Origin of the sequence: Chryseobacterium urinae, assembly GCF_030518295.1 — a bacterium.
GTDB classification, from domain to species: Bacteria; Bacteroidota; Bacteroidia; order Flavobacteriales; family Weeksellaceae; genus Chryseobacterium; species Chryseobacterium mucoviscidosis.
In genome coordinates, this window is record NZ_JAULSJ010000009.1 from 1 (window position 1) to 57671 (window position 57671).

General features: G+C 35.4%; 53 protein-coding genes (1 of these 53 running past the window's edge). 24 read left to right on the top strand and 29 right to left on the bottom strand.

The genetic code is table 11. From position 1 onward, the window contains the following. Positions 1-143: 143 nt before the first annotated feature. Together QWT87_RS07135 and QWT87_RS07140 are read right to left on the bottom strand one after the other, a co-directional pair. Positions 144-1238, bottom strand: coding sequence for a glycosyltransferase (locus QWT87_RS07135; protein WP_302715201.1), 1095 nt, complete (start codon positions 1236-1238; stop codon positions 144-146). Beyond that, on the bottom strand, positions 1238-1462 hold the full coding sequence (locus QWT87_RS07140; RefSeq protein WP_108409427.1) for a uroporphyrinogen decarboxylase: 225 nt from the start codon (positions 1460-1462) through the stop codon (positions 1238-1240). The genes QWT87_RS07135 and QWT87_RS07140 overlap by 1 nt, the downstream gene beginning before the upstream one ends. 152 nt (positions 1463-1614) lie before the next feature. Between QWT87_RS07140 and QWT87_RS07145 the strand changes: the two genes are divergently transcribed. Next, complete coding sequence (locus tag QWT87_RS07145) at positions 1615-4146, top strand: ATP-dependent Clp protease ATP-binding subunit (RefSeq protein ID WP_076391020.1); 2532 nt, start codon at positions 1615-1617, stop codon at positions 4144-4146. A 136-nt stretch (positions 4147-4282) separates the two neighbouring features. After that, positions 4283-5233, top strand: coding sequence for a Gfo/Idh/MocA family protein (locus QWT87_RS07150; RefSeq protein ID WP_302715205.1), 951 nt, complete (start codon positions 4283-4285; stop codon positions 5231-5233). Here QWT87_RS07150 and QWT87_RS07155 read toward each other — a convergent pair. Further along, positions 5230-5757 (bottom strand): hypothetical protein, encoded by a 528-nt coding sequence (locus QWT87_RS07155; protein WP_268052257.1) that lies wholly within the window; start codon positions 5755-5757, stop codon positions 5230-5232. The two genes, QWT87_RS07150 and QWT87_RS07155, sit on opposite strands and share 4 nt — an antisense overlap. Before the next feature lie 117 nt (positions 5758-5874). Between QWT87_RS07155 and mnmA the strand changes: the two genes are divergently transcribed. Further along, positions 5875-7062, top strand: a complete 1188-nt coding sequence (mnmA, locus tag QWT87_RS07160; protein WP_302715208.1) for a tRNA 2-thiouridine(34) synthase MnmA — start codon at positions 5875-5877, stop codon at positions 7060-7062. A gap of 72 nt (positions 7063-7134) precedes the next feature. On the opposite strand, the gene QWT87_RS07165 is transcribed toward mnmA, so the two are convergent. Continuing rightward, on the bottom strand, positions 7135-7599 hold the full coding sequence (locus QWT87_RS07165; RefSeq protein WP_302715459.1) for a hypothetical protein: 465 nt from the start codon (positions 7597-7599) through the stop codon (positions 7135-7137). Beyond that, positions 7502-8263 carry a glycine-rich domain-containing protein gene (locus tag QWT87_RS07170; protein ID WP_302715210.1) on the bottom strand — a complete coding sequence of 254 codons (762 nt, stop codon included), beginning with the start codon at positions 8261-8263 and terminating at the stop codon, positions 7502-7504. Before QWT87_RS07170 ends, QWT87_RS07165 begins: the two co-directional genes overlap by 98 nt. Positions 8264-8375: 112 nt before the next feature. Between QWT87_RS07170 and QWT87_RS07175 the strand changes: the two genes are divergently transcribed. Then, positions 8376-9272, top strand: a complete 897-nt coding sequence (locus QWT87_RS07175) for a hypothetical protein (RefSeq protein ID WP_302715212.1) — start codon at positions 8376-8378, stop codon at positions 9270-9272. Between the two features lie 47 nt (positions 9273-9319). Here QWT87_RS07175 and QWT87_RS07180 read toward each other — a convergent pair whose 3' ends face one another. The 9 genes from QWT87_RS07180 to QWT87_RS07220 form a co-directional block, all read right to left on the bottom strand. Then, on the bottom strand, positions 9320-10063 hold the full coding sequence (locus QWT87_RS07180; protein ID WP_108410102.1) for a LytR/AlgR family response regulator transcription factor: 744 nt from the start codon (positions 10061-10063) through the stop codon (positions 9320-9322). A 59-nt stretch (positions 10064-10122) separates the two neighbouring features. Then, a complete protein-coding gene (locus tag QWT87_RS07185) occupies positions 10123-10398 on the bottom strand; it encodes a 2TM domain-containing protein (protein WP_087706730.1) in 276 nt (91 codons plus the stop codon). A 35-nt stretch (positions 10399-10433) separates the two neighbouring features. Continuing rightward, entirely contained in the window at positions 10434-10727 is a 294-nt protein-coding gene (locus QWT87_RS07190; RefSeq protein ID WP_302715216.1) for a 2TM domain-containing protein, read from the bottom strand. A 381-nt stretch (positions 10728-11108) separates the two neighbouring features. Then, on the bottom strand, positions 11109-11675 hold the full coding sequence (locus QWT87_RS07195) for a methyltransferase family protein (protein ID WP_302715218.1): 567 nt from the start codon (positions 11673-11675) through the stop codon (positions 11109-11111). 30 nt (positions 11676-11705) lie between these two features. Continuing rightward, positions 11706-12014: a 2TM domain-containing protein gene (locus QWT87_RS07200; protein ID WP_302715220.1), complete on the bottom strand. Its 309-nt coding sequence runs from the start codon at positions 12012-12014 to the stop codon at positions 11706-11708. Between the two features lie 5 nt (positions 12015-12019). After that, positions 12020-13342 carry a 2TM domain-containing protein gene (locus QWT87_RS07205; RefSeq protein WP_302715222.1) on the bottom strand — a complete coding sequence of 441 codons (1323 nt, stop codon included), beginning with the start codon at positions 13340-13342 and terminating at the stop codon, positions 12020-12022. Between the two features lie 308 nt (positions 13343-13650). Continuing rightward, positions 13651-14301: a hypothetical protein gene (locus tag QWT87_RS07210; protein ID WP_302715224.1), complete on the bottom strand. Its 651-nt coding sequence runs from the start codon at positions 14299-14301 to the stop codon at positions 13651-13653. A gap of 69 nt (positions 14302-14370) precedes the next feature. Further along, entirely contained in the window at positions 14371-16611 is a 2241-nt protein-coding gene (locus tag QWT87_RS07215; protein WP_302715226.1) for a TonB-dependent receptor, read from the bottom strand. A 225-nt stretch (positions 16612-16836) separates the two neighbouring features. Beyond that, a complete protein-coding gene (locus QWT87_RS07220) occupies positions 16837-17739 on the bottom strand; it encodes an AraC family transcriptional regulator (protein WP_302715229.1) in 903 nt (300 codons plus the stop codon). A 145-nt stretch (positions 17740-17884) separates the two neighbouring features. Between QWT87_RS07220 and QWT87_RS07225 the strand changes: the two genes are divergently transcribed. After that, positions 17885-18388 (top strand): superoxide dismutase family protein, encoded by a 504-nt coding sequence (locus tag QWT87_RS07225; RefSeq protein WP_076391033.1) that lies wholly within the window; start codon positions 17885-17887, stop codon positions 18386-18388. A 212-nt stretch (positions 18389-18600) separates the two neighbouring features. Here the strand turns inward: QWT87_RS07225 and rhuM are convergent, their stop codons facing one another. Together rhuM and QWT87_RS07235 are read right to left on the bottom strand one after the other, a co-directional pair. Next, complete coding sequence (gene rhuM / locus QWT87_RS07230) at positions 18601-19677, bottom strand: virulence RhuM family protein (protein WP_302715232.1); 1077 nt, start codon at positions 19675-19677, stop codon at positions 18601-18603. A 251-nt stretch (positions 19678-19928) separates the two neighbouring features. Further along, on the bottom strand, positions 19929-22058 hold the full coding sequence (locus QWT87_RS07235) for a carboxy terminal-processing peptidase (RefSeq protein ID WP_087706714.1): 2130 nt from the start codon (positions 22056-22058) through the stop codon (positions 19929-19931). 313 nt (positions 22059-22371) lie between these two features. Between QWT87_RS07235 and surE the strand changes: the two genes are divergently transcribed. Further along, positions 22372-23142 carry a 5'/3'-nucleotidase SurE gene (gene surE, locus QWT87_RS07240; RefSeq protein ID WP_302715235.1) on the top strand — a complete coding sequence of 257 codons (771 nt, stop codon included), beginning with the start codon at positions 22372-22374 and terminating at the stop codon, positions 23140-23142. A gap of 312 nt (positions 23143-23454) precedes the next feature. On the opposite strand, the gene QWT87_RS07245 is transcribed toward surE, so the two are convergent. Genes QWT87_RS07245 through QWT87_RS07260 form a run of 4 tightly spaced genes read right to left on the bottom strand, consistent with a single transcriptional unit; the run spans position 23455 to position 26080 of the window. Next, entirely contained in the window at positions 23455-24858 is a 1404-nt protein-coding gene (locus tag QWT87_RS07245; protein ID WP_302715237.1) for a radical SAM protein, read from the bottom strand. A gap of 13 nt (positions 24859-24871) precedes the next feature. After that, positions 24872-25078, bottom strand: a complete 207-nt coding sequence (locus QWT87_RS07250) for a hypothetical protein (RefSeq protein ID WP_087706706.1) — start codon at positions 25076-25078, stop codon at positions 24872-24874. An 11-nt stretch (positions 25079-25089) separates the two neighbouring features. After that, on the bottom strand, positions 25090-25323 hold the full coding sequence (locus QWT87_RS07255; protein WP_185207650.1) for a hypothetical protein: 234 nt from the start codon (positions 25321-25323) through the stop codon (positions 25090-25092). A 10-nt stretch (positions 25324-25333) separates the two neighbouring features. Then, complete coding sequence (locus QWT87_RS07260) at positions 25334-26080, bottom strand: prolipoprotein diacylglyceryl transferase (protein WP_273076358.1); 747 nt, start codon at positions 26078-26080, stop codon at positions 25334-25336. 618 nt (positions 26081-26698) lie between these two features. Here QWT87_RS07260 and QWT87_RS07265 point away from each other — a divergent pair. Continuing rightward, positions 26699-27739 carry a GMP reductase gene (locus QWT87_RS07265; protein ID WP_302715242.1) on the top strand — a complete coding sequence of 347 codons (1041 nt, stop codon included), beginning with the start codon at positions 26699-26701 and terminating at the stop codon, positions 27737-27739. A gap of 3 nt (positions 27740-27742) precedes the next feature. Then, positions 27743-28477 (top strand): DUF1835 domain-containing protein, encoded by a 735-nt coding sequence (locus QWT87_RS07270; protein ID WP_302715244.1) that lies wholly within the window; start codon positions 27743-27745, stop codon positions 28475-28477. Between the two features lie 3 nt (positions 28478-28480). On the opposite strand, the gene QWT87_RS07275 is transcribed toward QWT87_RS07270, so the two are convergent. From QWT87_RS07275 to QWT87_RS07295, 5 genes are all read right to left on the bottom strand, one after another. Next, the gene (locus QWT87_RS07275; RefSeq protein ID WP_302715246.1) at positions 28481-29800 is read right to left on the bottom strand and encodes a DUF6056 family protein; all 1320 of its coding nucleotides are present in this window, start codon (positions 29798-29800) and stop codon (positions 28481-28483) included. Between the two features lie 3 nt (positions 29801-29803). Beyond that, positions 29804-30547 (bottom strand): 3-oxoacyl-[acyl-carrier-protein] reductase, encoded by a 744-nt coding sequence (fabG, locus tag QWT87_RS07280; protein WP_302715248.1) that lies wholly within the window; start codon positions 30545-30547, stop codon positions 29804-29806. A 183-nt stretch (positions 30548-30730) separates the two neighbouring features. Continuing rightward, positions 30731-32206, bottom strand: coding sequence for a WG repeat-containing protein (locus tag QWT87_RS07285; RefSeq protein WP_302715250.1), 1476 nt, complete (start codon positions 32204-32206; stop codon positions 30731-30733). After that, positions 32207-32881, bottom strand: a complete 675-nt coding sequence (gene rsmI / locus QWT87_RS07290) for a 16S rRNA (cytidine(1402)-2'-O)-methyltransferase (protein ID WP_076391044.1) — start codon at positions 32879-32881, stop codon at positions 32207-32209. It lies immediately after the preceding gene. Positions 32882-32889: 8 nt separating this feature from the next. Further along, positions 32890-34383: a V-type ATP synthase subunit I domain-containing protein gene (locus QWT87_RS07295; protein ID WP_302715254.1), complete on the bottom strand. Its 1494-nt coding sequence runs from the start codon at positions 34381-34383 to the stop codon at positions 32890-32892. 60 nt (positions 34384-34443) lie between these two features. Between QWT87_RS07295 and QWT87_RS07300 the strand changes: the two genes are divergently transcribed. From QWT87_RS07300 to QWT87_RS07335, 8 genes are all read left to right on the top strand, one after another. After that, positions 34444-35034 (top strand): thymidine kinase, encoded by a 591-nt coding sequence (locus QWT87_RS07300; RefSeq protein ID WP_076391046.1) that lies wholly within the window; start codon positions 34444-34446, stop codon positions 35032-35034. A 54-nt stretch (positions 35035-35088) separates the two neighbouring features. Continuing rightward, complete coding sequence (locus QWT87_RS07305; RefSeq protein WP_302715257.1) at positions 35089-35427, top strand: hypothetical protein; 339 nt, start codon at positions 35089-35091, stop codon at positions 35425-35427. Further along, positions 35405-35707 carry a type II toxin-antitoxin system RelE/ParE family toxin gene (locus tag QWT87_RS07310; protein WP_108408670.1) on the top strand — a complete coding sequence of 101 codons (303 nt, stop codon included), beginning with the start codon at positions 35405-35407 and terminating at the stop codon, positions 35705-35707. The genes QWT87_RS07305 and QWT87_RS07310 overlap by 23 nt, the downstream gene beginning before the upstream one ends. Positions 35708-35710: 3 nt before the next feature. After that, positions 35711-38158 (top strand): bifunctional UDP-N-acetylmuramoyl-tripeptide:D-alanyl-D-alanine ligase/alanine racemase, encoded by a 2448-nt coding sequence (locus QWT87_RS07315; protein ID WP_302715260.1) that lies wholly within the window; start codon positions 35711-35713, stop codon positions 38156-38158. Between the two features lie 3 nt (positions 38159-38161). Beyond that, entirely contained in the window at positions 38162-40321 is a 2160-nt protein-coding gene (locus QWT87_RS07320; protein WP_302715262.1) for a patatin-like phospholipase family protein, read from the top strand. A gap of 7 nt (positions 40322-40328) precedes the next feature. Further along, positions 40329-40736 (top strand): rRNA maturation RNase YbeY, encoded by a 408-nt coding sequence (ybeY, locus tag QWT87_RS07325; protein WP_076391051.1) that lies wholly within the window; start codon positions 40329-40331, stop codon positions 40734-40736. A gap of 195 nt (positions 40737-40931) precedes the next feature. Further along, on the top strand, positions 40932-42794 hold the full coding sequence (mnmG, locus tag QWT87_RS07330) for a tRNA uridine-5-carboxymethylaminomethyl(34) synthesis enzyme MnmG (RefSeq protein ID WP_302715265.1): 1863 nt from the start codon (positions 40932-40934) through the stop codon (positions 42792-42794). 112 nt (positions 42795-42906) lie between these two features. Next, entirely contained in the window at positions 42907-43728 is an 822-nt protein-coding gene (locus tag QWT87_RS07335; protein ID WP_302715267.1) for a class I SAM-dependent methyltransferase, read from the top strand. An 860-nt stretch (positions 43729-44588) separates the two neighbouring features. On the opposite strand, the gene QWT87_RS07340 is transcribed toward QWT87_RS07335, so the two are convergent. Then, on the bottom strand, positions 44589-45779 hold the full coding sequence (locus QWT87_RS07340; protein ID WP_302715269.1) for a phosphoglycerate kinase: 1191 nt from the start codon (positions 45777-45779) through the stop codon (positions 44589-44591). Between the two features lie 637 nt (positions 45780-46416). On the opposite strand from QWT87_RS07340, the gene rpiB reads away from it, so the two are divergent. The 8 genes from rpiB (at position 46417) to tsaB (ending at position 54093) form a co-directional block, all read left to right on the top strand. Further along, on the top strand, positions 46417-46851 hold the full coding sequence (rpiB, locus tag QWT87_RS07345) for a ribose 5-phosphate isomerase B (protein WP_108409318.1): 435 nt from the start codon (positions 46417-46419) through the stop codon (positions 46849-46851). 333 nt (positions 46852-47184) lie between these two features. Continuing rightward, on the top strand, positions 47185-49338 hold the full coding sequence (gene rnr, locus QWT87_RS07350; RefSeq protein ID WP_302715271.1) for a ribonuclease R: 2154 nt from the start codon (positions 47185-47187) through the stop codon (positions 49336-49338). Between the two features lie 374 nt (positions 49339-49712). After that, positions 49713-50402, top strand: coding sequence for a LysE family translocator (locus QWT87_RS07355; RefSeq protein ID WP_076391058.1), 690 nt, complete (start codon positions 49713-49715; stop codon positions 50400-50402). Beyond that, the gene (locus QWT87_RS07360) at positions 50395-51324 is read left to right on the top strand and encodes a S66 peptidase family protein (RefSeq protein ID WP_302715274.1); all 930 of its coding nucleotides are present in this window, start codon (positions 50395-50397) and stop codon (positions 51322-51324) included. The genes QWT87_RS07355 and QWT87_RS07360 overlap by 8 nt, the downstream gene beginning before the upstream one ends. A gap of 207 nt (positions 51325-51531) precedes the next feature. Beyond that, positions 51532-51903, top strand: coding sequence for a YraN family protein (locus tag QWT87_RS07365; RefSeq protein ID WP_302715276.1), 372 nt, complete (start codon positions 51532-51534; stop codon positions 51901-51903). A 254-nt stretch (positions 51904-52157) separates the two neighbouring features. Continuing rightward, positions 52158-52910: an SDR family NAD(P)-dependent oxidoreductase gene (locus QWT87_RS07370; protein ID WP_302715278.1), complete on the top strand. Its 753-nt coding sequence runs from the start codon at positions 52158-52160 to the stop codon at positions 52908-52910. Between the two features lie 14 nt (positions 52911-52924). Then, a complete protein-coding gene (locus QWT87_RS07375; RefSeq protein ID WP_302715280.1) occupies positions 52925-53356 on the top strand; it encodes a nuclear transport factor 2 family protein in 432 nt (143 codons plus the stop codon). Between the two features lie 53 nt (positions 53357-53409). Further along, positions 53410-54093 (top strand): tRNA (adenosine(37)-N6)-threonylcarbamoyltransferase complex dimerization subunit type 1 TsaB, encoded by a 684-nt coding sequence (gene tsaB / locus QWT87_RS07380; protein ID WP_302715282.1) that lies wholly within the window; start codon positions 53410-53412, stop codon positions 54091-54093. Positions 54094-54109: 16 nt separating this feature from the next. On the opposite strand, the gene porW is transcribed toward tsaB, so the two are convergent. From porW to QWT87_RS07395, 3 genes are all read right to left on the bottom strand, one after another. Beyond that, positions 54110-56719 carry a type IX secretion system periplasmic lipoprotein PorW/SprE gene (gene porW / locus QWT87_RS07385; protein WP_302715284.1) on the bottom strand — a complete coding sequence of 870 codons (2610 nt, stop codon included), beginning with the start codon at positions 56717-56719 and terminating at the stop codon, positions 54110-54112. A gap of 86 nt (positions 56720-56805) precedes the next feature. After that, complete coding sequence (locus QWT87_RS07390; protein ID WP_302715286.1) at positions 56806-57360, bottom strand: Maf family protein; 555 nt, start codon at positions 57358-57360, stop codon at positions 56806-56808. Positions 57361-57370: 10 nt separating this feature from the next. Then, on the bottom strand, positions 57371-57671 hold the 3' portion of the coding sequence (locus tag QWT87_RS07395) for a KdsC family phosphatase (protein WP_076391067.1). Its footprint extends 221 nt past the window's final position; the window shows 301 of its 522 coding nt (coding positions 222-522); its start codon lies beyond the right edge, outside the window; it ends in the stop codon at positions 57371-57373.

The following is a 57671-nucleotide window of genomic DNA, read 5'->3' on the forward strand; positions in this document are numbered from 1 at the left end:
TGGGGCTAAAATTGCAGTCATCCATATCAGATATTTGACATAAATAAATTTGTCTTTCTGAAAAAACATAAAATAATATGAATAAACCATCTCAAAAGAATCAAGCTTAGATCCTTGTAGGATGACAAACTTAATAGAATTATCTAAAGAGAAGCTTTTTCAAAAAGCTGTAAGATTTTGGTTTCTTCGTTTTCCCAACAAAATACTTTTGCCGCTTTTTCAAGCTCAGTTTTATAGTTTAGGCGTCCCCTTTCAAGAACTTTATTCAAAGCCGCAGCTATTTTCTCTGGATCGTGATCTGTAACAACTTCACCTATATCAAACTGCTTTTTTATACGAAGCATTTCAGGGAAATTGATCATCACCAAGGGAACTCTGGATTGGATATAATCACAGACTTTATTGGGAAGAGAATAATAATAACTCACCCCATTATTTTCTTCAAGACTGAATCCTGTATCTGCTGTTTTTGTTACTTCTCTGAGATTTTCGGGCTTCAGTTTACCAAGAAAAAAAACTTTATGCTGAAGTTTTTCCTTCGCGACAAGATCTTCATACTCCTTCTTTTTAGGGCCGTCACCGGCAATTTTAAGAACAGCATTCTCAATTGAGTGCATGGCAACAATAACCTTATCAATTCCGCGGGATTGATTAACAGCTCCCTGATAAAGAATTATTTTAGGATTATTTTCCGGAATTTCGAGAGTAGAAATAATTTCTCTTGGAATATTTCTTACAACAACAGGATCTACTTTATATTTTTCCTTAAACCATTCGGCATAGCTTTCACTCTCTGTCATCATGAATTTAATTTTGGGTACAATTCTTTTTTCCAATACCCTCCAAACCTTTTGCGAAAGTTTATTCTGTATTGCGGGCATCTCTGTAAAAATTTCATGACTGTCAAAAACCAAAGGAATATTTAATTTTTTTGAAATAAGATAATTTGGCAGAAGCGCATCTATATCATTGGCATGAAGAATTGTATTTTTGTCAGCTTTTTTCTTTAATTCCTTATATAACTTCCAATTGAACTCAAAATACGCCGTTTTTAAAGTCTTAGATTTTATTTTTATCCTCTCAAAAGGATACGGACGCTCCATCTTTTCGTTTCCTCCCCAGTCATTGCCAATTAGTTCTATATTATATCCGCTGTCAAAAAGAGTTTTACATACTTTCTCTATTCTCTGATCAGTATAAAGATTGCTGAATGCTGAAGTTATTATTTTCTTCTTCATTAATTTTTCTTATCAAATATTAGATAATACATTTGAATAAAACAGATGAGTCCATTTGGAATAATAACCGGCCAAAGCATGCCGCTGAAAATTCCGTAAATGACAAAACAGATACAACCGATCATATTCACGATCCTTATTTTTCTAACATCTTTCAAGATGAAACTCAATACAATAAAAACAGATGCAGAATATCCTATATAACTTGCAAAATCAGAATTCATGAATAAAAATTTCGGGGAGACAAACTTAATCATTTTCAATAAGATAATAAAATTTTTTCTGCCATAAAGTCATTTATTGCTTTTTGGTAAAATATTTGTAATTTAGATAATGAATAAATGGCAATGTTGCTTTTATTCTAATGAGATATATTATGGATTATAAGTTTTCACAAGGTTTGAGCCAGGTGTTCAAACAAAGCAAGAGCGAAGCGAAAAGGCTCAAAAGTGAATTTCTTAATACAGAACATCTACTTTTAGGTATTATAAAAACAGAAAACTCTGCAAAAGAAATCCTTCAAAACCTTAATGCGGATCTAACACAAATCAGAAGAAAAATTGAAACTTTAAATACAGCAAGTCTAAATCCTATTTCTGAGGAGGTTACCAATATTTCTTTCACGAAAATGGCAGATCATGCCATCAAACGTGCTGAACTTGAATGCAGACAATACAAAAGCAATGAGATTAATACCGTTCATCTGCTTTTAGGCATTCTTTACAAATATGAGGACCCTACTTCAAACATATTAGGAGCTTACGACATCGACTATGAAGGAGTTTCAAAAGAGTATCAGACTATGTTGAAAAATTCCGGACAGGCTCCACAGATGAGTGCTTACGACGACGATGACGAAAGAGAAGATTTTGAGCAAATGAGAAAGCCTACAGGAAATTTAGGCTCTGCTAAAAGTAAAACACCAACACTTGATAACTTCGGTAGAGACTTAACTTCTCTAGCAAGAGACGGGAAATTAGATCCTGTTATCGGTCGTGAAAAAGAAATTGAGAGAGTTTCTCAGATCCTTTCAAGAAGAAAGAAAAACAATCCTTTGCTAATCGGGGAACCGGGAGTTGGTAAATCTGCCATCGCGGAAGGTCTGGCTTTAAGAATTCAGCAGAAAAAAGTTTCCAGAGTCCTTTATGGAAAACGAGTGATCACTCTGGATCTTGCAAGTTTGGTTGCCGGAACAAAATACCGCGGTCAGTTTGAGGAAAGAATGAAAGCGATCATGACGGAGCTGGAGAAAAACAGAGACGTGATCTTATTCATTGATGAGCTTCACACCATTGTTGGTGCGGGTAGTTCAACAGGAAGCTTAGATGCTTCCAATATGTTCAAACCGGCTTTGGCAAGAGGTGAAATTCAGTGCATTGGAGCTACTACTCTGGATGAATACCGTCAGTACATTGAAAAGGACGGCGCATTAGAAAGAAGATTCCAGAAAGTAATGGTGGAACCTACTTCTATTGACGAAACCGTTCAGATTTTAAATCAGATCAAAGATAAATACGAAGAGCACCACAATGTAATTTATACACCTGAAGCAATTGCAGCGTGTGTGAATTTAACTTCAAGATATATTACAGACCGTTTCCTACCGGACAAAGCAATTGATGCAATGGACGAAGCAGGATCGCGAGTGTATATTAAAAACATGAAAGTTCCTACCGAAATCATCGATTTTGAAAAGAAAATCGAAGAAATCAAGGAATTGAAACAAAAAGCTGTAAAAGCGCAGGATTATCTTGAAGCAAGAAAACTGAAAGATGAAGAAGAAAGGCTTCAGATGGAACTGAATTCTGCTCAGGATAAATGGGACAAAGATGTAAAAGAGAAAAAAGAAACCGTAACAGAAGAAAATGTAGCGGAAGTAGTTTCTATGATGAGCGGTGTTCCTGTTACCAAAGTTGGTAAAAACGAGCTTGATAAACTTGCCGGAATGGATGGAAACCTGAACGGAAAAGTAATCGGTCAGGAAGATGCGGTGAAAAAAGTTGTGAAAGCAATTCAAAGAAACAGAGCCGGTCTTAAAGATCCGAACCGTCCAATCGGTACATTCATTTTCTTAGGAACAACAGGGGTTGGTAAAACCGAGCTGGCTAAAGTAATGGCAAGAGAACTTTTCGAATCTGATGAATCTTTGATCAGAATTGATATGAGTGAGTATATGGAGAAATTTGCCGTTTCAAGATTGGTAGGTGCGCCTCCGGGATACGTTGGATATGAGGAAGGCGGACAATTAACAGAAGCGGTAAGAAGAAAACCTTATGCTGTGGTTCTTTTGGATGAGATTGAAAAAGCGCATCCTGATGTATTCAATATCCTGTTGCAAATCTTAGATGAAGGTCACGTTACAGACAGTTTAGGAAGAAAAATCGATTTCAGAAATACGATTATCATTCTTACTTCAAACATCGGTACAAGAGATCTTAAAGATTTTGGTGATGGTGTCGGATTCGGAACTTCTGCGAAAAAATCAACAACAGATTCCAGAGCAAGAAGTACGATTGAAAATGCGCTTAAAAAAGCATTCTCACCAGAATTCCTGAACAGAATTGATGATATAGTTATCTTTAATTCTCTTGAAAAAGAAGACATCAAGAAAATCATTGATCTTGAACTAAACAAATTGTATTCAAGACTTGAAAAATTAGGATATAAAGTGGAACTGACAGAAGAGGCAAAAGACTTTATTTCTGAAAAAGGATGGGATAAAGATTTCGGAGCAAGACCATTAAAAAGAGCGATCCAGAAATACATTGAAGATTTATTGGCAGAAATGCTCGTAAACAAACAATTAACAGAAGGAGAAACCGTAGTTCTTGATCTGAATGAAGCGAAAGACGGTTTGGCAGGGAAAACTTCGAAGCCGAAGAAATCTGCCGCTGAAAAGTCCTCTTAATCGTAAGTAAATAATTTAATATAACAGAAAAGCATCGGGAAAATTTCCGATGCTTTTTTATTGATTTTTTAAAACAATATTCTTAATTATCGGCAAATCTTAACTTTTTAGTATTTTTACGGCTCAATTAAAAAATATGAATATTTCTATATTAGGAACCGGTTTTATGGGCAAAAAACATAAAGCTATTTTAGAGCAGATTTCTAACGTTCGTATTAATGCGGAAATAGACTCACATTCAGAACCTAATTCTGATATTCATTTTCAGTCTCTGGAGCATTTTCTGGAAGAAAAATTAGAGACAGATCTGGTTGTGGTTGCCACACCGAATTATCTTCATTTCCAGCACACTAAAATCCTTTTGGAAAATGGATACAATGTACTCATTGAAAAGCCCTTTGTATTTAATCTTGAACAAGCCTATGTTCTTCGAGAAACTGCGCTTCAAAATGACTGCCGTGTTTTTCTGGTTATGCAGAACAGGTTTTCGTCTGTAACTTTATTTCTAAGCGAACTTGTAGAATCTAAAAAACTAGGGAAGATCTATAATATTCAGCTCAATGCATTTTGGAACAGAGGTGAACAATATTACATTAAAGACTCCTGGAAGGGAAAAAAGAATATGGACGGAGGCATTTTATATACCCAGTTTTCGCATCTTTTGGATCTTTTATGCTGTGTTTTCAAAGACGATTTTGCTGTTCTTTTCAGAGATTTAACCTCTTTTAGAAACTTTAATATCTCAGAAATTGAAGATACTGCCCTACTCGTTCTTCAGGGTAAAACAGGAACAAAAGTCTCCGTTAATTTCACCACTTCTGTTTTTGAAAAAAATCAGGAGACTTCACTTAATATTATTGCAGAGAAAGGCACTCTTAAAATATCAGGACAGTATTTCAATGAAATTACGTTCCAGCATATCGCTGACTGTCCCGAGAAATTTGAGATTCCATCTACTTCCAATGAAGAAAACCTTAAAGAAATGTATCTAGAGATCTTCAAATCTTTGCGAGGGAAAAAAAACAATGCTATTTTACTGAAAGACGGTCTAGGTCTGGTTGATCTTCTGGAAAAAATTTATTCCTAAAGCCCCACCACAAATCCGATATTCGGAACTAAACCACTTGAGAAAATACTCGAATTTTCTTTCCATAAAACATTATACATCAAGCCTAACTGTAAATAAGAATTATTCCCGATTCTCTGCATATACCCGCCGCCAAGATAAAGAGCGTCTTCATCTGCATTGGTTTTAAAATCATAAAACTTGTCTTTATAATTGATGAAGTAATGCTGATAATTGGCACTTACGAAAAACGTTCTTGCAATATAATAATTCAGAAAAGGACCAACTCCGAACATCGTAGAACTGTAAGCATTTGATTTCTGCCAGGAAACACTTCCCAAAACTCCACCTTCAAGATCGTCCGTAAGCCGGTAACCCACTCTTGGAGCCGCTGAAAGATTAAAGTAATTGTTACTTCCGAAACCAAATCCGATTCCGCCGCCGAAAGTCCAGCGATTGTTATTTTCAGGAGAAGCATTTACAGCAACCTGAGAAAAAAATAGTCCTGAACATGAAACACATAAAGAAATAATCAGTTTTTTCATATTTAAATTGTTTTTATCGATGTTTAAAATTATCACTTTTTTGCGAATCTTTTTAATTGTATTTTTGCAGCGTCAAACTAAGAACTCCCGTTAAGAGTTTCGTAAAATTGAAATAACATGAAAGTAGTAGTAGGATTATCCGGAGGAGTGGATTCCAGTGTTACAGCGTATCTGCTGCAACAGCAAGGTCATGAAGTGGTGGCTTTGTTTATGAGAAACTGGAACGATGCTTCGGTAACGCTGGAAGATGAATGTCCGTGGATCGAGGACAGCAATGATGCCTTAATGGTGGCTCAAAAACTTGGAATTCCGTTTCAGGTGATTGATATGAGCGATCTTTACAAGGAAAGAATCGTAGATTATATGTTCGACGAATATCAGAAAGGAAGAACTCCGAATCCTGATGTTCTCTGCAACAGAGAAGTAAAATTTGATGTTTTTATGAAGACGGCAATGTCTCTTGGCGCAGATAAAGTCGCCACCGGACATTATGCAAGAGTAGATTCAACGATCGATGAAAACGGAAAGGAAATTTTCCATCTTCTTGCCGGAAAAGACAACAATAAAGACCAGTCCTACTTCTTATGTCAGCTAAGTCAGGATCAGCTTTCTAAAGCATTATTTCCGATTGGAGAGCTTACAAAACCTCAGGTTAGAGAAATTGCTAAAGAAATCGGCTTGGTAACGGCAGATAAAAAAGATTCTCAGGGATTGTGTTTTATCGGAAAAGTAAGTTTACCGCAATTCTTACAGCAGCAATTGGTTCCAAAAGAAGGCGAAATCGTAGAAATTTTCAAAGATTCTCCCCTTTTTGCTGAAGAAATGCCTGAATTTTCGTTAAAACAGGAAGAATTGGAATACCTCAGCCGAAAAATCAATTACAAAAAGACAGACGGTAAAGTTATCGGAAAACATCAGGGAGCTCAGTTTTTCACGATCGGACAAAGCAAAGGACTTGGAATCGGCGGACATAAAGAAAGCTGTTTTATCATCTCCAGAGACATGGAAAATAATATTCTTTTCGTGGGAGAAGGACATCAGTTTCCGGGACTGCTTAAAAGAGCCTTAAAAATTGATAATTCTGAACTGCACTGGGTTCGTGAAGATCTGAGACTGAAAAACGGAGAATCGATGGAAGTAATGGCAAGATTCAGATACAGACAGCCATTGCAGAAAGCAACTTTATATCAGTTTGAAGAAGGATTCTATGTGGAATTTGAAGAACCGCAGTCTGCCATTGCAGAAGGACAGTTTGCCTCGTGGTACATCGGCGAAGAGCTGATCGGAAGCGGAGTTATTTCCTAAAATAAATCTTATCTAAATAATAATCCCGAAGCGTTATGTTTCGGGTTTTTTGTTTAGAAAAAATGTAAATTCCTATTTCATTTTATGGTTTACATAGAATAAATTAAGAAACACAGATACAATAATTTCCAATATTAAAATCATCATTAAATAACCAACCGGTTTTCCTAAAAAGATTCCTTTGGCTAATTTTATAACTCCTAATAGAAATATAGAAATCAGGAAGTAAAAAGTTGTTCTCGAAATGGTTTCTCCAAAAAATTTCAGCGCAAAAACAGAGGCATAAAATCCAAGGACGAGAATGAAATAGAATTTAAGAAAATAGTGTCCTTTCAAAGAAATCGGATCTAAAGTATGGTTGATTGCAATAATCCAGATCAGACTTATGAGCACCGGAATTGTGTGGATAAGGATTTTTTTCATGTGTATTGTATTTCGGTTAATCTCCTCCACCTCCGCAACCACCGCATCCGCTTCCACAACTGCTTCCGCAGGAACTGCCGCAACCGGAACCTCCGTCGCTGTGTGAACTGTCACTTCCGCAGGTGTAGAAAAAGCCGCCGTCACTTCCGTTATCTCTATTGTCTTTATTGGAAACGTTATTTGTACTGAATGCTTTTATAATCATTACGATCAGCACGAAGACGAAAATAAGAGTCAGGAATATTCCCCAACCTCCGTTATTGTTTTCCGTACAGGAATAGATCACCAAAGAACAGCTTAAAAGAATAAAAATTTTAACAAAAGGAGATATTTTTCTCTTTTTTGAAGGAATTTGAGTCGGTTTCCAGATATCTTTCGGCGGTTCCTGCTCAAATATTTTCTCATAATTTTCTAAAGTTTCCGCAAACCAGCTTTTATGTTTTTCATTTTCGCTTTCTCCGCCTTGTGATGGTTGATGATGCAGTTTCTGCTGCAAAACTTCGGGACAGAATTCTTCCCAGTAGTTTTGTGTGTAAATGAGATGCATATGCCATACTTTGTCTATAATTTCGCTTGGCGAAGCACCATTTGGAAGTTTACAGCAGAGATAAGCGAATTTTTTGTATTCATCAATTGCTTTTCGGGTAAATGTTTCTGTCCAGTTTTCTTCTTTTGCCAGTTTCTTTGAGAAAGGAAAATCGGCAGAAGATTCATCCAATGAGAATTCCTGAAGCCTGTTCCAGAGAGGATCATTTTGTAATACCATTTTTGTTTCCATTGTTTTAACTTTTAATTTCTACTCAAATATCGTTGGATGTTGAGATATAAAAGTCTTGTAACAGTCTCATTTGGTTTTAAAATTATCTTATATTAGTCTTATAAATTGAAAGATGAAAAAAGAAGATATACTACACATAGAAAAACTGATGAATTTTCTGGCGTTGCATTTCCTTAAGAAACATCACTGGGAAGATGTATCCAAAACCGAATGGTCTTATATTGTTTCAGAACTTAATGATCTGATTATTCAGGAAAATTCAGAGAAAAACAGTAAAAAAAGCCCGGATCTTTTAGGTTCAAATTACCTTTATGAACATTTGATTATCAATAAATTAAAAAAATATTACCAGAATGAAAATGCAGTATTGAGCAAGCCTAATCTTGCCAAACTCAGCATGATTGTTAAAGTTTTGGGATATTCGAGTTATATCGATTTTATCAATTCCAATACAGAATCATTCAATTTTAATGATCTGAGGATTGATATGAATAATGTAAAGCCAAACACCGCTTTGCTGGACCGTCTTGTCGGCTGTTGGTATTCCTACAACAGAAATCTTCCGGAAAATCCTTTACAGGCAAAAGAAGACCGGATCTGGCGTTCTGCAACGGAAATCTACAAATCTGAAACTTCCGGAGAATATTTCGTTGAAAGAAGCGGCGGCGACCGTCATAAATATTTTGGAAAAATAACAGCCTATTCCGATTATGTCTTTATCATCATGAACAGCAATACGTTCATCCGGCAGCGTCATTTTATCTCAAGAATAAAAGATATCAAGGAAAAGCTGAAAAATCCAGAGTATAAGCTCCATGAGTTGCATTTTATAAGTACGTGTATCAGTTTTAATCAGGAACCGATTGCTCTTTTCGAAATTTTCCAGAAAGCAGACCGGAAAACCTTTATTTCAGACTCCATCAGTTTCCCGATCGACAGCGATGAAATTCCGAAATCGATTATCAAACAGCTTGAAGACACGGAATCTAACCGTATAGATTACAGGTAGTTGATTTTGGTTGATGGATTCTGGTTCAGAGTTTTTTGTTTTGGGTTTTAACTTACCAACCAGTCTTTAAAATCTTTCACTCGGTCGCGGCTTACGGTAATTTCTTCCTGTGGCTGAAATTCCAGTTCAACTTTGTAATTGGGCGAAGTGTGGATGTTTTTAATAAAATCTGAACTGATGATAAACTGCCGGTTTACGCGGAAGAATTTCTTTTCATCCAGCACCTCTTCCAATTCGTCCAGTGTGAAATCCGAAGGATATGTTCTTTCCTGAGTCTGTAAATAAACAATTTTATTTTCGCTGAAAAAACAGCTTACTTCATGCGTCTGTACGATTTTCAGGTTGTAGCCTATCTTCACTAAAATTCTGGAAAGCGTGCTTTTCTCCTTTTTTATTAACTGCTTAATTTCGTGTGAATTGACGGAATTATCTGAAGGAATAAATGATTTGAATTTTTCGATCGCTCCGGCAAGATCTTCATCTAAAATAGGCTTCAGAAGATAATCGATGCTGTTCAGTTTGAATGCTTTCAGAGTGTACTGATCAAAAGCTGTCGTGTAAATAATAAATCCCTTTGTCGGAACTTTTTCAAAAATATCGAAAGACAGACCGTCTCCCAGAACAATATCTGAAAAGATGAGCTGCGGATGTTCATTTTCCGAAAACCACTGTACTCCTTCTTCTACCGATTCTATTTTCGCAACGATCTCAATTTCAGGAAATTCGTTAAGCATTCTTTCCAGTTTCCTTGAAGCGGGTTTTTCGTCTTCGATAATAACAGTTTTGATCATTGAGTTCCTGTTTTAGTTTTTTATAATTTTGAAATAAAAGTAATCAAAAATTGCCAATATTAAAACTTCAGCGGTTCTTTCGATTTTTTCATTTCTTTTTCCATCACTTCTCTTTCCCACTCAGAGTCCAGAAGGAACAGTTTTACGGCTTTTACGGTTAAAATAATTCCCCAGATGGTAAGAATGATTGATCCGTTCCACAATGAAAAATTAAATATTCCTTTTTCTAAAATATCGTCTCCGAAAATAATTACTGCCACGATCCCAAACCATAAAAGGCTTTTGTAGAATTTTTTAAGATCGTTTACTCTTTCCTGTGCCTGATTGTAATTCATAATAATTTATTTTTAAGGTTAAAATTGAATGTTGGTTATAAAGATTTAGTATTTCTTCTTTCTTCGTCCATCAGTTGTTTTATTTTTCTTTCTTCCCAGTCTCTTCCGATCCCGAAAGTACTCGCTGCGTGTGCTGCAAGACCTAATCCCCATCCTAACATCGGCCAGAAAAACCAAAGATAATGTGGTGATGTTAAAAGATTCAGCACAGCTAAAAATGAAATCACAAGGCAATACGAAGTAAGGTTTCCGTAAAATCCTTTCAGTTCTTTTACTCTTCTTGATGCTTTTTCGTATGCTAATTCTTCTTTGTTGGTGTAAGTTTCCATATTTTTTATTTTTAAAGATTAATTGTTTGTTTTGTTGAGACAAATGTAGGTCGGAAAACAGCCTCAAATCAATTTTAACTGACCGAACCGTAGATTATGCATCCTGAATTGTAAAAATCCCGACTCAACGGAGAATCGGGATTTTTTGATTTTGATGTTTTTCTTTGTTTTAGTGAGAAAACTGCGAAAATATAATGCGCTTTTTAGCTAAAAAGTCTGATGTGAAATACAGATTAATAGAAATGGGCTTTAAGCCAAAATTTATAATCAATTTCTTATATCGAATGATTTCTTAATTTAATTAGATTTCTCCTTCATCGAAATGACAATGTGAGGATTTTTAATGCTGATTTGTTGATTAAAAATCATCAAATAAGTAACTTAATAAACAAAAGGAATCAGCTTTTTCGTTTTTCTCCGGTATTCCAGATATTCTTCTCCGAACTGCTCAATTAAAGCCTTTTCTTCGACATTCATTCTGTAACTGAATGCAATGAAAGGAATCAGAAAAGCTAAAGCCAATGAGAGCCAGTTGTTTAAATACAATCCCAAACCCAACGAAGTAAGCAATGAGAAAGCGTAAGACGGATGTCTGAGATATTTGTAAAACCCTTCTTTCTTAATTTTATGATCTTCTTTGATTGTAACGTCAACCGTAAAATATTTTCCCAGAGAACGAATGATGATGAATCTTAAAATAATTCCGATCCATATCAGAACAACTCCTGAATAATAGATCCAGACCTCATCAGAAATGGGAAACCGTGTAACGTAAGAAACCGCAACGGCACTTACAATAGAAAGCGGAATGGCAATCCACAACAAATTTAAAGTCGATTTATCCTTTTTATTGTCTTTTTCTCCGGATTTCAGGATGTTTTTGTAAAGAAATTCGCTTAAAAACCACGCGACCATAGAAATGGCGAAAAGAATCTGTAAAGTTTTCATATCAAACAGTATTTGGAGGTGATGAACAATTTATCTGCCGTTCTTTTCGTTTTCCATTAGTTCTTTAATTTTTCTTTCTTCCCATTTATTTCCCAGCATAAACCCCGGAATAAACGTTCTCATTGCCGAAATGGCAACTCCGATTCCCCAGAAAAAAGGAAGCGCAAAAAATTTTAACTGAAAAATAGATTCATTCGGTTTTAATTCTGTGTAATTCAGATATAAAATGAAAATATTAACCGCAATATAAATGAAGACGGAAAAGTAAAATCTTTTGATTCTTTTTACCTGTCTTTCCGCTTCTTTGTATCTGAAATCATCTTTGCTTATCGGTTCCATGATGCTTATTTTAATGTTCTGTTTTGTTTTTCTAAAATTTCCCTGATCTTTCTTTCTTCCCAGCCTCTGCCAATGGCAAAAACGCTCATTCCGTGGGCAACAAGCCCGATTCCCCAACCTAACATCGGCCAATAAAACCACAGACGATCCGGACTGGTGATGAGATTTAAAATGATTAAAAAAGGAATGATGATGCAGTAAGAAATGAGATTTCCGTAGAAGCTTTTTATTTCTTTTACCCGTTTGTGCGCGCGTTCGTAAGATTCATTTTTAGTTTCGGCTATTTCATTTACAACATCCGGTTTAGAGGAAAGTACAGGAAGTTTTACTTTAAAATAATCTTCAGACTTTTCTATAAAAACATTTCTTTTGGTGAGTAAAGAATAGCGCTGTACAATATTGGCAAGACCGATTCCGGAGCTTTCTTTGATCTGCTCTCTTACCTGTAAATTATTTTCGATGCACAACGTATCATTTTCAGAGAAAATTTTAATGATGAGAGGTTTTGAAGAAGTGGCAAAATTATGCTTGATGCAGTTCTCCAGAAGAAGCTGTAAAGACAGCGGAACGACAAATCTTCGGTAATCTTCTTTTTTTACTTCAAAATCAAAATCTACGCTGTCCTCGAATCGTGTTTTAAGCAATTCGCAATAGGTTTTGGCAAATTCCAGCTCATCTTCCACCGTTACCAGTTCTTTGTCTTTCTGTTCTAAAACATATCTGTAAATCTTTGACATTGAAGCCGTAAACTTCTGAGCCTGTTTCGGATTTTCATCAATTAATGAGCTTAAAACATTCAGAGAATTAAACAGAAAATGTGGATCTAACTGGTTTTTAAGACTTTCAAACTGTGCATTGGCAGATTTGGCAATTAACTTCTGCTCAACAACCTCTTTCTTTGAAGTTTTTCTGAGCTCTTCCACGAAACCTTTGGCATGAAGGAAAGCCGAAATAAGCAGGGCAATATTAATCATGAACCAGTTGGAAACATTGTATTTGCTGGAAAAGAACTGTTCTGCGGTGGTTGCCTTCTGGATCACCACGAAATTCATGTAATTACAGAAATACACCAAAACGGTATTGGCAATGAGAATGGAAATAATGCTTATGATTGCTCTTGTTCTGGTGGTTTCAGACCAAGGGAATTTCCTGTTGAGAAAATCGTTGATGATGCCGTTTCCAATTCCCAAAACGAATGAATACATGGTGGAAACCAAAAGAGTGATGGCAAAATTTTCCAGTGTTTTTTCATCATTAAAAACAAAAAAGAAAAAAAATGTTGTTGCCAGTGATATCCAGAGTAATATGATGATGCTTTTGTATTTCATTGTAAGTTTTCTTGGTTCAAAATTAGGCTTTAATAAAAGTATTAAAAATTATTTTTCGCCGAACCGTCATTTTTTATGACTGAAACGCAAAATAAAACCTTCCGCAAAGAAGGTTTTTTTTAATTTTAAAGCACAAAAGATAATGTTAAAGTGAATTTCTATAATAATCATAGCGCTCAAAAGAATAAAAATCAAAGATTTTTAGAAACTGTTGTGTTCTTTTATTCTTGGGCTTATTAACTTTTTAAAATGCATCAAAATCTTTGTGGCTTTTGTGGTTAAATAAAAGTTTAAACAGACTTTTCACATTATTTTGCAGCTCCGCTTACAAAATATTCAGCTTCTGCTTTTCCCCAGTTGGGAGCGATTTTAGATTTCGGAACGTAGGTTTTAAACTTCGTTAAAGCATCTTTAAACTGTTCCATCCCTTTTGTTTTGCTTCCTCCAAACTGTTCCGGAGTGAAGTAAGTGTCTTCCGCTTTTATCAGGGCAATTCTTGGATTTTCGGGATCAAGGTTTTCCGCTTTTTTCAATTCTTCTATGGCTTTCATTCCGTCTGTCATGTATCTTTCTGTAGGATTTTCCATCATTTTAAGAGAATACGACATTTTTCTCAGCAGGTGAATTTCTGCATTGTCTTTTCCGGCAATGTTTTCCGCCTGATCCAGATATTTTTCTGCAATATTTGCCTGTGTTGAAAGCTCAGACATTTTTCCTTCTCTCATTAACATTCTTCCCTTTTGAATGTATGAAAACGAGGCATAATATGCAGGAAGCCATTCTTTGGTTTCTTTTTTTCCGATTCTGTCGAAGTCATTCGCCAGAGTCTGGAATTCGTCAAGAGATTTACAGTTTTCAATTTTGGCAATTTTATCAGACATTATTTTTTCATAATCTGTCTGGGCAAAAGCAGTTAAACTCATCAGACTTAAAGCAAAGGTTAATAGATATTTTTTCATGTTTTCTAAATTTTTAAGTTAATTTTTGTTTTGAATAAAGATATATTTTTAATTGAATTGAAATAACTTTTACAGATTATTATTGATGGCATCCTGCGTTTTGTCGACTCCGAAGCTGATGAATGCGCCTACAAAAACAAAGGTATTTACAGGCGGAACAACCGCTGAACTTCTCGATCCGTCCATTGAGAAATTGTAGCCGTATACATTTTTCGATCCCAAAATATTGGTTACACTCAGTACCAGAACCGTAAATGTTTTTGAATCTTTCTTTCCTAAATTCGGAAGATAATTCAAGCTGAAATTTAAGGCATTGTAATCTTTCAATTTTCCTTCATGTCTTACGAAATATTTCTGTTCACCATTTATATCCTGCGTTGCGATGTCATAATAAGGACGACCTTTTGCGTAGGTGTAGGAAAGATTGAAGCCTGTTTTCCATTCCGGAACAAATCTTTTGGCTACTGCGGAAAGGGTATGTTCGGAAGCGAAATTCGGTTTTAAACTCATCGGATAATTCATAAAATCTCTTTTTGAATCTAAGAATGAATAGCTGATCCAGTAATCTATATTGTCGAATGTTTTTTTGTCTCTCCAGAATAATTCCAGTCCTTTTGCATAGCCAAAACCGCTGTTGTTATCTGCTGTCTGTACAAATTGGTTCTGTCCGTCAATATACTGTAGGTTTTTTACCTTCAGAAGATCATCATATTTTTTGTAAAAAGCTTCAAATCTCAGACTTCTTCCTTCCGTTGTTCTCTGCACCTGAAAGATATAATGCTGTGATTTCTGGAAGTCTAAATTTGCAGGACCGTTGATGTATCTGCTTTCAGGATTCTGATAAAAAATTCCGTAAGCGAAAGAGGTAGTCCAGTCTTTGGCAAGACGATACGCTAAAGCCAGACGCGGTGCAATATTGTTTTTTCCAAGATAGGAAGAATGCTCTGCTCTCACTCCTATTTTTGCTGACAACTGATTGCTAAATCCTAAATCTGTTTCTGCAAAAGCTGAAGAGATCAGGTCTTTGTAGTTTTTCGTTACAAAATCGTTAAAATTTAATTTTTCGCTGGTACTGTTGAATTCAAAACCTCCTCTTAATGCGCTGATTTTATTTATTTTTCTTTCTAAAACTGTCTTGAAATTAATGTAATTTCCGTCATTCAGAAGTTTTGTGGTTCCGGTTTGGGTTTCATCTTTTTGGGTTGAAAAATCAAGGTCTGACTGATTATAGGAATAAGATGCTCCTGCATTCAGTAAATATTTTCCGAATTTCTGCTTGAAAGAGAGATTATGATAGGTATTTTTTCCTTTCAGTTTCACGAGAGACAGGTCATAATCTTCGGGTTCCAGACTTGGAGTCTGCACTGCCATTCTGTTGGAATCATATTTTCCATAATATTTGAAAAATCCGCCTGATTTTGTTTTAAATCTGAAATTCAGATCGCTGTTTATACTTTGTGGAGCTTCGGAAAAATTGGTGTTAAAATTGAAAATTTCCTGCATCAGTTTTAAGTTGGAATATCCAAGACTGGCTCCGTAAGAATAGTTTTTATTATTGCCCAATCTCTGAAATCCTGCGTTTAAAAAGATTGGAGAAACACCGAAATCGTAAGAACTCTGATCCGGAAGATCTACACTTTCCAGCATCAGTGCCCCCGAAAGAGCCTGACCGTACAATGCAGAATATCCGCCGCTTGAGAAAACATTTCCTTTGAAAAGAGAGGTATTGAAGCGGTCTCTTCCTGCAATTCCCGGAACCGAATTGGAAAAGTAATTATTGATTAAGCTTCCATCCATGAAAATTCTGGATTCCGTTCCTGTTCCGCCACGGATGAAAAGACCTTCTGTTTCTCCCACTTTCTGAACTCCGGGAAGATACGTTAATGCAGAAGTAATCTGTCCGTCCGCTCCGGCTGTTGTATAGATATCAATCGGAGTAAGTAAAGCTGTTGCTCTTTTTTTGTCGCTTGCTTCGATAGAACCCGCCGAAACGACTACCGCATCAATTTCATTAATTTGCTCTTTCAGTTCTGCATTTACAGAAACTTCCTGATTTTCAATAACAACCGATTTTTCAACATCAATGTATTTCGGATGGGTAAAAACAAGAGTCTGACTGCCTTTTTCTGAAGTTTCAAAAGAGAAATTTCCGTTGGAATCAGTTGTGGCTCCGTCGTAGGTGTTTTTTAGAGTAATATTTACCTCTCCCACTCCTCTGTTTTTGTACGTAACTCTTCCCGAAATCCTGGTTTGAGCAAAACTTAGTGCAAATGATAAAAAAGTGGTAAGAAATAATAATTTTGTTTTCATAGCTGTTTTATTTCGATTCAAAAGTATAACGAATTTTCGCTGCTTTTAAATTTTTGTTGCTGAGTGGTCGTTTTTGGAATCTGAATGGTCGTTTTTGATTTTTTGGTACTGAAAATTTACTTTGTAAAATATATTGACCACCCCGTCAAAAATTCTTTGAATTTTCGCCACCCCTCCAAAGGAGGGGAATTTTACTACTAATTGTATTATTAAACTGCGCTGAATTTAATGGATGGGAATGCAGAAATCGACGAGCATTTTTCCTTCCGGATGTTCTTTGTAATTGGTATGGTAGATTTCGAAAGGAAAAGCTTTTCTTACAGAATAATGGTTTTCATTCATCCAAAGAAAAAGGGAAACCCAGCATTGTTCAAAGTCATTTAAGGTGACTTCTCCGCTTCCGACAATGAATTTTCCGGCTTCAAGGGTTTCTGGGAAAATCTGGTTTTCCTGCTGTTGTAATTTTTCCTGTAAGAGCATACAGGCGTGAATTTGTACTTTATCTGGCGGAGTAACTTTAAAGCTGTCGTGATAAACGGAAATCATTTTTAGATTCTCTCGGGGAAATAGTTTTTTCTCGGTTGCCCAATCTATTAAGGTGTTGTAAGAGGATTTCACGTTGGCAATTCCAAGGCTCATTACTGCTGCGAGATTCATCTCCGGAAGTTCGGTAACTTTAATTTTTAAATTCATTGATGTCCATTTTAACAGGTTTTCTATATTGCAAATGTATTGTTGAAAAACTGCATCCATTTGTCCGTTCTTGCTTTGTTTTAATTGAATTTTATGAAATTTTTCGGGAGCCGATTTTCTGAATTCTGAGGGAGATTTTCCGTAATGCTTTTTAAATGATTTATTGAAAGCAGAATGACTGGAAAATCCCAGTTCAAGATAAATATCTTTTACGGTTATGTTCTTTTTTACGGCTAAATAAAAGGCACTTTTTTCAATTCTTTTGCGGATGATATAGCTTTGAAGGGTTTCATTGGTCATCACTCGGAAAATCCTGTGAAAATGAAAGGGAGAATAGGCTGCAACTTCCGCAACTTTTTCTAAAGAAAGTTCGGTATCGAGATTGTTATCAATGTACTGAATAGCTTTCACCATTCTTTTTCTGTATTCTTCCAATTTAAAAGCATTACCTGCAAAGGTATTGACATCGGATGAAATTGGTTTGTCTTTTATTGCTATTGATGAAAAAAGACAGGAATCGTAATGCGCTTTGAAAAATGTTGTCTAACTTTATCCGACAATCACTTTAAATCATTTAAAAATGAAAGGTACAACATTAGCATTATTGGCAGGATGTGCGTTTTTTGCGGTTTCATGCGGAACAACAAATACGTATCAGATCCTTTCCAAAAGCAACACACAAACGGGCGGAACGGCAAAGTTTACCCAGAAAGGAGATGAAGTTGTTATGAAACTGGATGTTACGAATCTTACTCCGGGAATTCATGCTGTACACATCCACGAAAAGGGAGACTGTTCTGCAGCAGACGGAACTTCAACGGGAGGACACTGGAATCCATCGAAAAACGATCATGGAAAATGGGGTGCTGAACATTTCCACATGGGAGATATCGGAAATCTTACGGCCAATCAGGATGGTGTGGCAACGCTGACTTTTAAAACGAATAAATGGTGTCTCGGATGTTCTGATGAGTCTAAAAATATCATCGGAAAAGGAATGATTATTCACGCCGCAGCCGACGATTTTCATACGCAGCCAACCGGAAATGCAGGAGGAAGAGTGGGTTGTGTGGAGATTAAGTAGTTTACTGCTTTTCTCTAAAATAAAACGAGGCTGTCTAAAAAGTATTATTTCGAACATAAACTAAAGGTTCACGAGTGAAGTTCTGAAATGTAGTTAAGAATCTTAATTTCTAGAGATTGTTCACTATTCTACGGAATGACAAAAATAAAATAATTTGACTTTTAGACAGCCTTGTTTTATTCTTTATGCTGATTAAATACTAGTTCTTTTTTTTAATTTGAATCATCATTTTTTTCCAAATTCTCCAAACTTTGCTTAATAGGCTCTGCTTTTTCAGAAACATTTCCTGTTACTCTTATTTCTTCTATAACTTTATCAAAATCAGACTTATATTCTTTATCCTGTATTATTCTAAACTTTTTGTATTCATTTTCTGCTAATCTTTTGGCTATAGTTGCACAAACTTTTCCTGAATCTTTTAAAACATCGTATTCATTAAATGAAAGAAAACTGTCCAATCTAGCTATCCAATCTACCATCTTCATTTCTTTTTGTCTTTTAGCCATATTTTCCGCAAAATCCAAATACATTGTGACAACCCTGTTTAATTCTCCCAATTCTTCTTCATTCAAATAGTTTTTAGCAACAGAAACATCCGTCTTTAATATTTTACCTCCCTTTTTCTCATTTTTCCAGGATGTTAATCCCATATTCGGTTTATTTGCACTAGCTCTCAATTTAATCAGTTCTGCAGCTGTATGATTATGAATTGCCCAGTGAAGTTTATTCTGAACTGTCGCGTAAAATTCTTTCGTAATGGGAGATTGAAGATCATAATCAACAGATGTTGCATAAATATCTGTAATCTTTTGATAAAAAAGTCTTTCGCTCGCACGAATTTCCCTTATTCTTTCAAGTAATTCAGCAAAATAATCTTTACCAAATAATTGATTTCCTTGTTTTAGTCTTTCCTCATCTAAAACAAATCCTTTTATTAAATACTCTTTTAAAATTGATGTTGCCCATCTTCTAAATTGAGTTGCTTTATATGAGTTTATTCTGTATCCTACAGATATTATCACATCTAAACTATAAAAATTTACTGGTTTTGTAGAGTTAGCAATGTGCAATTTTTGCACATTGCCTGTTTCAGACAGCTCATTTTCTTCAAAAATATTTTTAAGATGCTTTGTAATTCCACTTACGTTAATATCAAAAATTTCCGACATTGCTTTTTGAGAAGCCCAAATAGTTTCGCTCTCATTATCAACAAATACCTGTACACTAATTTTACCATCATCTGTCTGATAAAATATAAAGTTTGAAAGATTGTCTAAATTATTTTTCATCCTTTGTTTTTAATTATTAATATGATAACATTTCCATTTCATAGAAGCTTTTCCTAAGCATTAATACCTATTTGTTGAATCGAAAAAGTATTTAGCAAAGCAACAAAGAGAATCGAATTTATAGTTAACATATTCTCAAATATAAGAAGTTAATTATATAAATAAAATTTTGAGTGAAAAAATATACAGCAAATTAAATAAAAAATACCGCTACTTTTTGTTAGCGGTATTTTTATATTTCGATCTGAATATTAAGATTTTACACTCATGTCTGTAATGATGTTCATTGCTTCCTGAAGGTAAAGGTCTTTTTTAAGATTTTTGATCCAGATTTCAGATTTTTTCTTGAAGGCTTCGTCTTTTTTCTCTCTTTCAATTTCATTCTGATACAAAGTAAACTGAAGGCCGTTTTCAAATTTCGTCAAAGACTTGAACTTCTCGATCTGTGCTTTTCTCTGCTTCATCAATTCATTGAATTTATTGATATTCAAAGTAATGGTTTCTTCCTTATCCAACTGTTCTCTCCACTGGGCGGATTCTAACAGCAACTGATATTTTGCATTTTTAGCCATTCTGTCGTTGCTTGCTTTTTCCAACGCCTGAATGTTGAAATAATTAAGCTTCTGGAAACTTGTAGAAGGAATTTTATCCCAAGCCAGAGCATAATCATCATATCTTTCTCCTACTTCAGCATATGTGAAAAGATCTTTCATCTGAATATCTGAAACAATTCCTTTTCTCTGGGTAGATTCTCCTGTAATTTTGTAGAATTTCTGGATGGTCAGTTTTAAAGATCCGAAATCGTCTTCTGTGTTTAAGAATCTGTTTAGATCCACAAAAGTCTGCACTGTTCCTTTTCCGAATGATTGAGGCGAACCGATAATCATTGCTCTTCCGTAATCCTGCATCACACCTGCTAAAATTTCTGAAGCTGAAGCGGAAAGTTCGTTCTGCATAATCACCAATGGTCCTGTCCAGATCGGAGTTTCATTTTTATTTTTTAAGGTCTGAATTTTCCCGTTTCCGTCTTTTACCTGAACATAAGGTCCTGCCTGCATGAAAAGTCCCATGATGTCTCCCACTTCCGTTAAGGAACCTCCTCCGTTGTTTCTAAGATCCAGAACAATTCCTTCTATTCCCTGAGCTTTAAGCTTGATGATTTCGTTTTTAATATCATCAGAAGCATTTCTTCCGTTGGGATTTTCAAAATCTGCGTTGAAGCTTGGTAAATTGATGAATCCGTATTTTTTACCATTCGGAGAGTTGACAATAATACTTCTCGCGAAAGTATCTTCAATGGCAACTTCTTCACGAATCATGGTAACTTCTTTTATTGTTCCGTCTTTTTTCTGAACCGTTAAAGTAACCGGAGTTCCTTTTTCTCCTCTGATGAGTCTTACGGCTTCATCAGAAAGCATTCCCACAACGTTTACGGCATCTTCTTTCGGTTTAGATTTTACTTTTAAAATTTTATCTCCTTCGGAAAGCTGTTTGGATTTCCACGCCGGAGCGCCGATCGTTAAAGCACCCAGATAAAGATTTCCTTTTTTCTCCTGAATAATGGCTCCGATTCCGATTACTTTTCCGGTGAAATTGGTATCGAAATCTTCTTTATCCTTTGGAGAATAATAGTTGGTGTGCGGATCGAAAACTTCTGTATAGGCATTCATATACACGGTAAACCAATCCATTTTCTTTCTCTTTTTGAATCTCGTAAAGGTTTCTTTTACAAGATCTTTCACCTCATCGGTTGCTTTCTTAAGCTTCTGATCCGGCGCAAGAGGCTGATATTTTATGGTATCTTTCAGGTTGTATTTCTGTACAGAATCTTTCTTCTCTTTCTGAGCTTCTTCTTTGCTGTTCATCGATTCAATTTCCTGAAGGATATTGTATTTGATGAATTTTTTCCACTCATTATACTGCTCCTGCTTGTTTGCCGGAACTTTTTTCATTTTCGGTTCTAAAATAAGCGTTTCATCTTCTTCCAGATTAATCGGCTTGCTGAAGATATCCTGTGTAATTTTATCGATCTCGTCTACTCTCTGGTATAATCTGTCGATGGTAAGTTTGTAGAAAGTAAGGTCTCCCTGGTTGATGTAATCATCCAGTTTCGTTTCGTGCTTCCCGAATTCGTCCATATCGGACTGAATGAAATATCTTTTTCCCGGATCTACCATTTCAAAATAATGCTTATAAACATCCTTAGAATAGGCATCATTAATAGGTTTTGGGCTGTAATGCAAATAAGAAAGTGTATTTTTAACGCTCACCATTATCGTCTGCATCTTTTCGTCATCATTCTTTGGCGAGTTGAAACAAAACATTAGACTTGTTAATGGAATTAGGAGTAAAAATTTATTTAGCTTAAAATTTTTCCACATAAATCTGTAATGTATTTTTATTAATTTTAAAAAAGTATTGTAATAAGTAGTTATTTTTTATTCTCCGTTACAAACTATCAAATTTAATACCTTATTTCTAAATATCTGTTACTTTTAAGGAATTTTATTAAAATCCGTTTTCCAATACATTTTCTCTGTTAAAATTGTTTTTTAAAAAAAGAGAATTGTTAGTTTTTAAATTTAGTTTTCGCAAAAATGAATAAAAAGGCATAAACATTTCATACAATAATTAAACGCAAAGTTTTTCCGAAGAAACTCTTTATGCTATATTTGTTACAATTAAAAAATTTATATGGAAAGACCACTTATTCTGGTTACGAATGACGACGGAATTACAGCACCGGGAATCAGAAATCTTATCAGTTTTATGAACGAAATCGGAGAAGTAGTTGTTGTAGCACCCAATTCTCCGCAAAGCGGTAAAGGTCATGCGATTACCATAAATTCTACTTTAAGCTACGAAGAAGTACATCTCGACGGTCCGCAAAAGGATTTTTCGTGCAGCGGAACTCCTGTTGACTGTGTAAAGATGGCTCTTGACAAAATTCTTCCGAGAAGACCGGATATTGTGGTTTCAGGAATTAATCACGGAGCAAATTCTTCCATCAATGTTATTTATTCGGGAACGATGTCTGCTGCTGTTGAAGCGGGTGTGGAAAGTCTTCCTGCTATCGGATTTTCTTTGCTGGATTTCAGTTGGGAAGCAGATTTTACACAGGCGAAAGAATATATTCAGAATATTGTAAGAAAAACTCTGGAAAACCCAATGCCAAAAGGAATTGTATTAAACGTGAATATTCCGAAACTTCCAAAAGAGGAAATAAAAGGCGTAAAAGTCTGCAAACAGGCACACGCAAAATGGGAAGAAAGCTTTGATGAAAGAGTAAATCCTCACGGAAAAAAATATTACTGGCTTACCGGATATTTCAACAATATGGACGAATCTGAAGACGCCGATGAAACCGCTTTAGCCAATGGATATATTTCTATTGTTCCGGTGAAATTCGATCTTACAGCTTACGAGTATATGAATACGCTCAATGAGGTGATGAAGTTTGATTAAAATAAATAATAAGGCGTAAAAAAATTACGCCTTATTGCTGTCCTTTTGTCTTGAAATCGAAGATTCGACGTCGTCAAACAAAAGAACGAAAAGTTCAAGACTTGGGAACTTTCGCTAAAAATTAATTCTGTTCTCTAAAAATTCTAAACTCGCGCGAATTCAAGATTTGTTCTTCGGCTCAAACAGTCCTCTCGCGCTCAAACAGTAGAATTTTTTAACGTTCACAGAAGTAATTTTCTTAACGCTCAATTTCCCTATGTCATTATTAATGCACAAAATCATTAAAATAGCTGTGAAATTTGTCAAAAGAATTTAGAACAAAACTTTATCCTCTTTCCTTAATTCATCAAGATATTTGCTTTTATCATCACGGTAAAATAAATTCATGGTTTCGAAAGGAATCATTTTCAGGTCTTTATTCACGATATGAACGCAGGATTTTTTCACAGCACGGACATCAAAATCATGCGCATCCATAAAGTTCATGATGATAATTCTGAATAGGTTATCGTAATCCAGATTGGGTGCGGAAACGTCGGGAAGACAGCACAATAACTGATTAACTTTAGGTTTTACTTTATCCACAGAAATTCCGGTGCTGAAAATATCCAGAAGCTGCATCTGTAATCCGGTATCCTGTTCGTAAACAATGGTATTCCGGGTTTCATTGTTCAGTAAATCAGCAGGATTGATGTATCTTGTTAAAGGAATCGTTTCGCCTTCCAGTTTCAGAATATATCCCATCGCCAAAGCATCCGGATTACATGGAACCGGAATAATATCATCCGAATTCAGCAACGGAAACTGATTGAGAATTTCCTGTCTTACTTCGGTTAAAGTAATTTTTTCATGAGCAGAATCTTCGCGGTTTCTTCCTGCAATTTCTACAGGCTGAAAGGTAATTCCGCGAACACATTTCTGTTTCAGGGCAAAGTCAATGATTTTCCCGATTTCATCAATATTTTTATCTTTCTGAAGAACAATAACGAGGGTAGTCGAAAGATTTAAGGCATTTAATTTTTCCAATGCTTTCATTCGTACGTCCGTTAAATCTTTTCCTCTGAAATCTTCCAGAACTTCCGGTTTAAAGGAATCAAACTGAAGATAAATTTCAAATTCAGGAGCATAGGTTGCTAATTTTTCGGCAAAACCGGGATCATTGGCAATTCTTACCCCGTTCGTATTCAGCATTAAATGTTTAATGGGTTTTGACTTCGCAATATCCATGATTTTGAAAAATTCCGGATGAATTGTAGGTTCTCCTCCACTGATCTGAACGACATCCGGTTCACCTTCATTTTTAACGATAATATCAAACATGGCTTCGATCTCTTCCAGACTTCTGTGGCTTCCGTAATGTGGCGAAGACATCGCATAACAGGTAGGACAGGTAAGATTGCACCGATCCGTTACTTCCACAATGGAAAGGCAACTATGTTGCTCATGATCAACACATAAACCACAATCATAAGGACAGCCATATTCTACATCGGTTCCAAAATGCACCGGAATTTCTGATGCTTTATTGTAGTTTCTGATATTTTTATAATACTGAACATCAGAAGCAATTTTAGTTTTGAAAAATCCGTGATCCGGACATCTTTTCGTCATGAAAACCGCTTCATCTTCAATAATGATCTTTGCTCCCACTCTTTTCAGACATTCCGGGCAAAGACTTATGGTATAATCGTAATACGTATAATTTCTTACTGGCATAATAATTCTTAATTTATAAAGCTCCTCCGCAAATCATTCCGCTAATAATCAAACAAATAAGCATGGAAATCGTGACGGTTTGCCAAAATTGTTTCTTCGAAAATTCTTTATTCTTCCACTGAAAAATAGCTTCCGTAATTTTTCCAACTATAAATGAAATTCCAAAAATAGTTCCTCCAAATATCAAAAGTATTACTAATATGCTAATCAATAAATCCATCTTAATTTCTTTTACATTCCGCCACAAACAACGCCGCTGATCAGTCCGCCAACAAGCATGGAAATCAGAACAGTCATCCAAAACTGACCCGTTGAAAATTTTCTTTCATTATTCCATTCGTAAATAACTTTTGTAATTACGGCAACAACAAGCGATATCATCAATAATACAAAGGCAATAATCCCAATGATCATTACAACAAGACCACCAAGATCTCCTACTTCAAGAAATATCAGTAATTTCATGGTTAAATATTTAAAGTGAAGTTACAAATTTTGTTTTTCTCAATTTTAAGAAATAATAAAAAATTACAGCTATACAAACAAGTTGTATGGTTCCTAAATTTCCTAAAATTTCTACTCTCGGCTTGATGAAGTCCAGCAACAGCCGGAAGCTAAAATAACTGACCATAAACAACTGAAAGACGAAACCTGAAGGATATTTTTTTGTATTCTGGATAATTTTTAAAACGATCCATAAAAGAATGAGAAACGCTATTTCATATAATGCCACAGGATGTCTGAGAAATTGGTCTCCCAGATGCATTCCGAAAATAAAATCAGTAGGAATTCCGTATGTTTCTTCATGAATTCCGGTAAGAAAGCAGCCGATTCTGCCAATAATCATTGCTAAGATCAGTGGATAGACGATCAAATCTCCGGTACTTTCTTTATGCCCGACAATTTTTTTTGCCCATTCAACACCAATTAAGCCAAAAGCCAATCCGCCAACAATTGTATTATTTGTCCAGATGGTTTTCAAATCAAAATGCTCTAAAAGTCTGATGGGGTTTTCGAGATTTCCAATTAATTTTGATCCGATTAATGCTCCCGCTGTTGCACCAATTAATACCGCAGCCGAAGTATTGAAAGACATTTTCTCTTTCGATTTTCGTTTTAGATAAAAATAAAACCGCATTCCGATAAAAATTCCTGCCGCTTCAAACAGCGGATGAGCGAGAATAGTTTTACCAAATAGGTGAAAGGTCACAGGAAATTCCATGGTTTCAAAAGTATTGTTTTTAATTAAAACTTACTCAATTATTATCCTGATTTTAAAATTGATCTAAACATTTTCTTTAAAATTTTATATGTGGTCCTTTTGTCTTGAAACAAAAGAACGAAAAGTTCAAGACTTTGAATCTGAATGCTAAAAATTAAAATTCATTCCTAAAATTCCCAAAACTTGCGCGAATTCAATTGAGATTCTTTAGTTTAAAATTTGCCTCGCGCTTCAAACAGTGGGAATTTTTTAACGGAATAAATTGTAATTTTCTTAACGCTTCAGCTTCATATGTCGATTTTTGTGATCGTATTTATGATTTAGTAAGCTTCTGAATCAAGATTTAAATTGTATTAAATAATTTTTGATTATCCGCTATTAATCATACTTTTTTTTTCTAACGCAAAGGACTCGCAAAGATTCTTTATATACTAACTGTTTTAAGTTCGCAAAAGTGCTTCGACAAGCTCAGCATAAACTATTCACTCAGCAAAGAACTCAAAGATTTTTTCCAATTATGACAAATAACAGACAATCATAAATAATTTATAAAATCCTTTTAAATAAAGATTAGAAACAATCTTTTTCATAATTTTAATTAAAATAATTATCCGAATTATGAGAATAGAATATGATATTAAACTGGGTTTTAAGGATGTAATGTTCCGTCCGAAACGTTCTACCCTGAAATCCCGTTCTGAAGTTGATCTTGAGAGAGAATTTACTTTTAAACATACCCGAAAAAAATGGAAGGGCGTTCCCGTGATTGCTGCGAATATGGATACGGTGGGAACATTTGAAATGGCGGTAGAACTGGCAAAAGAAAAAATCATCACAGCGGTTCATAAGCATTATTCTGTGGAAGAATGGTCAGAATTTTTAGATTCTCAGCCGGAAAACATTTATCAGTATATCGCATTAAGCACGGGAACCGGAAAAGCCGATGAAGAAAAAATAAAAACCATCCTCGAAAGACATCCAAAAATCGAATTTCTCTGCATTGATGTAGCCAATGGTTATTCTGAGCATTTTGTGGAATTTGTGAAAAAGGCAAGGGCAAATTTCCCAGATAAGATCATCATTGCCGGAAATGTTGTAACCGGAGAAATGGTGGAAGAACTTCTGTTAGTCGGCGCAGACATCATTAAAGTCGGGATTGGTCCCGGTTCGGTTTGTACAACGAGAGTGAAAACCGGAGTGGGATATCCTCAACTTTCGGCAATTATAGAATGTTCCGATGCAGCACATGGTTTAGGCGGACATATTATTGCGGATGGCGGCTGTAAAGTTCCGGGAGATGTGGCGAAAGCTTTTGGCGGCGGTGCAGATTTTGTAATGTTGGGCGGAATGTTTGCCGGACACGATGAAAGCGGCGGCGAAATTGTGGAAGAAAACGGTAAAAAATACAGACTTTTTTACGGAATGAGCTCGAAAACAGCCATGGATAAACATTCAGGCGGCGTTGCAGAATACCGGGCTTCGGAAGGAAAAACTGTAAAAGTAGCTTATAAAGGTCCGGTTCTGGATACGGTAAAAGATATTTTAGGCGGCGTTCGTTCTACCTGTACTTACGTGGGTGCTTCCAAACTGAAAGAGTTGTCGAAAAGAACGACTTTCATCAGAGTTCAGGAGCAGGAAAATCAGGTATTTAAAGATTAACAATTGAACAAAATATTTAATATTACAAATGGTGATTGTCTCGCTGAACAATTGGAGGAAACAACGATTTCCGGCGAGATGATTATCTGTAGAGAAGCTTTAGTTGCAGGTTCTTTACAGGCTGAAAATCTGGATGTTTTCTGGAAAGTAAGATCAGAATTTATTGCTGAAAATTATGGTGATACAAAAGAAAATTATTACCGTAAAGTGGTTTTGGAATTCAATAAAATAATGCAGATCCCGGAAGATTCTGAGGTAAATCTTTGGTTTGAAGATGATCTTTTTTGTCAGGTTAATATGTGGTTTTGCTTAACGCTGATTCCGAAGGATAAAAATATCAACATCTACAGGATTTTTCCAAAAGCATCGAAAGAAAACCAATGGAAAGGATTTTCGGATTCTGCCCGTTTTGATTTGGAAGAAGCATTAACCTCAAGAGTTTTATTTAAACAAAAAGATATTGAATTGGGACTGAATTTATGGGAAGCTTATCAAAGTAATCATCAAAATAAATTAAAACAACTTTCTGAAATTCAATCTGATTGCTTTCGCTTTTTACCTGAATTAATTACCGCTTATCAAAACATTAATCCTGAAGTTTTTATTCAAAATTTAATACAGAAAGGCATAACAGATTTTAGTGAAGTTTTTGAAAAGTTCCGTGATGAGCTGGGAATTTTCGGATTCGGAGATTTGCAGGTGAAGCTTATTTATGACAAAGTTTTTCAAGAAAAATAGCACTTATTTTACAACAATGCTTTTCTTGTTGAAATATTTTTCCAACTGATCATTAACGTATTTTTTCTCTTCTTTTGCGGAAGACAATTCATCAAAATACAGTATTTTCGGCACTTCTCTTATTTTATCAATCTTTAAAGAGTCTTCTTTTGAATTTTGAATTAAAGAAATTCTGCTTTTTATTTCTTCATCATATGCTTTCAGATCTGTTACAGCGATTTCCTGAACGAAATTATTCATGTTATAATCTATATTAAACCCTGAATAACTCTGACTGAAAAAATCTGTTTCCGGCAGAAAGATGACTAAAAAACTGATCCACCAAAATCTTTTTATATTCTCTTTTTTGTATAGTAAAATGAAAGAAAACGTGCTTAAAAAGAAGATGACAATGTTATCGTTCTGTCTTCCTACAATATTGATCAGATAGCCCAAAAACATTAAAGGTAACAATGAAATCATACAAATTATGCAAGCTTTGGTAAATTTCACTTTACTTTTTAAGGCAGTAAGTTCTTCAAAAAACAAAGCAGTAAATAAAGGAATAAGAAATACTGTTTTTATAAAAATATACCCAAAATTAAAAGTGAAAAAAGCGGCTCTTTTCGTCCACATCCAATAAAAAGCATCATCAGATTTTACCATTCTGTTGAAATTTCCGGGAGCTAAAAAGCTAATAAGAAATCCGATAATTCCGATGGCTAAAAGAATTTTATTTTCCTTTGATGGTTTTTCAAAGCCTATAAAGCTCAATGCTCCTAACAAAATCAGCGCAATGATTTCATTTGCCCCCATCAGAATAAAAGTGACAACAGCGCTTAAAAAGAAGAACAGTTTTTTGTGTGATTGCTGAAACTTTCCGTAAAAAAAGAGCAAAAGACCTGATAAAATAACCGGTAAAAAGTAGACATTAGATCCTGTGATCCAAAAATAATGTTCCGGTAAACTGATTAATCCAACCGTATAAATAAAAAACAATAACAGGCTCTTTCTGAGCGCTTCAGCAAAGGAATAATTAAAATACAGTCTGAAATTTAAAATAATGACTGCAAGAAATGATGTCAGTAAAAATACAGGATAAATTTTCGGGAGTATATTGAACGGATCTTTAGAAATAGGATTCAGCATATTAATGGTATAACCAAAATATCTTCCTCCCCAATGCATATAAAAATCGCATACATTCCCAAGAAATCCTAACTTCTTTGTTCCGTAGGAATAGATATAATCATCGGTCTGATATACATTAAAAAAGGAAATGTAAACCAGACCGATTAGTAATAAAACCGACAAGAATAAGGTAATATTCTGTACCGTTTTCATATTTTATGTCAACAGACCTCCGTCAACGTTTAACGTCTGTCCTGTAACGTAAGAAGACATTTCGCTTCCTAAGAATACACACGCATTTGCGATATCTTTGGTCTGTCCCAGTTTTTTCATCGGGATGGCTTCGTTCCATTTTTCTTTTGCTTTATCATCTAAAGCATCCGTCATTTCAGTCTGAATGAATCCCGGAGCAATTGCGTTGCAACGGATGTTTCTGGAACCCAATTCCAGCGCTACAGATTTTGTAAAACCGATAACTCCCGCTTTAGAAGCTGCATAATTTGCCTGTCCTGCATTTCCGCTGATTCCTACTACAGAAGTCATGTTGATGATCGATCCTGCTTTTGCCTTCATCATGGGCTTAATTACCGCTTTGGTAAGATTGAATACAGAATCCAGATTTACTTTCATTACTTTATCCCAGTCATCTTTCGACATTCTCAAAAGCAGATTATCCTTCGTAATTCCTGCGTTATTTACCAAAATATCAATTTTCCCAAACTCAGCGATTACTTTATCCACTAAAGTCTGAGCCGCATCAAAATCTGATGCATCAGACTGATACCCTTTAATTTGAGTTACAGAACTTAAAGTTGCTTCCAATTCCTTCGCTTTTTCTACAGATCCGGCGTAAGTAAATGCTACTTTTGCACCCTGTTCGGCGTACATTTCGGCAATTCCTTTTCCGATTCCTCGTGTAGCTCCCGTAATTAGCGCTACTTTTCCTTCTAATAGTTTCATATATGACAATTATTTTTCTTTATAACGTATTCGCCTTTTGAAAGTTGGCTAATATACAGTATTTAATTTTACAGAAATAAAACAGTGCGCAAAGATATTACAAAATGTTATTCAATGCATTTTAAATCACTTTTTTAGCGAAAATTTATGCCTGTTTTTTATCATGAACGCACATCATGTACGTTAATCGATAAAACTTCTGTCTTTTTGCTCTGTAAAATAGATGAATTCTGTTTCTTTTCCTTTGGTAAGTTTAATGCCTTTTTTATCCGGAAAAAACTTATCGTAGACAATTTCCGTTAAAGGTTCATTTTTGTCGTTGGTAACGCCGAATTTATTATCTTTTTTCACCACAAATTCGTTAACACCCAAAAATGTTGTGATGTCATCGTAGACAAAAGGTACAATTTCATTTCCGCTTTCATCCATCATTCCGTAAAAATTGTCTATGTTTTTCCCGACTAAAGTAGGATAAAGTTCAAAAGGTTTTACTTCCTTAAATCCTTTTAATTCTTTATAATTTCCTGTTTTTGGTGAAAATGTGTAAAAGGTTTCGTTTTTATTGACAATCAGTGTATTGGGAAATATTTTTTCGATTTCGTAATCGTCATTCAGGATATTTTTTAAATTTTTATCCAGAATTTTTTCTTCGTCATCTTTTCTCAGATAGAGATATTTTTCTCCTGCAATGCTCAATCCTTCTACCCTGTCATATTCCTTCGGAAAAACCACTTCTCCGTTTAAACGGACAACGGCAGTTTTTGGATTTTTCTGATCCTGAGAGGTTTTAAACAACCCATTGAAAAGGGGGTTTACATAATGATAATCAAGATCATACACCTTCCCTTCCTTCTTAGAAAAAATACTTATTTTATCTTCTCTGGTAAGGTAAATGTATTCTCTGCCCACAAAAGCCTGATCATACATTTCATCGGCAATGATGTTTTCTTTTTCATCAATAATTCCGTATTTATTTTTAGTAGTATCTAAAGTTACCAAATAAGGAAACGCATTGATATTGTCTACGTTATGTCCCGAAATCGTACTTAAGGTTTTACTATTATTATCAATAACTTCTCCGGATTTTTCACCTTTCGAAAGATAAGCCCTGCCTTTGTAGAAACGAAGATCATCTGTAAACGGGCGGTCTGAAATTTTCTTTCCGTCAAAATCATAAATCAGCCACATTCCATTATTTTTAACAAAAAATCTGTTTTCGCTTCCAAAAACTATCTTTTCTGAGAACGGGATAATTTCTTTCCCGTTAAAATCGTACACACAGTCTTTTCCTTTTTTTGAATAAATAAGCCTGTCTTTATTTTCCCATGTTCTGAATTTGAAAAGATCCATCGGAATTACTTCCTTTCCGGAAGCATCGATAATCGCTGTTTTTCCATTTGAATTTCCCGCTTTTACCCTCAAAACAAACCTGTTTTTCCATAAATGCGAAATTTCACTTTTTGAAGGATACTCAAAAGTGATATTGCCCAGAGAATCTACAATTCCGGACTTTCCGGTTTTGGCATCAGAAATCATTCCGTATCCTTTGGAATAGAAACGGACTTCTTTGCCTATTTTTTTTGTTAAAAGTATCTGTTTGTACTGATCCGTCTGCCCGAAACAGACCGACGAAAGCAGCACGAAAATTAAATTTTTCAATTAAATGGAATTATTTACGATGAGAACAATCTCACCTTTTAACGTTTTGCTTTTGGAAAACTCAATGAGTTCAAGAATTGTTCCGCGTTTGGTTTCTTCGAACTTTTTGGAAATCTCACGGCTTAAGCTAACTTTGGTTTCTTCGCCGAAAAATTCTTTTATCTGCTCCAGTGTGGTATTGATTTTATGGGGACTTTCGTATAAAACGATTGTTTTTTTCTCTTCTGCAAGCTGCTTCAGCTTTGTCTGTCTTCCTTTTTTCTGGGGAAGAAATCCGGCAAAAAGAAATTCGTTATTCGGTAATCCTGAAACCACCAAAGCCGGAACAAAAGCCGTTGCTCCCGGTAAACAGATCATTTCAATATGATGATCGGAACCTGCTTTTGCCAACAAATAACCCGGATCTGAGATTCCGGGAGTTCCTGCATCGGTAATAATCGCAATATTCTGACCGCTCTTAAGGTCTGTAATCACTTTTTCCGTTGTCTGATGCTCGTTATGTAAATGATAGGATTTTAAAGGCTTGGAAATCTCGAAATGCTTTAAAAGAATTCCGGAAGTTCTTGTGTCTTCGCATAAAATATAATCAACCTCTTTCAGCACATTTACCGCTCTGTAGGTCATATCTTCGAGGTTCCCGATCGGTGTAGGAACAAAATATAAGATTCCGCTCAAAATTTAGTTTATAAAAATTTATTTTCCACCAATATCCACAGTCTCTGTGCATATTCGTCCACTTTACTCCATTTTTTGGCATAATAAAGATCACTCAGGTATTCTTTTGCCTCCTCCAGTGTTCTGAAACTGTTCAGGTTATTCACCACTTCATTCAGCTCCGTCTGGCTTCCTCCGAATAATGTTTTTGTGAAAGCAATCCTGTCGTTCAGATCGAGTTTAAACTCAGGCTTTTTCTTTTCCGCTTCCATAAACTCGGTTGGAATATTGGTTTTCAAAATACTTCCCGGGTCTTCTTTTTTCTCAACAGGAATTGTTTTTTCTGTTGACACTCTTTCAAGATGGTCATCATCAAAAAGCGACTGTACCGCTTTCAGACCTTTGATATTTGCCAGTTTTATCTTTTTATCATGATGATAGGCTTCGAGATTTTCAAAGCTTTCATCAGATTTTAAATATTCTTTCTCTTCAGAAACAGGTTTGTTGATCTCAACAATTTTTCTTCTGTCATTAATTTCTGCTAAAACTGAAGTTTCCTGTTTTTCTTCTACAGAAGCTTCGTTTTTAATTTCGTTAACAATGTTTTCAGCATTTGAAGTATCGGTCGCCAATTCGCCCTGTTCCATCATTGTGCGGGAAGAATACTGATTATCATTTTCTTCCACTAAAATTTCTTCATTTTCATCTAAAACTTCTCCATCAAAAATACTCGGGATTTTTTCAGATTCTTCTTCATTTTTATACTGATAATTGTTCTGAATTTTCTCTTCTTCATCAAAATCATTCAGAATATCTCCACGATTGTCCGAAATTTCGTTTTCAAATTCATCAATTTCATTCAGTTGATGATTAAAAATAACTTCTTCTTCCGTTTTGCTGTCATTAAAAATTTCTTCCGAGATTTCTTCATCATTTTCGGGTTCAGAATTTGCCAGAATTCTTTCTTCATCCACAAAATTCAGATCCGATCCGCTGTTTTCAGAAGTTTCATATTCATCCAGTTCATTTAACTGAGCATTGAAAACATCTTCATTCTCTTTCAGATCATTCTGAATTTCATCCTGCGAATTTTCCTCTGCAAAATTAATTAAAGTTTCGTGAAGTTCACTTTCTACAATCTCATTTAATTGATTGTTAAAAATTGCCTCTTCTTCAGTCACTTCAGTTGAATAATTTCCGGATTCGCTTCCGTCAATTTCATTAAGCTCATTATTGAAAATAGCTTCTTCTTCCGTTACTTCACTGCTGAAATCATGGGGTTCCTGCAAAGGAGCGGGTGAAGAAAATTTTTCTTTATTTTCTGAAATCAGCGAAGAATTTTCACTTCCGAAATACTCTAAATTTTTTTCCAGCAGACGCAGAAACGAAATTCTGTTGGCAAGCTCTTCCACAAGATCCTGCTTTGACGAAAGTTCGTCTACGTTGCTTATTTTATCCAAAATACCAATGATATTCTTGGATTCAAAAAAAATCTTTTCCTTTAAATCTTGGATGTTCTGCATAGAAGAATCTTGTTAAAATTGCTTACTTTTGAAGTTAAAAATATACGGCTAATTTAACAAATGTTTTTAGAAAATACAATTAATCATTCCAAACAAAGTGGTTGGATGGAAGTTATTTGTGGCTCAATGTTTTCCGGAAAAACCGAAGAGTTGATCCGAAGGCTTAGAAGAGCTGAAATGGCAGGGCAGAATGTAGAGATTTTTAAACCTAAACTGGATACCCGATATTCGGATGAAGATGTGGTTTCGCACAATCAGAATAAAATCCGAAGCACGGCGGTAGAAAATCCCAGCGAAATTCTTTTGCTGGCTTCCAACTGTCATGTAGTGGGGATTGATGAAGCACAGTTTTTTGACGAAAGCATTGTGGATATAGCCAATCAACTGGCAAATGGCGGAATAAGAGTAGTTATTGCAGGTCTGGATATGGATTTTCTCGGAAGACCTTTCGGACCGATGCCCAATCTGATGGCAACTGCAGAATATGTAACAAAAGTACACGCGATCTGCAGAAGAACAGGAAATCTTGCCAATTATTCTATGAGAACTTCCGCAGGAAAAGATCTTGTAGAACTTGGAGAAACAGAATCTTACGATGCGGTAAGCAGAAGAGTTTTTGTGGATGAAGTTTTGAATAAAAAAGAGATTTAATATCAAATTTATTATTAATTTTGTTTAAAATTTAATAGTGAAAACTATCATAAAATGATATTAGAGATTAAAAATTACATAAAGATCAGCAATTCTATTGACGAGATTTTGAAAAATTCGCCTTTCAAAATGAAATACATCATTGAAAAAAGCGGAATTTCCGAGCCTACGTTTTTCAGAAAAATGAAAGAGAAAAAATTTCTTCCGGAGGAATTGCTGAAGATTGCGGAAATTATAGAACCGGAAAAAATTTCGCATGATGATATTCTCAATGCTATTCAGGAAGGTTTAGACGACGTAAAAAACGGACGGATAACCGAACATATGGTAGTGATGAATGAAGCAAAGGAAAGAATTGCAAAAAAGAAAAATGAATATTTTTTGGACAAATAGAGCCAAATCGGATTTAGAAATTCTAGAAGATTTTCTTATTGAAAACTGGGGGTTCGATGTTTTGGAAGACTTTTATGAAATTTTAGAAAGAAAAATTTCTTTGCTTGAAAATGGAAATCTTATTCATCAGAAATATGAAGACACAGCGTTTCACAAATTATTAATTACGAAACACAACTCTATCATTTATGAAATTTCAGGAAATCAAATAAATCTTTTAAATATGATTAATAACTTCCGAAATCCTGATTCTAATTATAACCTAATTACAGAAAAGTAGTTTATGAACTACACGACAAACCATATCGCAGAAATCACCAATGCGAAGATTATTGGAGACAAAAATATACTGATCAGGAATATAGCTTTCGACAGCAGGATTATTTATTCTACTAAAAATACTGCGTTTATAGCGATCAATACTTCAAAAAATTCCGGGGAAAAGTTCATTGAATCTGCGGTAGACCGTGGAATAAATGTCATCATTTCCGAACATCATTATCCGCATTTTGAAAATATTACATGGATCATTGTTGAGAATTCTGTGGAATTTCTTCAAAAATTAGCCAGATTTCATTTTGAAAATGCTCATTTAAAATCCGTCGGAATTACAGGAAGTAACGGAAAAACAATTTTAAAAGAGTGGCTGTATCAATGTCTGTGGAATGAATTTCCAACGGTGAAAAGCCCAAAGAGTTTCAATTCTCAGATCGGACTTCCGCTTTCTCTGCTTCAGATTAATAATTCTCATCGGTTAGGAATTTTTGAAGTAGGAATTTCCAAGCCGAACGAAATGGAAAAGCTCGAAAATATTTTCCATCCGCAGATTGGTTTGCTTACCCATATCGGAACTGCTCATCTTGCCAACTTCCAATCGGAGGAGGAGCTGATTGATGAAAAGATCAAATTATTCAAACATTCTGAAACGGTTATTTACAACGGGGATAATTCTTTGGTTGACAAAAAGATAAAAGAATTATATTCAGGTAAAAAATTAATTTCTTACGGCTTTAAAGAATACAATCAGGTCTATTTCAAAAACAATATTTCGAAAAACGAAGAGGTAACGGTACATTATTTCGATGAAGAAATTTCTTTTCCGGTTCATCAGAGGGATGAAGCGACTTTAACGAATGCTTTGGCGCTTGTAACGGTTTTAAAGGAACTTGGTATTGAAAACGAAAAGATCGTCGAAAAAATTAACGCTTTAAAGGCTGTTGAAATGAGGCTTGAAGCGATTGAAGGAATTAAGAACAACATTGTCATCAATGATTCTTTTAACCTTGACCTTGATTCTCTGAAAACCGCGCTTCAATTTCTTAATGAATACAACAAACCGAAAAAATCTCTGGTTCTTACAGATATTGTAGGGGTAAATTCAAATTCAAAAGAACTGTATGAAGAAGTCTCAGAACTTGTAAACGAGCAGAAATTCGATTCTGTTTTCCTGATCGGTGATGAAATATCAAAATTTAGTGAATTATTTAAAGCTAAAACTTTTACTTTCATCAATACTCAGGAATTAATTGAAAGTAAACACCTTACAGAAATAGAAAACCAGATCATTTTATTAAAAGGGGCAAGAAAATTTGAAATCGAAAGACTTAAAGATCTGCTTGAACTCAGAAAACACGATACGGTTTTAGAAATTAATATGAATGCTATTCTTCATAACATCAATTACCATAAATCTTTACTAAAGCCATCCACAAAAATGATGGCGATGGTAAAAGCAAACTCTTATGGTTTAGGAAGTTATGAGATTTCGGAATTTTTACAGCATCATCACATAGATTATCTTGGAGTGGCTTTTGTAGATGAAGGCGTAGAACTCAGAAAAAAAGGAATTACGGTTCCTCTTGTGGTCATGAATCCTGAACAGCACAGTTATGAAACGGTGATTGCTTATAATCTGGAACCGGAAATTTACAGTTTCAGAGTTCTCGAATTATTCTATGAAGCCGTTCAAAAATCAGGATATGATAAAAAATATCCGATCCACATCAAACTGGAAACAGGAATGCATCGTCTTGGTTTTAAAGGCAATGAACTGGATCAGTTAAGTGAGACTTTAAATTCAATGAATGTAAAGGTTCAGAGTATTTTCAGCCATCTTTCATCATCTGATTTACCGGATGAAAAAGAATTTACTTTACATCAGCTAGAAACCTTTGAGAAAAATTCCAGCTATTTGATAGAAAAATTGGGATACACTCCTATCCGACATATTTTAAATTCTTCAGGAATAACCAATTATACCAATCATCAGTACGATATGGTAAGAATCGGTATTGGAATGTTAGGAGAATCACCAAATAGTGAAATACAAAAACAGTTAAGATCTGTGGTAAGTTTTAAAACGGTAATCTCTCAAATTTCTACGGTAGAAAACGGAGAATCAGTAGGTTACAGCCGTCGATTTAAAACAGATCATCAGACGAAAATAGCCACTATTCCTGTTGGATATGCCGATGGAATCCCAAGATTAATCGGAAACCAAGTCGGAAATGTAGGAATCCACAAAACCCTTGCTCCGATTGTAGGAAGCATCTGTATGGATATGATGATGATTAATGTAGATCATATCCCGAATGTAAAGGAAGGAGATACTGTTACCGTTTTTAACGCAAAACCAAGTTTAAAAGAATTCGCAGACTACTGCAAAACAATAACCTATGAAGTTTTAACCTCCATTTCGCCCCGTGTGAAACGGATTTATATTAAAGATTAGCCTATGAGAAAGTTCCTGATTATTTTATTTGCCTTTCAATTGCTTCTGATTCAGTCTCAGGTAAAGAAAGATCTCGTTATTCCGAAAAATCCCAAAATAGGACTTTCTCTTGCAGGAGGCGGAGCTAAAGGATTTTCTCATGTAGGCGTACTTAAAGTGCTGGATTCTCTGGGCGTAAAAGTAGATTATATTGCAGGAACAAGTATGGGAGCCATTGTAGGCGGACTGTACGCTTCAGGATATTCCGGAAAAGAAATAGAAAAGATTGTAATGGACACCGATTTCTATTCTTTAATCACAGATCCCAAAGCAAAACGACAGGAAACAACTTTCTTTAATAAATCTGTTGACAAATATCTTTTGTCTATTCCTCTTAAAAACGGAAAAATTACCCTGCCCTCTTCCATCAGTTCCGGACAGAAAAATGTCTATCTGCTGAAGGAACTTTTCAAAAATGTTTCCAATATCGACGATTTCTCCAAACTTCCTATTCCTTTTATGTGCGTCGCGACCAATCTGGAAAGCGGCAATATGCAGATTTTTGAAAAAGGAGATCTGGTACAGTCGATTATGGCAAGTTCTGCATTTCCATCACTCATGGACCCTGTTAAAATTAATGACAGTATTTATATTGACGGAGCGATGACGGTAAACTATCCTTCCAAACCTTTAAAAGATAAAGGAATTGATATCGTTATTGGGGTAGATCTCAATCAGGATCTTTCCAAACGTGAAGATCTGAACAGTATTATTGCTATCTTAAATCAGGTCATCGATTTCGGAATTAAAAAAGATACCAAAAGACAGTATCAATATACAGACATCAACATCAAGCCTAATTTAACAGGCATGACCGCTACAAGTTATGATGATAAGAAAAAAATTCTCGACAGCGGCTACGTAGAAGGCTTAAAATACGTCGATATTCTCGATCAGCTACCCAAGAGACCTTTCGACAGAATCCGACAGCAAATGAGTCCTATTTATTCCAATGTCTATAAAATCGACAGTCTCGAGATCGAAGGAAGCAGAATTTACGGTAAAAATTACGTTTTAGGGAAAATGGGACTGCGGCTTCCTTCTCTTCAAACCTACGGAAGCATCAATAAACAGATTGATAAATTAGTCGCCACCAACAATTACAAATTCATCAATTACGATATTATTTCCGGTAACAATTCAAATTATCTCAAACTTTACGTTACCGAAGACGAAGCACGACACTTTCTAAAATTCGGTTTACATTACGACGAAATTTTTAAAACCGGACTTCTTTTAAACTATTCAGCAAAACGACTTTTATTCCGAAATTCAAATCTTTCTCTCGATGTTGTTGTGGGAGACAAACCCCGATATTATTTAAACTATTTTATTGATAACGGATATATTCCGGGCTTCGGAATTTATTCTTCGGGAATGAGCTTCAGTTTAAGAGGCAACAATAACAACGAAATCGACAAATGGTTCTGGCTGAGAAATGAAGCCTATCTTCAATCGATCTGGAAAGATAAATTTGCCATCGGCGGCGGGATCAGTCACGATTATTTCGAAGCAGAATTCAACGGAGACAATAAAAGATACAGCAGATTTCTCAATCCGTACGTATTTCTGAAAAGCGATACCCAAAACGACAGAGACTTCCCTACCCGCGGAATTTACATTAATGCAGAAGGAAAAGTAATTGATCTTTTAAAATCTGAAGTAGAAAAAAGACTCGTTCAGGTAAAAGCAGATATCAGAATAAATCTTCCTCTTTCAAAACAGTTTTCCTACAGACTCAATCTTTACGGAGGAATCACCATCGGAGAAAATCTTCCCGACTTCTACAAATACAGACTGGGCGGAATCTTTGAACAGAATATCGTAAACTACAGAAGCTTTTCGGGGTTCTATTTTGCTCAACTGAACAGCAATAATGTGGTTTTAATTTCAAACGACCTTCAGTTTAAATTCAATAAAAACTATTTCCTGAGCGGAAATTTCTCTTTTGCCAACCTTTCCAATGATATAACTTTTGAGGATGCGGTAAAATTAAACTTCAGTTCAGTAGGATTAACGGCTGGATACAAATCTCCTTTCGGGCAGATTAAAATCAACTTCAGTCATTCACTTAAAAACAATCAAAAAGGCATATTCAGTGTTATTTTAGGACACTGGTTTTAATTACGAAATGATACAATTTTTTTACGAAAACTTACCCGAATCGGTAAACACAGAATACAAAAAATGGCTGGAAGATCTTATTCTTTCAGAAGAAAAAAAATTGGGCGAGATCAATTATATTTTCTGTGACGACGAATATTTACTCAAGGTAAACCAGGATTATTTACAGCACGATTACTATACTGATATCATTACATTTGACTATGTAAAAGGGAAGACCATAAGCGGCGAGATTTTTGTATCTTTGCAGCGCATTTCAGACAACGCTTCTACCCTATCCAGAAATTACGAAGAAGAATTACGGAGAGTTTTGGCTCACGGCATTCTGCACCTTTGCGGATATAAAGATAAAACAGAAGAAGAAGAACTGCAGATGCGAGGAAAAGAAGATCATTATTTAGCAAAATACCATTAAGTTTTTTAGGAGCTTAATCCCGCTCTCCGCACTCGCTATTTTCTTTTTTCAAAAGAAAATGAGCTCAGACAAATGCTGCGATCGGGGCTAAATAAAGCGCAACAGAACAGATTTAAGACAATAAAATTTACAAATGTTTCACGTGAAACATTTGTAAAAAAGAGTAAAAATTAAGGCTTAAAACAAGCAAAAAAAATGATTTCAGAAATATATGATGTAATAGTAGTCGGTGCCGGTCACGCAGGATGTGAAGCAGCCGCTGCAGCAGCCAATTTAGGTTCAAAGACGCTGCTTATTACAATGAATATGCAGACCATCGGACAGATGAGCTGCAACCCTGCAATGGGAGGAATTGCAAAAGGACAGATCGTAAGAGAGATTGATGCGATGGGAGGATATTCCGGAATTGTAGCAGACAAATCTGCGATCCAGTTCAAGATGCTGAATCTTTCCAAAGGTCCTGCCATGTGGTCGCCGAGAACGCAGAACGACAGAATGCTTTTCGCGGAAGAATGGCGTTTGGCTTTAGAAAATACACCCAATCTTGATTTCTTTCAGGACATGGTAAAGCAGCTTATTATCGAAAATAATAAAGTTGCCGCAGTGGTTACTTCATTAGGAATAGAGATCAAAGGACATTCTGTAGTTCTTACCAACGGTACTTTCCTCAATGGTTTGATCCACGTTGGAGACAAACAGTTAGGTGGCGGAAGAATGGGCGAACCTAGAGCTTTCGGAATTACAGAACAGCTCGTTTCTTTAGGCTTTGAAGCAGGAAGAATGAAGACCGGTACCCCACCCCGCGTAGATGGACGAAGTCTGGATTATTCTAAAATGGAAGAACAGAAAGGAGATGAAAATCCTCAAAAATTCAGCTATTTAGATACCCCTAAATTAACCAAACAATTAAGTTGCCACATCGTTTACACCAACGAAACTGTACATGATATTTTACGTGAAGGTTTCGACAGAAGCCCAATGTTCAATGGTACAATTCAAAGTTTAGGGCCGAGATACTGTCCGAGTATTGAGGATAAGATCAACCGTTTTGCAGAGAGAAACAGACACCAGTTGTTTGTAGAACCTGAAGGATGGAAAACAGTAGAGATCTATGTAAACGGATTCAGTTCTTCCCTTCCTGAAGATGTGCAGATAAAAGCAATGAAACATATTCCGGGATTCGAAAACGTAAAAGTATTCCGTCCGGGCTATGCCATTGAATATGATTACTTCCCTCCTACCCAATTGAAGCATACCTTGGAAACAAAATTAATTGATAATTTATACTTCGCGGGACAGATCAACGGGACAACGGGATACGAAGAAGCAGCCGGACAAGGTCTTATTGCCGGAATTAACGCTCACAACAAAGTAAAAGAACAGGAGGAATTTATCCTTAACAGAGACGAAGCATACATCGGAGTTTTAATTGATGATCTTATCACAAAAGGAACAGAAGAGCCGTACAGAATGTTTACCTCAAGAGCAGAATACAGACTTCTTTTAAGACAGGATAATGCAGACATCAGATTAACGCAAAAAGCTTTTGACTTAGGTTTAGCCAAAGAAGAACGACTAAAAAGAGTAAATGAGAAAGTCGCTCAGAGTGAGGAACTTGAGAACTTTCTTCGGGAAACTTCTTTAAAGCCGGGAGTAATCAATCCTATTCTGGAAACGATCGAAAGCAGTCCTGTTGATCAGGCTTACAGAGCAGCGCAGATTCTTACAAGACCGAATATGACGTTGGAAAAACTGGATCAGATCGACTTTATCAACGAAGTTTCTTCTAAATTTGATGATGAAGTAAGAGAACAGGCAGAAGTGAATATCAAATATAAAGGCTATATTGAGAAAGAAAAAGAAAATGTTGCCAAACTGAACCGTCTGGAAAACATAAAAATTCCGGAAGATTTTGATTATACAAAAATCTCAAGTCTTTCTGCAGAAGCCAAGCAGAAGATGACGAATGTAAAACCAAAAACAATTGCACAAGCTGGAAGAATCAGCGGAGTTTCGCCTGCAGATATTAACGTTTTATTGGTCTATTTAGGACGCTAAAACGAAAATGTTTCACGTGAAACATTCATAAAAATACAATCAAAAATTAAGGTATTTATTAGCTTATACAAAGGTCTGAATATCTTAATTTTTAATTTTAAAGAAAAATCAAATGAAAATAAAAGATCATTTTCTATCTCAGGAAATTTTTGAAATTATTGAAACAGATACTAAAGGAGTTTTCAAGACCTCCCCTATTCCATCCAATATTTCGAAATATTATGAAAGTGAAGATTATATTTCCCACCATCAGGATTCCGGAAGTCTTAAAGAAAAACTGTATAAATTTTTACAATCCTTTAATTTGCAGTACAAAAAAAATATACTTTCAGACCGAATCAGCAAAGGATCAAAAGTATTGGATTACGGTTGCGGAGCCGGAGAATTTGTAAAGTTTATAGAAAATGATTTCGAAACTTTCGGTTTTGAACCAGATGCAGATGCAAGAAAAGCAGCCCAGAATAAAATTTCAAAAGCTACTATTTTAGATAATATTCATTCCATTGAAGATAAAAGTCTGGACGCAATTACTTTATGGCATGTTTTTGAACATATCGAAAATCAGGACGAGATGCTCGAAATTTTCAATCGTAAACTAAAAGACAAAGGACTGTTGATTATTGCCGTTCCCAATCCTACTTCTTACGATGCGAAACATTATAAAGAATATTGGGCGGCGTATGATGTTCCGAGACACATCTATCATTTTTCAAAAAACGGTATGGAAAATCTGATTGCCAAAAAACCCAACTGGAAAATGAGAAAAATCAAACCTTTGGTTTTGGATTCTTATTATATCTCTATGTTGAGCGAAAAATATAAAAAATCATCCCTTTTTTGGCTTAAAGCAACGATCTTCGGAACGATTTCTAACGTAAAAGCCCTTTTTTCGAACGAATTTTCAAGTTTGATATACATTATCGAAAAAAAGTAGAAAATCGAAATTTAAGCCATTTCTGAAGGTCAATTTTTCAGAATCTAAGCCTTGAAAATCAAAATCCCGGGAAACTCTCCGGGATTTTATTTTTATCGACTCCCCTACTCGATTTAAATTTTCAGAATATTTTTTACACAAGATTAAATTTTGGAAAAATCACTCCAGAATTTTAGAATATGTTAGTAAAAAGTTAGTAACTCAAGATTTGACTCTATTTTTCTTTACCATTAAATTTTTCATACAAAGCATATTTTAATTTCATGTGAAAATTAGAAAAGTAACAATAGTTTTTAAAAACTTCAATTTTCATATTTTTAGAATTTTGAAAATATTAATCATTACATCATCATCATATTTTTTGACTTTTCGACTAATTTTGAAATTAACTCAAATATGAGCAATTAAGTAAAAAATGAATTAGCAAAAATTTTGGTCAATTGTAGAAATTTTAATTCTCTGGTAATTTTCAGGATTTGAAAATTTATTCATCGATAAATTAAAAAATGAAAATTGTTAATTTGTTATTCGTATTTGAAAATTAAAAATACTGATCGTTTTTTAAGAACAATATTTAAACTTTAAAAATGATTTATAAAAATTTTAAAGCTTCATAATAAACTTTTATATAACAAAAGATTTAAACGCTTTAGTTTCTTAAATTTAATACTTAAACTGAAAAAGCATACATAAGTAAAAAAATCAAAGATTTTTCTCTTTGCAGACTTTTGTAATACTTTAAATAAATTCAATAAAGTCTTTTGTCTCTTTTGCGGTTAAATTTAAAATGACTTTGAACAAGTTTAATAAAAAAGTCCGCCGAAAAAATCAGCGGACTTAAGATATATAAATTAATTTTCTTAGTTGTTAATGGCAGCAACCCCCGGAAGTTCCAAACCTTCCAGACTTTCCAACATCGCTCCTCCTCCGGTAGAAACATAACTTACTTTTTCTCCGTAACCGAATTGCTTCACAAACGCAACACTGTCTCCTCCTCCAACTAAAGAGAAAGCTCCCAATTTTGTAGCTTCCGCAATACTGTCTCCCAACGCAATTGTTCCTGCAGCAAAATTCGACATTTCGAAAACTCCGATCGGTCCGTTCCAAAGAATCGTTCTGGAATTTAACAATACATCATTGAACTGATCTCTCGATTTCGAACCTGCATCCAGTCCCATCCATCCTTCAGGAATTTCGTAAATATCTACTTCTTTTCTGTCGGCATCGTTACTGAAACTTTCAGCAATTACTGTATCAGACGGAAGATAAACTTTTACTTTATGTTCCTTCGCTTTTTCTAAAATCTCCAGTGCTAAAGGTAACTTATCTTCTTCCACTAAGGAGGTACCGATCTTTCCGCCTAAAGCCTTAATGAAAGTAAACGCCATTCCGCCTCCAATGATTAAATTATCAACTGCCGGTAAAATATTTTCTATAATGGTAATTTTAGTTGAAACTTTAGAACCACCAAGAATAGCTGTAACAGGTCTTTCACCGCTTTTTAGTACTTTATCAATCGCCTGAAGCTCTTTAGCCATCAATAAACCGAAAAATTTAGTTGATGGAAAAAATTTAGCAATAACCGCTGTTGAAGCGTGCGCTCTGTGAGCTGTTCCGAATGCATCATTTACATACGCATCTGCTAATTTAGAAAGCTGTTCTGCAAAAGCTTCATCGCCTTTTTCCTCTTCGTTATGAAAACGCAGATTCTCCAACAAAAGAATTTCTCCCGGTTTAAGCTCAGAAGAAGCCTTTTCAGCCTTTTCTCCAACACATTCGTCCACAAACTTAACTTCCTGTCCTAAAACCTCAGAAACCTCGTCTACGATATGTTTCAGTGAAAATTCGTCTTTAACCTCTCCTTTTGGTCTTCCCAAGTGAGCCATCAGAATTACAGAACCGCCATCTTTAAGGATTTTATCTACGGTTGGTTTTACCGCAACAATTCTCGTATTGTCTGTTACTTTAAGCTGGTCGTCCTGCGGAACATTGAAATCCACTCTTACAAGCGCCTTCTTTTCATTGAAATTGAAATCATTGATTGTTTTCATATGTACATTTTATATTTTTTCGGGTAAAGTGAACCGACTTTGAGAATCCATTGGCTTCATTTTTTCCGGCAGGTCGGGTTCATTCATTTCGTTCAAATTTTGTTTCACAAATGTAAGATTTTAAAATTTTCAGAACGATTCAAGCTTTGAAAAGTTTTCAAAAAGTTTCCCGCAGACTCAGCATTCATCAATCAACATGATTTCTTTTCTCTTAAAAAAAGAAAAATGATACTGTTGTTGAGTATTGTTAGTTTAGGGGATAAATTTTAATGAAATACTTTACCACATTTAATTTTAATCCAATTCACAACTTATATACATTGTAATCCATTGATATTAGAGTATTTCACATCGTTATTAACAATTGTGGGTAACTTTCAGAATTTACTATTATTAATAAATATTTTATGGAAAAGACTAAGAATTCTCCCCAATAACTTTGTGAAAAAAAATGTCGGATCTATGAAAGTAAAATTCCATTACAAAATTTTTCAATGTTACGAAACTTTAGTTTTAGAACTTTTTTCAACAGTTACCCACAAGCGTTTTCACAATTAACTCGCAAAAATTTAAGACTTATCCACATTATACTTAACTTTGTGTGGAATAAATCTATTAAAGGCTTAATACAAGTATTATGAAAAGAAAAATAGCAATTGCTGCAGACCACGCAGGCTATGAATACAAGGAGATTGTTAAGAACTATCTTTCAGAACGTTTTGAAATCCAGGATTTTGGTACGTTTTCCACAGACAGTGTGGATTATCCGGACTTTGTACACCCCGCTGCTACATCTGTTGAAAACGGTGAAAATGAACTGGGAATTTTGCTGTGCGGAAGCGGGAACGGTGTTCAGATCACTGCCAACAAACATCAGAAGATTCGCTGCGCACTTTGCTGGATGCCGGAGATTGCTTCCTTGGCAAGACAGCATAATGATGCCAATATGATTTCTATCCCTGCAAGATTCATATCAAAGGAAGTGGCTATCGAAATTGCTGAGAAATTCCTTTCTACAGACTTTGAAGGAGGTAGACATCAGAACAGAGTAGACAAAATTGCATTCTGCTAAAAGTATAAAGGCTTGTAAATCAATTTGCAAGCCTTATTTATTTTTTATTTTGTATATTTGCAGCGTCCAATAGAAATTATCATCTATTATTTCCATACAAGCCTGTAGAAAATTTAAAAACACATTATTAAAAGGTTTTTCTCCACTCTTCTCCATATTTGTATTAAATTTATACAAAACTAAAACTTCCGTTGTAGAATAAATGGAAGGAAAATTGATGGGTTTTTACCAATAAACTAAACTTTAAGATTTAAAAAATCTCTTGTTAAAGGATGATTTAAATCCCTCTGATCGGGAGATCAGAATTGAAAATTTAACGAATTACAAATTAAAATGGCAAAAAAAAGAAAATATATAAGTCAGAAAAACGAACATAAACTAAAGGAAATCGGAAAACTGATCCTTAGATTTATGAATGAAAATTCCACAAAAGTCTATAATTATAAGCAGATTTCAGACGGAATAGATTATAAGAATCCAAGACAGAGAGAACTTGTGATTCAGGCACTGCACAGATTGCAGGCTGCCGAAAGAATAAAAGAAGCCGAAAAAGGAAAATACGTTCTTAACCTTAATATTAAAGGAACATTAACCGGAATTATCGATTTTAATCAGTCCGGTAATGCTTATGTAAATGTGGAAGGTCTTGAAGATGATATTTTTATACACTCAAAGAATGTAAAAGATGCTTTGCAGGGCGATAAAGTATTAATTGTAACCTACACTTACAAAGGTAAAAAGCTGGAAGGCTCTGTTCTGGAAGTTCTGGAAAGAACGAGAACGGAATTCGTAGGAACTTTGCAGATCGTTCCTCATAAAGATTTTGGTTTTGTGGTTTGCGATAAAAAGACCATTAATACCGATATTTTTGTTCCTAAACCGAAATTTGCAGGTGCGGAAGACGGGAATAAAGTGATCGTAAAAATGACGGAATGGAGACCGGGAGATAAAAATCCGGAAGGAGAAATTATCCAGGTTTTAGGAGCTCCCGGTGAACATGAAACGGAGATCCACTCTATTCTTGCGGAATACGGACTGCCGTACGAATTCCCTGAAGAAGTGGAAAGAGATGCAGATAAAATAGACAGAAGCATCAATGAAGAAGAAGTTGCAAAAAGATGGGATATGCGTGGAATTACAACTTTCACCATCGACCCGAAAGATGCAAAAGATTTTGATGATGCGTTATCCATCAGAAAATTAGACAACGGAAACTGGGAAATCGGAGTTCATATTGCGGATGTTTCGCATTATGTGGTTCCGGGAACGATTCTGGATGATGAAGCTTACCAGAGAGCTACTTCAGTATATCTGGTAGATCGCGTTGTACCGATGCTTCCAGAAGTTTTAAGTAATGATGTATGTTCGCTGCGTCCGCACGAAGATAAATTTACTTTTTCAGCCGTTTTTGAGCTGAATGACAAAGCTGAGATCAAAAAACAGTGGTTCGGAAGAACGGTAGTTCATTCAGACAGACGATTTACGTACGAAGAAGCGCAGGAAAGAATTGAAGGAAAAGACGGCGATTTTAAAGAAGAAATCCTGGTTTTAGATCAATTGGCGAAAATCATGCGTCAGAAAAGAATCAAAGACGGAGCGATTACTTTCGACAGAAGCGAAGTACGGTTCAATCTGGATGAAAACAACGAGCCTGTTGGAGTTTACTTTAAAATAAGCAAAGATTCCAACCATTTAATTGAAGAATTTATGCTGTTGGCGAATAAAAAAGTATCGGAATTTGTTTCTCTGAACAAAAGAGGAGAAATTTCGCAGAATACTTTTATTTACAGAGTTCACGACGATCCGGATCCGGCAAAACTGGAATCTTTGAGAGATTTTGTGTCGACTTTCGGATATAAAATGGACTTGGCGAATACCAAAAAAGTAGCAGAATCTTTAAACAAATTATTGCACGATGTAAAAGGTAAAGGCGAAGAAAATATGATCGAAACTCTGGCGATGCGAAGCATGAGCAAGGCGGTTTATTCTACAGAACCTATCGGTCACTACGGATTGGGATTTGATTATTACAGCCACTTCACCTCTCCTATCCGTCGTTATCCGGATTTAATTGCGCACAGATTATTGCAGCATTATCTTGATGGCGGAAAATCTCCGAACAAGGCAGATCTTGAAGAAAAAGCAAAACACTGCAGTTATATGGAAAGATTGGCGGCAGATGCAGAAAGAGATTCTATAAAATTCATGCAGGTGAAATTTATGGAGAAACATTTGGGAGAAACTTTCAACGGGGTTATTTCAGGTGTTGCAGAATTCGGTTTCTGGGTAGAAATTCCTGAAAACGGTGCGGAAGGATTAATCAAATTAAGAGATTTAACCGACGATTCTTACTCTTATGATGCAAAAACCCACGCTGTGTATGGAAACAGGCACGGTAAAAAATACCAGTTGGGAGATCAGGTTCAGATCAAAGTGGTTAAAGCAAATCTGATTCAAAAACAATTGGATTTCAAGATTGTGGATTAATGACTAAAATTGATAAATATATCGTTTTTAGTATTCTTAATGCAGTTTTGGTATTTACTGTGATATTTAAAACGGTATTTAATTTTTATTGGTTTGTAGGAATTATTCTTCTTCTGGTTATTATAAGTAATATTTTGATCAATAAAAACATTATCAGAATAGGAGTTTTAGGTAAAAATTATTTCTTTGGAGTTACATTTCCAATGATCATAAATGCCTTTTTTCTGATTAATTATATAACCGGAATGAATCCTCAGAAAGAAACATAATATTTTACAGTAAATAACATCAAATCATTTTCATATTTGCTTTTTACAACATAAAAACTAACTTTGTATAAATAGATGAAATTATTTCATTGAAAACACCACTGAATGTTTGAACTTATATTATCTGCCATCGTTTTAGGATTCATGCTGAGTCTGGTTTTTATAGGACCTATTTTTTTCCTTTTAATTGAAACCAGCTTTTCGAGAGGTCCGAAACATGCTTTAGCACTGGATTTAGGCGTTATTTCTGCAGACCTTCTGTGCATTTTGGCAGCGTATTATGCGAGTGCAGATATTGTAACACTCATCGATAAACATCCCGGATTTTACAGAATTACCGCCATTCTGATCTTTGTGTATGGAATTGTGATGATGGTTACCAAAACCAAGATGCATATTCCCGGAGAAGAAAAATTCATCAATCAGAACTATTTTAAAACATTCGTCAACGGTTTTTTCTTTAATCTTCTGAATGTCGGAGTTATCCTTTTTTGGCTTGTCACCGTTATTTCGGTAAGAAATCAGTATCCGGATACCAGTAATTTCATTTTATACATCGGAATCGTCATCGGAACGTATCTCTTTATCGATCTGGTAAAAATATTCCTTGCAAAGCAGTTTCACGACAGACTTACCCAAAAATTAGCCAACAGAATCAGAAGAATTGTTGGCGGAATTCTCATCATATTCAGTTTCTTTATTTTCTTGCAGAGCTTTAAAAAATTCAATCAGTTTGATAAAAGACTGGAAGAAGCAGAGAAAACCGAAGTAAAATACAAAAAGACAAATGAATAAAACAATCTTTCCAAAATCTCTGAAAAAAGGCGATAAAATAGCCATTATTTCTCCTGCAGGAGCCGTAGAATCTTCCCAACTTGAAAAGGGAATCGAAATGATTAAAAGTAAAGGTTTCGAACCCGTTTTGGGAGAACATCTTTACACGAAATATGCAAACGGATACAATTACGCAGGAACGGAGCAGGAAAGATTAAAAGACATGAACTGGGCGCTCAATGACAGCGAAATTTCCGCAGTCTGGGCTTCAAGAGGCGGTTACGGTTGTCAGCATCTCATTCAGCATCTTAATCTTAAAAACTTTGCCAAGAATCCGAAATGGTACATTGGCTACTCAGACAATACGGTGATCCAGAGTTATCTGCTGAAAAAAGGCTTTGCATCCATTCACGGACAGACTGTAAAAACATCGAGCTTTGGCGTTACCGAAGAAAGCTACGATCTTATTTTTGATGTTTTAAAAGGAAAATCTCTTACATATACCCTCTCCTCTCATCAGTTCAATAAAAAAGGAAACGTTGAAGGACAGTTGGTCGGTGGAAATTTAGCCTTGATTTATGCGCTTTTAGGAACGAAATATTCCTTTGATTTTAAAGATAAAATTCTTTTCATTGAAGATATCGGCGAAAACTTTTATGCTCTCGACAGAATGATCATGAGTCTTGAATTAGCCGGAGTTTTTAATAAAATTTCAGGGTTGATTATCGGCGGAATGACCAATATGGGCGATGAAAAAGAAAATAAACAATACGAAGAAAGCTTTGATGAATTTGCCTACAAGTTAATTGCCGACAGAGTTTCAAAGTATGATTTCCCAACAGTTTTCGGTTTCCCGAATGGACACATCAAAGACAACAGACCGTTGATTATTGGTGGAAATGTGAGATTGGAGGTTAAGAATAAGGCTAAGATTGAGTTTTAAGATGAATCTATTATTTCTCCGAACTTTAGGAATGTATATTGTTTTCTTTAAATGTTTGATGAAAGGAGAAAAATTAAGTTTAAGAGAAATCTGGAATAAGAAGGAAGAATATCATCTGACTTTGTATGGAATAATTTTTTGGATAATTATACTGATTGTAAGTTTTTCAACAGTGATTTTTTGTATAAAAAATAATCTATCAATATAATGGCAGATCACAACGATTTTGGTAAAAAAGCAGAAGAATTGGCCGCTGAATATTTACAGAAAAACGGCTACAAAATTTTGGTAAGAAACTTTCGGTATCAGAAAGCAGAACTGGATTTGGTTGCCGAAAAAGATAGTTTAATTGTAGTCGTTGAAGTAAAGGCACGTTCTACCGATGTGTTTAATCTTCCACAGGAAGCCGTAAACAAACGAAAGATTAAGTTGATTGTTTCGGCTGCCAATTATTTCATGGAAGAATACAATAAAAATCAGGAAGTACGATTTGATATCATTTCCATTCTTCCTGACGAAAATAAAAATCTGATGATCGAACATATCATCGATGCTTTTGAAGCATTTGACGCGAACTAAATTAATTTAAGAATGAATTGAATGCATTAATGATTGTTATACTAATAAATGATTGTCCGTAATCTGACATAATTGAAAAACCTTTGAGTTCTTTGCTGAGTGAATAGTTTATGATGAGCTTGTAGAAGTAGCTTTGCGAAATTAAAAAAAGTGGTATATAAAAAGAATCTTGTCGATCCTTTGCGTTAAAAAGCTGTATGATTAATAACGGATAATCAAAAAAACATAATACAATCCAAAAATAAAAAGTAAAAATGAAAACAATATTAATCACCGGAGCAACATCCGGAATCGGAAAATCTACCGCCGAACTTCTGGCAAAACAGGGAAACAGAATAATTATCTGCGGAAGAAGGTCTGAAGTTCTTGAAGATTTTAAAAATGAACTTTCACAATATACCGAAATATTTAGTTTAAAATTCGATGTCAGAAATCTTGAAGAAGTGGAAACTGCAATCGGTTCTCTTCCTTCGCAATGGAAAAATATTGATGTTTTAATCAACAATGCCGGAAATGCTCATGGATTAGATCCTTTGTCTGCCGGAAAAACGGATGATTGGGATTCTATGATCGACGGAAATGTGAAAGGACTTCTGTACGTTTCTAAAATGATTATTCCCGGAATGAAAGAACGAAACTCAGGACATATCGTTAACATCAGTTCTGTTGCAGCGAGACAGACTTATGCAAACGGTGTGGTCTATTGTGCCACAAAAAAAGCAGTAGATGTTATTTCCGAAGGAATGCGTATCGAACTTACGGAATTTGGAATCAAAGTAACGAATATTCAGCCGGGAGCTGTAGAGACAGACTTTTCTATGGTAAGATTTAAAGGAGACAGCGAAAGAGCAGCAACGGTTTACGCCGGTTATGAACCTCTGAAAGCAGAAGATATTGCAGATTCCATTGCCTATTGCATCAATGCTCCGAAACATGTCTGTATTTCGGATATGACGATCTACCCTTCTGCTCAGGCGGAACCGAGAACCATCCACAGAAAGTCTTAATCTGAGTTTGAACGATGAAACTTTTACCCTTCTTACTGTGCTTCTCTTGTATTTTCGCATACTCACAAAAGTATTCAAAAGACGAAAAACAACTCCTTTCTCAGACGGTAAAACTGGATTCTCTGATACAGAATAACGATTCCGGAGTTTTAGATTTGTTCGAAAATGATGTTTCTTTCGGACACTCCAATGGATGGATTCAGAACTATTCGGATTTTAAAAGAGATTTCAGCTCGAAAAAAGTAATTTATGATAAGATTGAACAGATTGAAATTTCAGAGCTTAAAAAAGATAAAAATATCTGCTCACTGAGAAGAAAAATAAAAGTTTCAGGAACCTACAAAAGCCAGAAATTCGAAATGATTCTTGCATTGCTGGAAATCTGGAAAAAGGAGAAATCGGTCTGGAAACTCTGGATCAGGCAAAGTGTGGAAATAAAGCCATAAATTTGCAGGGAAACAATCGATTTGCATTTTGTTGTTGATTTTAAATTTAAAAAATGAAAATTCTATATCTCGAAACCTCGTCAAAAAACTGTTCCGTCGCGATCTCCGATAATGAAAAGCTGTTGTGTGTAACGGAAGAAGTTTCTGAAAACTACAAACAGTCTGAAAGTCTGCATACTTTTGTAGAATGGGCCTTGGAAGGAGCCGGAATTTCCATGAAGGAAATTGAAGCCGTTTGTCTGGGTAAAGGTCCCGGTTCGTATACCGGATTGAGAATTGGTGCAGCTTCTGCAAAAGGTTTCTGCTACGGACTGAAAATTCCATTGATTGCGGTAAATTCTATGGAAAGCATCATAGAGCCTTTTTTAGACCAGAACTACGATTTTATAGTACCAATGATCGATGCGAGACGAATGGAGGTTTATACGGCGGTTTATGACGGAAAAACAGGCAAAGAAATTTCTGCAACCGAGGCTAAAATTCTAGACGAAACTTCTTTTGAAGAATTTAAAGATAAAAAAATCCTTTTTGCAGGAGACGGTGCCAAGAAAGCAAAAGAGATTTTACAGCTTCCGAATGCTGTATTTGATGAAAATTCCTATCCTTCTGCAAAATATTTAGTAAAAAAAGCACTTGAAAAAATAGAGCAGAAAGAATTTGAGGATATTGCTTATTTTGAGCCTTTCTATCTCAAAGATTTTCATGGAGTAAAGAAAAAAAATAAAAGCGAAGAGTAGTTCTTCGCTTTTATTTTTATTGTGGTTTTGCCGGAACTGTATTTACAGGAGGCTGCTGATTGTTATTTTGTTTTTTAGACGGTTTACTTCCGCTGTTGTTCATCGGCTGGCTCTGCTGAGGATTATTCATCATATTATTTCCCTGCATTTGCGGCGAAGTGCCGATTCCGTTATTCTGCTGCGTCGGTTGTTGCGGAACATTGTTTACCATATCTCCCGGATTTTGAGGCACCGCATTTCCTTTATTATCGGTAGCCTGGAAGCTCAGGTCACTTTTCAGATAATTAAGCATTTCTTTGGCTTTTTCGCCTTCAGGCGTTTTACCGTAATTCAGGGCAATCTGTTCCAGTTGAAGAATCATCACCTCTTTCCCACTCGATTTTCCGGAATTGAAGGCGTTTAGCAAATATAATTTCGGAACCAGAGCATCCTTCGGATTTTGCTGGATCGCTTTTTCAATGAGATCTTTACTTTCCCCGAACTTCTCAGATTCATACAGTGCAAATGCCTGTTTGTACTGGTTTTCCACATCTGCGGAAGATTTTACGAAAGAACTGCTTTTAGGATTTCTTGCAAATTCTGCATACGATGTGTAAGGATAATCTTTTAAAAGGATTTGTTTTGCTCTTTCGGCAGCCTGTGGATTTTTTTCATAATTCATGGCGAAAATCTCATACAAAGCCTGTAACATCACTTTTTCTTCAGGTTTTACATCTACCAGATCATACAGAGTTTTTGTAGCTAAAGGCGTATTGGTAAAATAATTCTGATACATAACTCCCAAACCTAAAGAAGCGGTATCTCTGTCTTTTTTAAGCTGATCCAGTTTTGCAACATCCGTCGGAATCTGCTCTATGTAGAAAGCCGGTTCAAAACGTCTCGGGTTAGGCGCGGCAGTGGTTCCTAAAGCATCATTTTTAAGATCTTCGATTGTTGCCATTTTCTTGGAAAAACGCCAGTTGTCTACCAAAGCTCTGTCTCCCCAGGTTTGCTTAAAGGTCTGGGTTCCTTTGGAAACCGTCCCTGTATTGCTGAAATAGAAACCTTTGGTTGCTACCCCGAAATCTTCGAAAGAATTTGAGCTGTTGGCAAATATAGAGTTCGCATTATAGTCTCCGGTATCGAAACCTTTGGATCTTTCCGCGCGTTTTCTTTCCAGTTCTTCTCTTTCCTCTTTGGCTTTAATTTTAGCAATATATTTATTGAAGAAATCTGTTTTCTGATCCGGAGCCATTTTTGCCAGATTCAGAATACTGTCGTTCTTTTTGATCAGATAATAGTTTCTTGAAATCTTTTTGATGTACGTAGACTGATCTGCCAAAAGGACTTTAGAAGGTTCGTAAGTCATTACCGCCAAAGCAGAATCATAATATGCACCGGCTCCGATGTAATCATTTTTATCCAGATATCCTTTCCCGATTTCATAGTACGCAAGACCTCGAATTTGTCCGTCAGACACTTTTTCCTTCAGAGATTTTCTGAAAAATTCCTGAGCTTCATCCTTCTTTCCGGCTTTGTTTGCCATCAGTCCCAAAGCATAGTAAAATTCGTTTTTTCTGGATCCGTAAGTTCCTTTTTTACTGATGTCTTCAAGGTATTTTCTTGCTCCGCTGTAATCTCCGTTTCCGTTGAAAGTTTTGGCAATTTCGATCTGGGATTTTACCTCAAATTCAAAATCATTGGCGTATTTGTAAGCAGCCATAAAGCTTTCGCGAGCCTTTTCATTCTGGTTAAGACCCTCTAGAACCTGCCCTCTCAGATAAGCAATTCGGCTTTTCAGCTTTCTGTTGCTGTTCAGTTCAAAAGCATTATCCAGTTCTTTTATGGCTTCTTCTTTTTTTCCTGCGTCCAAAAGAGATTCTGCATAGTAAATACTCAGTAATTTCTCGTATTGCTTTGAAATTTTGTCTCCTTTCAGTTTGGCAAAAGTTTCATGAGCTTTATGATAATTTTTGATCTGATCATACGCTAAACCCTGATAAATTCTTGCCAGAGGAAGTCTTTTATCATCCTTCATGTGCGTAAAAACATAATTTAGCGCATCAAGTGCTTCCAAAGATTTTCCCCTGTAAATTCTCGCCTGTGCAAGAATCATGTACGCATCGAAAATCTGTTTGTTCTGCTCTTCCCCATGTCGGATCACAGAATATTTGTTGATCGCTTTTAAAGCCTTTGCTTCTGCAATTTCCAGTGTGGTGGCTCCTTTCTGTTCAGGCTGACCGGATTCTCCAGTAGCCATTCCCGTTGCACCCGACATCGGATTTCCGGGCATTCCTGAAGGCATTCCCGGAGGACGGCCGCCGCGGGAATCGGTATTTTGCTGAGGACGGTTGATCTCTCCCATTTTCATGGAGTTTTCTGCAAATGCAGCAGACTGTCCCAGATCACTTCCCAAAGGCTGATCTTCATACGTAAGAATCGGGATATAAGGCGCATAAAAATTGTCTTTATGCCCCTTATCGCGGGTCTCAAACTCATTATTTAAAGCATCTTTTGCATTAAATAACGTGTTGTAATATGTGGTAAATCCTTTCATAAACTTAGACCGCTGTTCAGGCTTTTTTACCTTTGTGGCGCATGAAGCAACGATACAGAGTATCAAAAGGAATAAAATATTCTTTTTCATTATTAAATATAACTCGCTAATCTACTTTTTATTATCAGTAGGATTGATGATTTTGTAAAAATAATAAAATTTTATGGGGAAACTCGTTATATTTCTTTCAAAATTTTGTAAACCAAATGAGTAGGAAGTCCCATGATCGTATAATAGCTTCCTGTTATTTTTTTGATTTTTGCCATTCCGAGCCATTCCTGAATACCGTAGCTTCCGGCTTTGTCGAAAGGTCTGTAATTTTTAATATAATATTTTGTTTCATCATCTGTAATTTCATCCAATTCCACATCGGCAACATCGATCTGTGTGATGGTTTTATCTGAGGTTTTTATGGTAATTCCGGTGTAAACCTGATGAGTCTTTCCGGAAAGAAGCTGAAGCATCTGTTTAGCTTCCTTTTCATCCGATGGTTTTCCCAGAAACTGATCATCAATGGCTACAACGGTATCTGCGGTTAACAATACTTCATCTTTTTCAAGACTTCGGAATGCATCTGCTTTTAATTCAGATAAATAAGCAGCAGACTCCTCTACTTTGATGTGTTCGGGAACAATTTCTTCACAATCAATCTTTACGACTTCAAATTCGAACCCTAAACTGGTTAAAAGCTCTTTTCTTCTCGGAGATTGTGAGGCTAGTAATAATTTCATTTACAGTAAATTAAGTAGATTGTGTATCATCGTCGTCGAACCAGTTTCCCTGAACTTTCATCACCTGTTCGATGACGTCTCTTACAGCTCCGCTTCCCCCTTTGATGGGCGAAATATAATCGGAAATGGCTTTTATTTCGGGAACTGCATTTTCCGGACACGCAGAAATGGCAGAACTTTTCATGATCTGAAGATCCGGAAGGTCATCCCCCATTGTTAAAATTTCATCGTACTTCAAATGATTTTTTCTTCTGAAATCCTCAAAATCTGCCATCTTATTGTGGGATTTTGCATAATAATCTTCAATACCC

Bases quoted from the DNA above. Each gene is read 5' to 3' on its own strand.
- QWT87_RS07135 (WP_302715201.1), bottom strand. From the start codon at position 1,238: ATGAAGAAGAAAATAATAACTTCAGCATTCAGCAATCTTTATACTGAT.
- QWT87_RS07140 (WP_108409427.1), bottom strand. From the start codon at position 1,462: ATGAATTCTGATTTTGCAAGTTATATAGGATATTCTGCATCTGTTTTT.
- QWT87_RS07145 (WP_076391020.1), top strand. From the start codon at position 1,615: ATGGATTATAAGTTTTCACAAGGTTTGAGCCAGGTGTTCAAACAAAGC.
- QWT87_RS07150 (WP_302715205.1), top strand. From the start codon at position 4,283: ATGAATATTTCTATATTAGGAACCGGTTTTATGGGCAAAAAACATAAA.
- QWT87_RS07155 (WP_268052257.1), bottom strand. From the start codon at position 5,757: ATGAAAAAACTGATTATTTCTTTATGTGTTTCATGTTCAGGACTATTT.
- mnmA (WP_302715208.1), top strand. From the start codon at position 5,875: ATGAAAGTAGTAGTAGGATTATCCGGAGGAGTGGATTCCAGTGTTACA.
- QWT87_RS07170 (WP_302715210.1), bottom strand. From the start codon at position 8,263: ATGGAAACAAAAATGGTATTACAAAATGATCCTCTCTGGAACAGGCTT.
- QWT87_RS07175 (WP_302715212.1), top strand. From the start codon at position 8,376: ATGAAAAAAGAAGATATACTACACATAGAAAAACTGATGAATTTTCTG.
- QWT87_RS07180 (WP_108410102.1), bottom strand. From the start codon at position 10,063: ATGATCAAAACTGTTATTATCGAAGACGAAAAACCCGCTTCAAGGAAA.
- QWT87_RS07185 (WP_087706730.1), bottom strand. From the start codon at position 10,398: ATGAATTACAATCAGGCACAGGAAAGAGTAAACGATCTTAAAAAATTC.
- QWT87_RS07190 (WP_302715216.1), bottom strand. From the start codon at position 10,727: ATGGAAACTTACACCAACAAAGAAGAATTAGCATACGAAAAAGCATCA.
- QWT87_RS07195 (WP_302715218.1), bottom strand. From the start codon at position 11,675: ATGAAAACTTTACAGATTCTTTTCGCCATTTCTATGGTCGCGTGGTTT.
- QWT87_RS07200 (WP_302715220.1), bottom strand. From the start codon at position 12,014: ATGGAACCGATAAGCAAAGATGATTTCAGATACAAAGAAGCGGAAAGA.
- QWT87_RS07205 (WP_302715222.1), bottom strand. From the start codon at position 13,342: ATGAAATACAAAAGCATCATCATATTACTCTGGATATCACTGGCAACA.
- QWT87_RS07210 (WP_302715224.1), bottom strand. From the start codon at position 14,301: ATGAAAAAATATCTATTAACCTTTGCTTTAAGTCTGATGAGTTTAACT.
- QWT87_RS07215 (WP_302715226.1), bottom strand. From the start codon at position 16,611: ATGAAAACAAAATTATTATTTCTTACCACTTTTTTATCATTTGCACTA.
- QWT87_RS07225 (WP_076391033.1), top strand. From the start codon at position 17,885: ATGAAAGGTACAACATTAGCATTATTGGCAGGATGTGCGTTTTTTGCG.
- rhuM (WP_302715232.1), bottom strand. From the start codon at position 19,677: ATGAAAAATAATTTAGACAATCTTTCAAACTTTATATTTTATCAGACA.
- QWT87_RS07235 (WP_087706714.1), bottom strand. From the start codon at position 22,058: ATGTGGAAAAATTTTAAGCTAAATAAATTTTTACTCCTAATTCCATTA.
- surE (WP_302715235.1), top strand. From the start codon at position 22,372: ATGGAAAGACCACTTATTCTGGTTACGAATGACGACGGAATTACAGCA.
- QWT87_RS07245 (WP_302715237.1), bottom strand. From the start codon at position 24,858: ATGCCAGTAAGAAATTATACGTATTACGATTATACCATAAGTCTTTGC.
- QWT87_RS07250 (WP_087706706.1), bottom strand. From the start codon at position 25,078: ATGGATTTATTGATTAGCATATTAGTAATACTTTTGATATTTGGAGGA.
- QWT87_RS07255 (WP_185207650.1), bottom strand. From the start codon at position 25,323: ATGAAATTACTGATATTTCTTGAAGTAGGAGATCTTGGTGGTCTTGTT.
- QWT87_RS07260 (WP_273076358.1), bottom strand. From the start codon at position 26,080: ATGGAATTTCCTGTGACCTTTCACCTATTTGGTAAAACTATTCTCGCT.
- QWT87_RS07265 (WP_302715242.1), top strand. From the start codon at position 26,699: ATGAGAATAGAATATGATATTAAACTGGGTTTTAAGGATGTAATGTTC.
- QWT87_RS07275 (WP_302715246.1), bottom strand. From the start codon at position 29,800: ATGAAAACGGTACAGAATATTACCTTATTCTTGTCGGTTTTATTACTA.
- fabG (WP_302715248.1), bottom strand. From the start codon at position 30,547: ATGAAACTATTAGAAGGAAAAGTAGCGCTAATTACGGGAGCTACACGA.
- QWT87_RS07295 (WP_302715254.1), bottom strand. From the start codon at position 34,383: ATGCAGAACATCCAAGATTTAAAGGAAAAGATTTTTTTTGAATCCAAG.
- QWT87_RS07300 (WP_076391046.1), top strand. From the start codon at position 34,444: ATGTTTTTAGAAAATACAATTAATCATTCCAAACAAAGTGGTTGGATG.
- QWT87_RS07305 (WP_302715257.1), top strand. From the start codon at position 35,089: ATGATATTAGAGATTAAAAATTACATAAAGATCAGCAATTCTATTGAC.
- QWT87_RS07310 (WP_108408670.1), top strand. From the start codon at position 35,405: ATGAATATTTTTTGGACAAATAGAGCCAAATCGGATTTAGAAATTCTA.
- QWT87_RS07315 (WP_302715260.1), top strand. From the start codon at position 35,711: ATGAACTACACGACAAACCATATCGCAGAAATCACCAATGCGAAGATT.
- QWT87_RS07320 (WP_302715262.1), top strand. From the start codon at position 38,162: ATGAGAAAGTTCCTGATTATTTTATTTGCCTTTCAATTGCTTCTGATT.
- ybeY (WP_076391051.1), top strand. From the start codon at position 40,329: ATGATACAATTTTTTTACGAAAACTTACCCGAATCGGTAAACACAGAA.
- mnmG (WP_302715265.1), top strand. From the start codon at position 40,932: ATGATTTCAGAAATATATGATGTAATAGTAGTCGGTGCCGGTCACGCA.
- QWT87_RS07335 (WP_302715267.1), top strand. From the start codon at position 42,907: ATGAAAATAAAAGATCATTTTCTATCTCAGGAAATTTTTGAAATTATT.
- QWT87_RS07340 (WP_302715269.1), bottom strand. From the start codon at position 45,779: ATGAAAACAATCAATGATTTCAATTTCAATGAAAAGAAGGCGCTTGTA.
- rpiB (WP_108409318.1), top strand. From the start codon at position 46,417: ATGAAAAGAAAAATAGCAATTGCTGCAGACCACGCAGGCTATGAATAC.
- rnr (WP_302715271.1), top strand. From the start codon at position 47,185: ATGGCAAAAAAAAGAAAATATATAAGTCAGAAAAACGAACATAAACTA.
- QWT87_RS07355 (WP_076391058.1), top strand. From the start codon at position 49,713: ATGTTTGAACTTATATTATCTGCCATCGTTTTAGGATTCATGCTGAGT.
- QWT87_RS07360 (WP_302715274.1), top strand. From the start codon at position 50,395: ATGAATAAAACAATCTTTCCAAAATCTCTGAAAAAAGGCGATAAAATA.
- QWT87_RS07365 (WP_302715276.1), top strand. From the start codon at position 51,532: ATGGCAGATCACAACGATTTTGGTAAAAAAGCAGAAGAATTGGCCGCT.
- QWT87_RS07370 (WP_302715278.1), top strand. From the start codon at position 52,158: ATGAAAACAATATTAATCACCGGAGCAACATCCGGAATCGGAAAATCT.
- QWT87_RS07375 (WP_302715280.1), top strand. From the start codon at position 52,925: ATGAAACTTTTACCCTTCTTACTGTGCTTCTCTTGTATTTTCGCATAC.
- tsaB (WP_302715282.1), top strand. From the start codon at position 53,410: ATGAAAATTCTATATCTCGAAACCTCGTCAAAAAACTGTTCCGTCGCG.
- porW (WP_302715284.1), bottom strand. From the start codon at position 56,719: ATGAAAAAGAATATTTTATTCCTTTTGATACTCTGTATCGTTGCTTCA.
- QWT87_RS07390 (WP_302715286.1), bottom strand. From the start codon at position 57,360: ATGAAATTATTACTAGCCTCACAATCTCCGAGAAGAAAAGAGCTTTTA.